This is a genomic window from candidate division WOR-3 bacterium (assembly GCA_016934535.1).
Taxonomy (GTDB): domain Bacteria; phylum SDB-A; class SDB-A; order SDB-A; family SDB-A; genus JAFGIG01.
Genome location: JAFGSQ010000034.1, coordinates 1 through 46,491 on the forward strand (window position 1 = coordinate 1; position 46,491 = coordinate 46,491).

41 protein-coding genes and 1 tRNA gene are annotated in these 46,491 nt (G+C 44.1%); 18 read left to right on the top strand and 24 right to left on the bottom strand.

Features of this window, described 5'->3' with window-relative positions; all coding sequences use genetic code 11:
• Window positions 1–257 precede the first annotated feature (257 nt).
• Complete coding sequence (locus tag JXL83_05610; protein MBN2363588.1) at window positions 258–1,706, top strand: VCBS repeat-containing protein; 1,449 nt, start codon at window positions 258–260, stop codon at window positions 1,704–1,706.
• A gap of 103 nt (window positions 1,707–1,809) precedes the next feature.
• Window positions 1,810–2,493: a PAS domain-containing protein gene (locus JXL83_05615; protein MBN2363589.1), complete on the top strand. Its 684-nt coding sequence runs from the start codon at window positions 1,810–1,812 to the stop codon at window positions 2,491–2,493.
• A 1-nt stretch (window position 2,494) separates the two neighbouring features.
• On the opposite strand, the gene JXL83_05620 is transcribed toward JXL83_05615, so the two are convergent.
• The 5 genes from JXL83_05620 to JXL83_05640 form a co-directional block, all read right to left on the bottom strand.
• Window positions 2,495–5,815: a PAS domain S-box protein gene (locus JXL83_05620; GenBank protein MBN2363590.1), complete on the bottom strand. Its 3,321-nt coding sequence runs from the start codon at window positions 5,813–5,815 to the stop codon at window positions 2,495–2,497.
• A 125-nt stretch (window positions 5,816–5,940) separates the two neighbouring features.
• The gene (locus tag JXL83_05625) at window positions 5,941–7,194 is read right to left on the bottom strand and encodes a Zn-dependent exopeptidase M28 (GenBank protein ID MBN2363591.1); all 1,254 of its coding nucleotides are present in this window, start codon (window positions 7,192–7,194) and stop codon (window positions 5,941–5,943) included.
• 204 nt (window positions 7,195–7,398) lie between these two features.
• The gene (locus JXL83_05630) at window positions 7,399–8,316 is read right to left on the bottom strand and encodes a hypothetical protein (protein ID MBN2363592.1); all 918 of its coding nucleotides are present in this window, start codon (window positions 8,314–8,316) and stop codon (window positions 7,399–7,401) included.
• A 55-nt stretch (window positions 8,317–8,371) separates the two neighbouring features.
• On the bottom strand, window positions 8,372–9,160 hold the full coding sequence (locus JXL83_05635) for a DUF3298 and DUF4163 domain-containing protein (GenBank protein ID MBN2363593.1): 789 nt from the start codon (window positions 9,158–9,160) through the stop codon (window positions 8,372–8,374).
• The gene (locus tag JXL83_05640) at window positions 9,157–10,158 is read right to left on the bottom strand and encodes a Gfo/Idh/MocA family oxidoreductase (protein MBN2363594.1); all 1,002 of its coding nucleotides are present in this window, start codon (window positions 10,156–10,158) and stop codon (window positions 9,157–9,159) included. Before JXL83_05640 ends, JXL83_05635 begins: the two co-directional genes overlap by 4 nt.
• A 139-nt stretch (window positions 10,159–10,297) precedes the next feature.
• Between JXL83_05640 and JXL83_05645 the strand changes: the two genes are divergently transcribed.
• Genes JXL83_05645 through JXL83_05655 form a run of 3 tightly spaced genes read left to right on the top strand, consistent with a single transcriptional unit; the run spans window position 10,298 to window position 13,645 of the window.
• Window positions 10,298–11,260, top strand: coding sequence for a Gfo/Idh/MocA family oxidoreductase (locus JXL83_05645; protein MBN2363595.1), 963 nt, complete (start codon window positions 10,298–10,300; stop codon window positions 11,258–11,260).
• 17 nt (window positions 11,261–11,277) lie between these two features.
• The gene (gene glnA, locus JXL83_05650; GenBank protein MBN2363596.1) at window positions 11,278–12,714 is read left to right on the top strand and encodes a type I glutamate--ammonia ligase; all 1,437 of its coding nucleotides are present in this window, start codon (window positions 11,278–11,280) and stop codon (window positions 12,712–12,714) included.
• Entirely contained in the window at window positions 12,686–13,645 is a 960-nt protein-coding gene (locus JXL83_05655) for a YitT family protein (protein MBN2363597.1), read from the top strand. Before glnA ends, JXL83_05655 begins: the two co-directional genes overlap by 29 nt.
• Before the next feature lie 24 nt (window positions 13,646–13,669).
• On the opposite strand, the gene JXL83_05660 is transcribed toward JXL83_05655, so the two are convergent.
• From JXL83_05660 to JXL83_05680, 5 genes are all read right to left on the bottom strand, one after another.
• Window positions 13,670–14,584 carry a hydroxyacid dehydrogenase gene (locus tag JXL83_05660; protein MBN2363598.1) on the bottom strand — a complete coding sequence of 305 codons (915 nt, stop codon included), beginning with the start codon at window positions 14,582–14,584 and terminating at the stop codon, window positions 13,670–13,672.
• 9 nt (window positions 14,585–14,593) lie between these two features.
• Complete coding sequence (locus JXL83_05665; protein MBN2363599.1) at window positions 14,594–15,598, bottom strand: alanine--glyoxylate aminotransferase family protein; 1,005 nt, start codon at window positions 15,596–15,598, stop codon at window positions 14,594–14,596.
• A gap of 110 nt (window positions 15,599–15,708) precedes the next feature.
• Window positions 15,709–16,866 (bottom strand): deoxyguanosinetriphosphate triphosphohydrolase, encoded by a 1,158-nt coding sequence (locus JXL83_05670; GenBank protein MBN2363600.1) that lies wholly within the window; start codon window positions 16,864–16,866, stop codon window positions 15,709–15,711.
• Between the two features lie 3 nt (window positions 16,867–16,869).
• Complete coding sequence (purH, locus tag JXL83_05675; protein MBN2363601.1) at window positions 16,870–18,381, bottom strand: bifunctional phosphoribosylaminoimidazolecarboxamide formyltransferase/IMP cyclohydrolase; 1,512 nt, start codon at window positions 18,379–18,381, stop codon at window positions 16,870–16,872.
• 10 nt (window positions 18,382–18,391) lie between these two features.
• Window positions 18,392–19,837: an exopolysaccharide biosynthesis polyprenyl glycosylphosphotransferase gene (locus tag JXL83_05680; protein MBN2363602.1), complete on the bottom strand. Its 1,446-nt coding sequence runs from the start codon at window positions 19,835–19,837 to the stop codon at window positions 18,392–18,394.
• Window positions 19,838–19,898: 61 nt separating this feature from the next.
• Here JXL83_05680 and JXL83_05685 point away from each other — a divergent pair, with 61 nt between their 5' ends.
• The 5 genes from JXL83_05685 (at window position 19,899) to JXL83_05705 (ending at window position 25,326) form a co-directional block, all read left to right on the top strand.
• Window positions 19,899–21,020, top strand: coding sequence for a DegT/DnrJ/EryC1/StrS family aminotransferase (locus JXL83_05685; protein ID MBN2363603.1), 1,122 nt, complete (start codon window positions 19,899–19,901; stop codon window positions 21,018–21,020).
• Window positions 21,021–21,511: 491 nt separating this feature from the next.
• Entirely contained in the window at window positions 21,512–22,231 is a 720-nt protein-coding gene (locus JXL83_05690; GenBank protein MBN2363604.1) for a GWxTD domain-containing protein, read from the top strand.
• Window positions 22,200–23,453 carry a GWxTD domain-containing protein gene (locus tag JXL83_05695; GenBank protein MBN2363605.1) on the top strand — a complete coding sequence of 418 codons (1,254 nt, stop codon included), beginning with the start codon at window positions 22,200–22,202 and terminating at the stop codon, window positions 23,451–23,453. The genes JXL83_05690 and JXL83_05695 overlap by 32 nt, the downstream gene beginning before the upstream one ends.
• Complete coding sequence (gene nadB / locus JXL83_05700; GenBank protein ID MBN2363606.1) at window positions 23,447–25,024, top strand: L-aspartate oxidase; 1,578 nt, start codon at window positions 23,447–23,449, stop codon at window positions 25,022–25,024. Before JXL83_05695 ends, nadB begins: the two co-directional genes overlap by 7 nt.
• The gene (locus JXL83_05705) at window positions 25,009–25,326 is read left to right on the top strand and encodes an HPF/RaiA family ribosome-associated protein (protein MBN2363607.1); all 318 of its coding nucleotides are present in this window, start codon (window positions 25,009–25,011) and stop codon (window positions 25,324–25,326) included. Before nadB ends, JXL83_05705 begins: the two co-directional genes overlap by 16 nt.
• 35 nt (window positions 25,327–25,361) lie before the next feature.
• On the opposite strand, the gene JXL83_05710 is transcribed toward JXL83_05705, so the two are convergent.
• From JXL83_05710 to JXL83_05755, 10 genes are all read right to left on the bottom strand, one after another.
• A complete protein-coding gene (locus JXL83_05710; protein ID MBN2363608.1) occupies window positions 25,362–26,615 on the bottom strand; it encodes a hypothetical protein in 1,254 nt (417 codons plus the stop codon).
• A gap of 90 nt (window positions 26,616–26,705) precedes the next feature.
• Window positions 26,706–27,122 carry a hypothetical protein gene (locus JXL83_05715; protein MBN2363609.1) on the bottom strand — a complete coding sequence of 139 codons (417 nt, stop codon included), beginning with the start codon at window positions 27,120–27,122 and terminating at the stop codon, window positions 26,706–26,708.
• A gap of 5 nt (window positions 27,123–27,127) precedes the next feature.
• Complete coding sequence (locus JXL83_05720) at window positions 27,128–28,282, bottom strand: tetratricopeptide repeat protein (protein MBN2363610.1); 1,155 nt, start codon at window positions 28,280–28,282, stop codon at window positions 27,128–27,130.
• Window positions 28,283–28,327: 45 nt separating this feature from the next.
• A complete protein-coding gene (locus JXL83_05725) occupies window positions 28,328–29,212 on the bottom strand; it encodes a hypothetical protein (protein ID MBN2363611.1) in 885 nt (294 codons plus the stop codon).
• Window positions 29,213–29,241: 29 nt separating this feature from the next.
• Window positions 29,242–29,318, bottom strand: a tRNA-Ala gene (locus JXL83_05730).
• 2 nt (window positions 29,319–29,320) lie between these two features.
• Window positions 29,321–29,839 (bottom strand): Gx transporter family protein, encoded by a 519-nt coding sequence (locus JXL83_05735; protein MBN2363612.1) that lies wholly within the window; start codon window positions 29,837–29,839, stop codon window positions 29,321–29,323.
• A gap of 2 nt (window positions 29,840–29,841) precedes the next feature.
• The gene (locus JXL83_05740) at window positions 29,842–30,225 is read right to left on the bottom strand and encodes a NusG domain II-containing protein (protein ID MBN2363613.1); all 384 of its coding nucleotides are present in this window, start codon (window positions 30,223–30,225) and stop codon (window positions 29,842–29,844) included.
• A 16-nt stretch (window positions 30,226–30,241) separates the two neighbouring features.
• On the bottom strand, window positions 30,242–31,231 hold the full coding sequence (gene amrS / locus JXL83_05745) for an AmmeMemoRadiSam system radical SAM enzyme (GenBank protein MBN2363614.1): 990 nt from the start codon (window positions 31,229–31,231) through the stop codon (window positions 30,242–30,244).
• Window positions 31,228–32,223, bottom strand: coding sequence for an FAD:protein FMN transferase (locus JXL83_05750; protein ID MBN2363615.1), 996 nt, complete (start codon window positions 32,221–32,223; stop codon window positions 31,228–31,230). Before JXL83_05750 ends, amrS begins: the two co-directional genes overlap by 4 nt.
• Window positions 32,220–32,651 (bottom strand): YkgJ family cysteine cluster protein, encoded by a 432-nt coding sequence (locus JXL83_05755; protein ID MBN2363616.1) that lies wholly within the window; start codon window positions 32,649–32,651, stop codon window positions 32,220–32,222. Before JXL83_05755 ends, JXL83_05750 begins: the two co-directional genes overlap by 4 nt.
• 66 nt (window positions 32,652–32,717) lie before the next feature.
• Between JXL83_05755 and JXL83_05760 the strand changes: the two genes are divergently transcribed.
• On the top strand, window positions 32,718–33,377 hold the full coding sequence (locus tag JXL83_05760) for an HAD family hydrolase (protein ID MBN2363617.1): 660 nt from the start codon (window positions 32,718–32,720) through the stop codon (window positions 33,375–33,377).
• Between the two features lie 55 nt (window positions 33,378–33,432).
• Here JXL83_05760 and gdhA read toward each other — a convergent pair whose 3' ends face one another.
• Entirely contained in the window at window positions 33,433–34,770 is a 1,338-nt protein-coding gene (gene gdhA / locus JXL83_05765; GenBank protein MBN2363618.1) for an NADP-specific glutamate dehydrogenase, read from the bottom strand.
• 191 nt (window positions 34,771–34,961) lie between these two features.
• Here gdhA and eno point away from each other — a divergent pair, with 191 nt between their 5' ends.
• The 5 genes from eno to JXL83_05790 are packed head-to-tail and all read left to right on the top strand — an operon-like array spanning window position 34,962 to window position 39,531.
• Window positions 34,962–36,236, top strand: a complete 1,275-nt coding sequence (eno, locus tag JXL83_05770) for a phosphopyruvate hydratase (GenBank protein MBN2363619.1) — start codon at window positions 34,962–34,964, stop codon at window positions 36,234–36,236.
• 4 nt (window positions 36,237–36,240) lie between these two features.
• Entirely contained in the window at window positions 36,241–36,573 is a 333-nt protein-coding gene (locus tag JXL83_05775) for a hypothetical protein (protein MBN2363620.1), read from the top strand.
• Window positions 36,570–37,631, top strand: a complete 1,062-nt coding sequence (locus tag JXL83_05780) for a DUF362 domain-containing protein (protein MBN2363621.1) — start codon at window positions 36,570–36,572, stop codon at window positions 37,629–37,631. Before JXL83_05775 ends, JXL83_05780 begins: the two co-directional genes overlap by 4 nt.
• Entirely contained in the window at window positions 37,628–38,917 is a 1,290-nt protein-coding gene (locus JXL83_05785) for an HD domain-containing protein (protein MBN2363622.1), read from the top strand. The genes JXL83_05780 and JXL83_05785 overlap by 4 nt, the downstream gene beginning before the upstream one ends.
• The gene (locus JXL83_05790) at window positions 38,905–39,531 is read left to right on the top strand and encodes a hypothetical protein (GenBank protein ID MBN2363623.1); all 627 of its coding nucleotides are present in this window, start codon (window positions 38,905–38,907) and stop codon (window positions 39,529–39,531) included. Before JXL83_05785 ends, JXL83_05790 begins: the two co-directional genes overlap by 13 nt.
• Before the next feature lie 12 nt (window positions 39,532–39,543).
• Here JXL83_05790 and secA read toward each other — a convergent pair whose 3' ends face one another.
• Together secA and JXL83_05800 are read right to left on the bottom strand one after the other, a co-directional pair.
• Window positions 39,544–42,780: a preprotein translocase subunit SecA gene (gene secA / locus JXL83_05795; protein ID MBN2363624.1), complete on the bottom strand. Its 3,237-nt coding sequence runs from the start codon at window positions 42,778–42,780 to the stop codon at window positions 39,544–39,546.
• The gene (locus JXL83_05800) at window positions 42,777–43,415 is read right to left on the bottom strand and encodes a hypothetical protein (protein ID MBN2363625.1); all 639 of its coding nucleotides are present in this window, start codon (window positions 43,413–43,415) and stop codon (window positions 42,777–42,779) included. The genes secA and JXL83_05800 overlap by 4 nt, the downstream gene beginning before the upstream one ends.
• A gap of 116 nt (window positions 43,416–43,531) precedes the next feature.
• Between JXL83_05800 and JXL83_05805 the strand changes: the two genes are divergently transcribed.
• Window positions 43,532–43,750, top strand: coding sequence for a transcriptional coactivator p15/PC4 family protein (locus JXL83_05805; GenBank protein ID MBN2363626.1), 219 nt, complete (start codon window positions 43,532–43,534; stop codon window positions 43,748–43,750).
• 6 nt (window positions 43,751–43,756) lie between these two features.
• On the opposite strand, the gene JXL83_05810 is transcribed toward JXL83_05805, so the two are convergent.
• Window positions 43,757–44,998, bottom strand: coding sequence for a M48 family metallopeptidase (locus JXL83_05810; GenBank protein ID MBN2363627.1), 1,242 nt, complete (start codon window positions 44,996–44,998; stop codon window positions 43,757–43,759).
• A 414-nt stretch (window positions 44,999–45,412) separates the two neighbouring features.
• On the opposite strand from JXL83_05810, the gene JXL83_05815 reads away from it, so the two are divergent.
• Window positions 45,413–46,491 (top strand): PAS domain-containing protein (locus JXL83_05815; GenBank protein ID MBN2363628.1); only part of this gene is annotated, 1,079 nt, incomplete at its 3' end.

Genomic DNA, 46,491 nt, shown 5'->3' on the forward strand with positions numbered 1-46,491 from the left:
ATCCAATTTTTGAATCGATGATTCAAAATATCGTCACACGAATTGACGCGAAAGTATGAAAGAAAAAGATAATCACCACGATTTGGATATCTGCAGGGGCAGGAGAAGAAGTTGAAAATGGAATTACAGAAGATGAGTACAAAAGAAAATACTCTCTTTTTCATGAAAAATCATTTTTTATAGAAAAATAATAAAATTCTTATTTAAAAAATATTAATTATATTATAAAATTCGATATCAAACATGGGAGGTGTGGTATGTGGGGTTCTTTCAAAAAAGTCGCTTTTGTTGCCGTTTTGGTGTTTGCCACGAATTGTCTTTTTTCTCAATTCATGCCGCGGATTTTTGACTATTCAATTACTGCTCCCTCAAGTCTTTTCGTTTACGACTTCAACAGGGACGGATTAAACGATGTCATCGGAACCTCATGGTCTCCGGGGCAAATTTTTTTGTGGACGAACGAAGGTGGAAATCCTCCAACATGGAGCAGAGAGGAAGTCGCTTCAAATATTTCGGGAGCTTCTTTTGCCATGGCAGGTTTTATTGACGGGGATTCCTTGCCAGATATAGTTTCTTCGGGTTGGTACGCTAATGAAATCGCATTTTTCAAGAATGACACTCTTTCGGGTTGGACAAAGCAAATTCTCAGTGACAGTTTTATTCAGGCTCACGAAGTATGGACTTATGATATAGATGCCGACGGAGACATGGACGTAATAGGCGCCAGCGCAGGTTCATCTGGGATAAGATGGTGGAGAAACGACGGAGGGAATCCGATATTATGGACAGAGCTGGCTTTCGGCGGGAATATAGCGGGTGGAAGATCTGTTAATTGCGTCGATTTGGACGGGGATTCGGACTTGGACGTTATAGCATGCGGTGCGACGAGCAATACCATATTATGGTGGGAAAACAACGGACAAATCCCGGTTGGATGGACAGAGCATTCAGTCGAGAATAACTTCAGAGGCGCTCACATGGTAAGAACGGCAGACATGGATCAGGACGGAAAACCTGATATTCTCGGAGCAGCTTTCACCGACAATCAAATAGCAGTTTGGTATAACACTATGGGAGATTCGATAGAGTGGGAAAAAGAGATCATTCAGGGCGGGTTCTCAGCGGCTCTCGGTGTTAAACCTGAAAAACTCGACACAGACAGTTATCCTGACATTATAGGCACGGCATATTCATCGAGTGATCTTGTGGTCTGGATTAAAACAATAATTCTTCCTGATACTTACTGGGAGGCTTATTACCTGGATTACAATCTGTCGGGTGCTTGGGCGTTGGCTACGGGTGATTTAAATCAAGACGGAATGCCTGATATAATTGCCGGAGCCAATACCGGGAATATGATTAAGTGGTATGAAAACGGATTCGGTACGGCAGTTGAAGAGCCGGTGGATGAAATTAAAACGGGAATTTATGGCTCAAATCCGATCCGAGCGAGTTGGATGCCTGAAACGATGAATGTCGTAATTGAATTATACTGCGAAAATAATCTGTCATATCATGTTGAGATATACGACGTTTCAGGTGCATTGATTAAAGAGTTTCCGGATATGATGTTTCAGCGCGGCATTCATTCAATTTGCTGGGATTGTAAAAGTCCGGATTTTACCACTGTTTCGTCCGGAATTTATTTTGTGTCTTTGAAAACAAACCAGGGAATTTTTAACACCAGCGTAACTGTTATAAAATAATTGAAATAAAGTCTTTTTAAAAAAAGTAAATCCCAAAATAACAAATTATTGATATAATTTAACCGATTATCAATAATCTATATATAAGGTGTTTTGTAAAAAAATGAATAAATTCAATGATGAAAATGCTGAAGTGGAAGAAATAATCGGAACTTTTAGCAAACAGCAAAATCCGCGAACACTTTTGAGAAAAACTCACGAGCATTATACGGCGGTTTTTGAGAATTTTCCTTTCGTCGCTTTCACGCTGGACAGAAAAGGAAGGTTTATTGAAAGCAATGAGTACACTGAAAAATTGTTCGGAATAGATCCTGAGAAAGCGAGAGGAAAGGGTTTTTACGAACTCGGACTTCTAAATAAAAAAGAGATATTAAAAGGTCTTCGCGAATTTAAAAAAAACCTGGCCGGCAAGGTGACTTCAAAAACAGTTTATGAAATCAAAATCAAAGAAAAAAAACATTTCATAGAACTTGTCGGTATCCCCCTTTTGGAAAACGGCATAGTGACTGAAGTACTCGATGTCGGTACTGATGTCACGCAACATACGAACATATTGAAAGAAAAAGAAAAACTTATAAAAGAACTTAAAAAAACAGTCGAGAACATAGAAATTTTAAAAGGGCTTTTGCCTATATGCGCAGGTTGCAAGAAAATCAGAGACGACGACGGATATTGGCATCAGGTCGAGGATTTTTTGAAAGAACATTCCGATATTGAATTCAGTCATTCTCTCTGTCCTGATTGTCTGAAAAAACTTTATCCCGATTATCAGAAGGGCAAGAAATAAGTCATTCCGAGAGAATTTCCCTGATCTTTTCCGAAAGATTGCCTTTGTTGAAGGGTTTTTGCAGGAAATGGATCCCCTCTTTGATTATTCCGTGGTCATCTATGATGTCCGCCGTGTAACCTGAAATAAAGAGGCATTTTGTTTCAGGGCGTATGGCGGATATTCTTTCCCAGAGTTCCTGGCCGCTCATATCTGGCATTACTACGTCGGAGATAAGCAGGTCAATTATCCCATCGTAAGTTTGGGCTATCTCGAGGGCCTGGAGGGGATTTATGGCTGAAAGTGATTTATATCCGCAAAGATTCAGGATTCTCAGGTTCAGATTCAGAAGTGATTCTTCATCTTCAACCAGCAGAATGGTTTTACCGGTCTGGTCGTACTTTCCCAAAGGCTCAGGTTTCGGTTTTACTGTTTTCTGTGAATCATGTCTGGGCAGGTATATTTTTACATTTGTCCCTTTGCCGGGTTCGCTGTATATGTTTATAAAGCCGCTGTTTTGTTTCACTATTCCGTAGATCATTGAAAGGCCAAGGCCGGTACCTTTACCCTTGGGTTTTGTTGTGAAAAACGGTTCGAAAAGATGTTCCTGGATTTCTTTGTCCATTCCGCAACCGTCATCGCTTATTGAAAGCATGACCTGTTTTCCCGGGTGAAAATCTTTGAACTCGTCTTCGTAACCGTCTTCGAACTCGCAATTGGCTGTCATGATAGTAATGGTGCCTTTGCCGGTTATGGAGTCGCTTGAATTTATTACGAGATTCGCGACTATCTGGTCAATTTGGGCGGGATCTACTTTCAATCTCCAAAGATTTTCCGCGGGTTTCCAGACAAGATTTATGTTTTCGCCAATCAATCTTTTGAGCATGCTGAGCATATTGTAAATTATCTCATTTAAGTCCACTTCTTCCGGTTCCACTGTTTGTTTTCTCGCGAACGCGAGAAGCTGTCTGACCAGGTTGGTGGAATGTTCACTCGCTTTGAGAATCTCGCGAAGACTGTCCGTTGCAATTTCGTTTTTGTCTGATTTAGCCAGCATCAGTTCCGCGTTGCCGGATATGACGGCGAGCATGTTGTTAAAATCATGAGCTATGCCGCCGGCCAACCTTCCTACAGCTTCCATTTTTTGTGCTTGAATGTATTTGGCTTCCGTTTCTTTTGTTTTTTCTATCGCTTCCTTCAGTTCTGTAATGTCTGAGGCTATCTCGTATCTGACCATACTTCCGTCGTACCATTTGATAGCTTTATCCGTGCAATTATACCATCTCCCGTTTATATTGTTTTGGAATTGCCAAATGTATGACTTTCCGAGGTGTTCTCCGAAAATCATTTCATTCGTACAAAAAGGGCAGGGAGATTTATGGTTTTGAAAATATTCGTAGCACTTTTTCCCCTCGCAATCTCCGAAGATTGTTTTCGCTGCTTTGTTTACAAAGAGAATCTCGTAAGTTCTCGGGTCACTGACGTAAATTGGCTGGTCAATACCGTCAAAAATTGATATCAACTGAGCCCTGGCGCTTTTTATCTCATTTTCAGCCTTTTTTCTTTCCGTAATATCGAGAAATGTAGCGATCGAGCCTATGACTTTGCCGTCAAAGTCCTTTAAAGGGGCGGCGTTAGTAATGAAAAATATCTTTTCGCCGTTTTTCTTTACAAGTTCTATGTCATATTGATCCGAAATTCCCGCGAGCCTTTTTTGAGTGTGTTGTCTGACTAATTCCTCGGTTTGTTCGCTGAGGAGAATTTCGAGTCCGTATTTTCCTATTAACTCCTCTTTTTCGTAACCGAGTTTCTTGCACAAAACCGGATTTATAAACTGAATGACATCGTCGTTGTCGGCAAAAAGCAAACCTTCCTGCATGCTTTCAACAAGCATTCTGTATTTCGATTCGCCTTCCTTGAGGCTCTTTGCCATCTTTTTCTGTTCGGATATGTCCAGACAAGTCGAAAGGGATCCAATTACTTCACCCCCCGGACCTCTCAGCGGAGCTGCATTCATCATAAAAGTGATCTGTTCTCCGGACTTCTTTATCATGTTCAGTTCGTATCGCCCGGTCTTGCCCGACTGCCTTTCTTCGTTGTATTTTAAAACGCGTTCAATGTCTTGTTTGTTGAGAAGAAATTTGTTCCCGGTTTTGCCTGTCAGTTCGTCTTTTGAATATCCTGTCATTTCGCAGAATTTCGGATTTACGAAAAGGATCACGTCTTTGTTATCGACAGTTATTAGTCCTTCCTGCATCCCCTCAAGAATTGTTTTGAAATCTTCTTCCCGTTTGAGAAGTATTTTTTGAGCGTCGACGACCCTTTTCAAAAGGCCGGCTTGTTTGCTCTTGTAAATGAAGAATGAAACAACGCCGGCTAAAAATATGCACGTCAATGTAAAAAGCGCCCACACGAACGTCGTTTTATTGAGTTCGCTGAAAACTTCGCCCGTGTCGATTTTTGTCACGATGAACCATGGCGAGCCGTCTATTGGTCGGATATCTGCGAGCACTTCATTTCCTGAATAGTCACGCCCTATGAAGACAGCTTTTCTTCCGAGAATGGCTTGAACGGAAGGTATCCCGGACGAATCCAGAGGTAATTTCAAATTCAGCGGGTGTGTGTTATCACGGCGCAGATGGTTTAGAAAAACCATTTCGTCGTTTTCTTTTCTGACGAGAAGCACTTCGCCTGTTCGGCTGGGGGTCGGCCACGCCTGAATGGAGGGATACAGGTATTCTTCAGCGTTGTTACGAATTATTAATAAGCCAACCGGTGTGCCGTCAGATCCGAGGAAGGCGGCGACAGCGTCAAGATGCGTGCTGTCGTTTGCGCAAACGTATATATCAGACAGCACCGGCGTTTTTAACTCCAACGCGGTTTTGATCGTTTTTTTTGTTTCGTCGTTCAGTTCATGTAAGTCATCTGCAAAGTAAAACAGAATGACACCTGTTGTATCTACTATTAATACGTCTGTGTAGTCGAACACTTCTTTGACGATATTTAGCTGGTCAACAAGGTCATCGTTGTTTGGGGAATATTCTCCGGAATTCACAAAATCGCTGACGGCCTTCAAGAGAAAAGGACTTCTGACAAGTATTTCGACAATATAAATCTGCTGCTGCCGCCATTGCTTTATCTGAGAAGCCTTAAGCTCTCCAATGGCCGAAATCTCCCTGTGTTTTTCCCGGATCGTCTGGTCGCGTTCTTTTGTGTAGATAAAGAAAGAAAGTACTGCAATTGCCAGAGAAAATACCAGGAATATAATTAAACAGGAAAACTTGGAACCGCATATATTGAAATCACGAACCGATTCTGCGCGAGGATTGTCGTCTATATCCAAAAAAGGTCCTCACAAAACAAATCAAAACGGACATAAGATTTTAAAGACAATTATGTCCTCCCCGGAATAATGTGATCTAAATTATTACATCGCCTCGCTGGATTTTTTGTCAAGTTCATATAAGGTTATTTCCTGTATTCCGGAGCCCAAATCAATTTAGGCTCTTCAAAAGTGGACTGCCACAGGTATTTTTCAATTTTTTCTTTAAGAGATTTGTCTATGGATTTTTTTACAGGATACAAAGGTGAATTGAGCGTTCTTTCGAGAAGGTTGAGTGAAGCGTCTAATGTTACCTGAAGACCCCTGCCGGAGACGTGTTTTACACTGTCTTTCGGCGTGTGTATGTGAAAAGAGGAAATTCCGCCTGATCTTGCCAGATTGACGGAAGGAATTTCGTATATCGAAAAAGGCATGCAGTCACTGCTGTATATTTCGAGGTTGCATTTAAAAAGGAGTCCCGCTTCTCTTGTAACCCCGTCGGCGTAACCGAGCAGTTCCTTGGTGCCTATAACAAAATAGTAATTATCGCCTATGTCGTCTCCCGTTACGTCTATGTTGACAACGAGAGCCGCTTTTTCTTTCATCTCTTCTTCATGAGATTTGACGTAGCTGTAACTGCCGAGAAGGCCGAGTTCTTCGCCCGAGAACCATATTATTTTCAGGTCTCTGCCCGGTTGAGATTTTGAAAAGTGTTCCGCGATTTTCAACAGGGTCACAGTTCCCCCTCCGTTGTCAGTCGCTCCGGGAGAGCGCGAGACTGTGTCGTAATGACCCACGGCGTAAGTCAGATTGTCGTCCAGACCTTTTCCCTTTATGTGAGCAACTATGTTTTTCGCTTTTTTTGCTGAAACCTGTTGTTCTATTGTTATGTTTACGTGTTCACCTGAAAGCTTCGACAATTTTGTTCCCGTTTCAAAATCAACCATGAGTCCGGGTACGTATCCTTCCCTGTAATTTTTTTGTCTGTGGCTAAGGCTTCCGGCTTCTCTCAGGCAGGCGCCTATCAGTATGAAAGCTTTTACACCGCCTTTTTTAAATTCTTCGGAGAGAGATCTTGAGTAAGTGTTGGAGATGATGATTTTTCCTCTGAAGGCATTTTTTTTGACTCTTACTGTTTCAGCATTTTCAACAAAAACCAGTTCGCCTTCCAGAGAGCAGGATTCGTTGAGGCCGAAAGGATGGGCGTTGAAGGCAACGTTTCCCGTTTTAATTTCAGCTTTTCCTGTTTCAAATGAAGTCAGATCGAATTCCTCCAGTTCATAGGGAACGTCAAGAGATTCGAGATACCCGCAGATTGTTTTCCGTGCTTTTTCTTCGCCTGTGGTTCCGGCGATTCTTTCGAAATCGAGTTCTTTCAAAATCCTAAGTGCGTTAAGCATAAAACTTTCCTTTGAAACCAGGTTATGAGATAAAATTCCATGTAAGATATATTTTACAGCATATTCTTTGAAATTGAACATTTTTCGGTTTGTTTACAAAACTTTCTGAGGGAGGTTCGAATCTGTTAACTCACCTTCGGTCATCTGGCGTTTACGCGAAGAAGAAAGGGGTAACGACCCACACGAAGTAAAATTCGAGTGTTTTTAAACTCGATTTTCGCTTGAGCCGCGGAAGAATCCGGCTGAGATCTTATAAAAAAATCTCGTGATGGCAGGGGAAAGCAGAATCCAGAATGCCAGGAATTCAAAAGCAATTTTGGAAAGAAAAAAAGACACAAGTATGAACGCGGAACTCTGAAAAAAAGTCATGACGCCCAAATTTCTTATGTCGAACTGGTCGTCGCTGAAAATTTTTTCACTGTATGAAAGCAGTGCATCTCTCGCGTCTTTGGAAAAAAGGGAATAAATAAAACTGTAATACAGTAATCCGAAACTCATGAGCACCTGTACGGCTATCATTCCCAAGACCGCCATTTTGTAAACAGGCACTTCGCTTTTTCCGACAGCAGTGGGCAGTGATTGAAAATCAAGACCGAGATAATTAAAATAGCTGACTGCAAAAAATCCGTTGACCAGGATGTACCAGCCGTAAAAAATAAGTTTATATACATTGCGCAGTTTTTTTTTACTTAATAAAAGATACAAAGAAAGAAAACCGAACAGAAGACCCAGAATGACCGCGAAGACAAAACCGTAGCCGGTCAAAGAATGCCGCGTTTCAAAAAGCAGAAACAGGTAGCTTAGAGTTACGGAAATTATTACGGATTCGTTGATGATTTTTACGATCTCTTTCAAAAAAATTACCATGAATAAAAAAGCCAGAACAAAGCCGTAAGACATACCCTGTGTTATCAAAATGGATTTAATGTTGTTGAAAAGGACTTCACTGTTGATGCTGAGGATAGAATACAACATCATGAAGATCATGTAGGCTAACAATCCGAAAAAAGTTATAACCGACCATTTCGGAGGTTTTTTTCTAAGAAGGCTAAGGCACTGAAGCGACACTCCAGCAAGATATGCCAGAAGAGGGTTGAAGTCCCCTCTTCGAATCACTGTCAAAAATCCTTCGGGTATCATTTCAAAATTGCTGAATTAGGAAAAAGGAATGTTTGTTTTACAGTATCAGCCTTCTTAAGGGATTATCGTCTCCTATCAGGTCTTCTATTTCATTGTAAGGTATCTCTACTTCAGAAGGTCCCGCGACGTAAGGAGCGATTTCATATGAATTGAAAAGGAATAGAAGAGAGTTTTTCTGAACGGCGAAATTGGTGTTTAAACTGAATTTATCGTTGTCAAACCAGTAACCGGCTTCGTCGAGTGACCCCTCCGGATCGAGACCGTATGTGTCCCTGAAAATAATCTCTGCTCTTTTATTGATTTCGACGATTTCATCCCTCGTGAAAATTTCTTCGAACCTGATGGGTTTGCCGGTTGAAAGATCGAAGTTCAAGAAATATGTCCATGAGTTGGGGTGAGCGCCTCCGGTATATTCATAATAATTGTAAGCCATGCTGAATATTCCGGATTTGTTCAATATCACTGAAACTTTCATTTGAGACTCCCAGGCGAACATGTCGGGGTATTCTGCTAAAGAGTTTGAGTATTGAGCCATAAATGTGTCTATCATGATTTGGTAGCCGAGTCCCTCGGGGTAGGTCATAGATTTTGTATAGTGGTTGATCGAATCCGCGGAGTTGTTAGGCGCTTTGGAAGCGTAAAAGCTGTCTATTTCAATGTATGCTCCGGAACCGCCGTCTATGCTTCTGACAATCGTGTGGATCGAATATTCGACGCTGTCGGCGCTGAGTTCGCTTCTTGAAACGTCAAATTTCAAACACGACGAGATCGCGGTTCCAAATATTGCAGTGAATAGTATAAGCGCAAGCGTGTTTTTAATTCTCACCGTTCCCCCTTTTTTAGATTATTATCAAGCATGATTTCGGCTTCTTCGCAGACCCTGACTATATCAAGCGCGAATTCACCTGAACTTTTGGGCCGTTTTCTTTCGCGAACAGAATCGCAGAAATCATTCATTTCGAGGAGTAGAGGCTCCTCGCTGGATATGTAGGGAGAATATATGTCTCCGGTTCTGTAGCTCATCTGGTATTCTCCGTAGCTTTCCGGGTCTTTGAAGCTGACACCGTGGTCGTATATCTTGACTTTTTCGACATTGACAAGGTCGTTGTAGACCAGCATTTTTTTCGAACCTACCACGATAGTGTTTCTCAGCTTTGAAGGCGCTAACCAGCCTATCTCAAGATTGACGCAGATTTTTTCAGGGTATCTCAGATGAATGAACGCGACGTCTGATATGCCTTTCAGAATATATGAGTTCCCGAATGATCCAAGAACTTTTGGCGGGGTGTTGAGCCAGAATGAAAAAATCGAGATATCGTGCGGAGCGAGGTCCCATATGACACTCGTGTCTTTTTGGTGTTTGCCGAGGTTTACTCTCCGGGATGAGATGAAGTATATCTCTCCGAGTTCTCCTGATTCTATCAATTTTTTTATCATAAGAACCGGAGGACTGTATAGAAATGTGTGTCCGACCATCAGGACTCTCGATTTTTTTTCGGCAAGAGACACGAGTTCTTTCGCCTGGACATAGGAAGAAGTCAACGGTTTTTCTACGAAAACGTCTTTTCCGGCCGTAAGGGCTTCTTTAACATTTTCGTAGTGAGAAGAGACTGACGTCGCCACTATCACTGTGTCTATTTCGCTGTCGTCGAATATATCTCCCGGATCTTTTAGAATTTTGACTCCGGGGTATTTCGTCGAGGCCTCAGAAAGTCTTTTATCGTCTTTGTCGCAGATATATTTCAGGTTTACTCCTTTTACGGAGCAGACGCTCCTGGCGAGATTGGGCCCCCAGTAACCGTAACCTATAAGAGCAGTGTTCATTGATCTCCTCACAGAGTGAAATAATTTAATACTCAAAAGTCTCCGCAGTTTGACTCGGCGAAGGATTAGATAATATAATATTTGTCCGGTGTTTTGGCAACAATCAACTGTAAATTAACGTGCTTACGAAAGGTCGCCAATGAAGAATTTTGCTATGACGGGAGTCGCGGGATATATTGCCCCGAGACATTTGGAAGCCATTAAAAATACAGGCAACAATTTGATAGCCGCGGTTGATCCGCACGACTCAGTGGGGATTCTCGACAGGTATTTTCCCGATGCAAGTTTTTTCACTGAAATTGAAAGGTTCGACAGGCACCTTGAAAAGCTGAGAAGGAAATCTGAAGAAGAAAGGGCTCACTACCTTTCGATTTGCTCGCCGAATCATCTCCACGACGCTCACATTAGATTGGCTCTCAGGCTTGACACCAATGCTATATGCGAAAAACCTCTCGTCCTGAAACCATCCAATCTCGATGCTCTTGAGAAGCTCGAAGAGGAAACCGGAAAAAAAGTCAACTGCATTTTGCAGTTGAGGGTCCACGAAGCGCTTTTAAAACTCAAAAAGAAGTTGGACGACGACATATCCGGCAAAAGAAAAAAAGTTATACTGACATACATCACGTCGAGAGGGCCCTGGTATAATTATTCATGGAAAGGAGACCAGGAAAAATCAGGCGGAGTCGTCTGTAATATTGGAATTCATTTTTTCGATCTTCTTCTATGGTATTTCGGCAAATCCCTGGACAGCAGAATTTATCTTAACGAAAAGAACAAGATGTCCGGCCGCATTGAACTCGAAAGAGCCGACGTCAGATGGTTTCTTTCGATTGACAGAAGCGATTTGCCCCAAGCATGTACTCTGGAAAACAGAACAACTTACAGATCAATCACCATAGACGGAGAAGAGGTAGAATTTACAAAAGGATTCACTGATCTTCACACTAAAGTCTACGAAGAAATCCTCAAAGGGAAAGGTTTCGGAATAGATGTGGTGAGACCTTCAATCGAACTTGCATACTCCATGAGGACGGCAAAAATTGTAGGAAAACCCGAAAATCCCCACCCTTTTCTTGAAACTCTGATAGAACAACACAAATAATATATAGAGGAGGCTCCATGCAGGATCAGGGAGTGAAGAAAACGCCTGACGATATTTTAAAAAGGATTCAGGAAGAAAACATTAAATTCGTAGATCTCAAATTTATTGATCTGGTGGGAAAATGGCACCATTTGACTTTGCCGGTTTCCAACGTCAAGCATTCGCTTTTTGAAAAAGGAGTGGGATTCGACGGATCGAGCTGTTCGGGATTTACTTCTCTGGAAGCGGGAGACCTCAACGTAATCCCGGATCCTGAAACCGCTTTTATAGACGATTTTTACGAAATCCCCTCTCTCTCTTTCATTTGCGATATTGTCGAAGCAGACACTCTGAAACCTTTTAAAAGAGACCCGAGAGGAGTCGCCAAAAGAGCCGAAAAATACTTGAAAGAATCCGGAATAGCCGACGAGAGCCACTGGATGCCGGAACTCGAATTCTATGTTTTCGACTCGGTCCGCTATTCTTCCGAACCCTACGATTTCGGCTTCGGAGTCGATTCTCTTGAAGCCCACTGGAACTCACCGGAAGAAAGGACAGAACCGTGGATAAAGCATAAAGGCGGATATCACGCCATATACCCTTCTGATTCACTTCACAATTTGAGAGCTGAGATATGTGTCGCTTTGGAAAAAGCCGGTGTGGCAGTCAGATATCACCATCACGAAGTCGGAGGGGCAGGCCAGGCCGAGATCGAGCTGGCTCTTTCGCCGGGTCTCGTTAAATGTGCAGACAAGGTGATAATATCAAAATATGTAATAAGAAACGTTTGTTTTAAAAGAGGAAAATCCGTAACTTTCATGCCTAAACCGATTTTCGATGAACCGGGAAGCGGGCTTCACTTTCATCAGAAACTGCACAAGAACGGCAAAAATATTTTTTACTGTTCCGGCGGATATTTTGACCTGAGCGACGAAGCGACGCATTACATAGCAGGTCTGGGCACTCACGGTCCTTCAGTCATGGCGTTTACCAATCCTTCGACAAATTCCTACAGAAGGCTTGTGGAAGGATACGAAGCTCCGACGCGCTTTTTCTTCTCAGTGGCAAACAGAAGTTCAGCCATTAGGATTCCCAAATCAGCCGTGTCCGAAGATCAAAAAAGGATCGAATTCCGCATGCCGGACGCCACGTGTAATCCTTATCTTGCTGTTTCGGCGATGCTGATGGCTGGACTCGACGGAATAAAAAGGAAGATTTCTCCGGCGAAGTTCGGACCTCTCGACAAAAACCTGTTTGAACTTCCTCCGAGAGAACAGAGAAGATTCCTGCCGATTCCTTCCTCGTTTGAAAACTCGCTGGACTCTCTCGAGAGCGACAACGAATATCTTAAACAAGAAAGCGTATTCGACGAAGAACTGATAGATGTTTGGAAGGAAATTAAAATCAAGAACGAAATAATTCCTCTTAAAATAAGAACACACCCCTATGAAATCGAGTTGTATTACGACCTCTGAGCGTTTAAAAAAGACGAAAATCGGACTGTTCATATATGATTCGGTCTGGATAGTTCTGGGATCTTTTCTCGCGGGAGCCGGTATTTCTCTTTATCTTGTGCCTCACAGAATAGCCCCCGGAGGTATAAGCGGACTGGCTCAAGTACTCTACATCCTTTTCGGCTTTCAAACTGGCGTCGTAATGTTTGCTTTCAATATTCCTCTTTTCATTCTGGGTGTCATTTTCATTGGAAAAACATTCGGTGCAAAGACAGTCTGGGGCATAATTACTCTCTCGTTTTTCGTCGATCTTTTTCAGCCGGGAAACGCTTTCACGACAAAAATAATGCCGTCATTTCTTGTCAGTATACCTCAGTATGAAGGCTATTTTTCACTCACTGACCAGACAGTGCTTGCTTGTTTTGCAGGTAATGTTCTGCTCGGCGTAGGACTTGGAGTGATATTCAGACACAGAGGATCCACTGCCGGAACCGACATCCCGGTGGCGCTGATAAAAAAATACACAGGCCTGCCTATGGGAATGGGGTTTATGATAGTGGACACGGTCATAATCCTTCTGGCTTGCCTGGCGTTCAAGGATTTGAATCTTCTGATCTGGGCTCTTCTCGGACTTTTTATTTCGGCTAAAACGTGTGATCTTGTTATGCAGGGCATCTCAATCGCAAAAACCGCCTACATAATTTCGGACAAATACATAGACATAAACGAGCAGTTGAATTCAACCCTCGGTAGAGGAACGACGATGATAAAGTCCGAAGGCGGTTTCACAGGAATTGACAGACCGATGATCTTCTGCGTAATATCGAGAAATCAGGTATTTCAGTTGATTGAAATAGTCAAGGAAATAGACAAAAATGCTTTTATTGTCCTCTACGACGCTTTTGATGTACTCGGTTCGGGATTCAAGAGAATAGACAGAACGACGTTGTAAAAAGGGGGGCTCAGCCCCCCTTTTTTACTTTTTAGAGTATTCGATTATAATGTCCGCGACTTCGCCGCCAACCCTTTTCTGAGCTTCTGCCGTAAGAGCTCCTATGTGAGGAGTCAGAGATACGTTGTCGAGTGCGAGAAGAGGATTGCCGGGTTTGACAGGTTCGTCGGCATAGACGTCGAGACCGGCTCCGAAAAGATGACCGCTCTTGAGAGCTTCGGCCAGCGCCGCCTCGTCAATTATGCCGCCGCGAGCGCAGTTTATAAGGATACTGCCCTTTTTCATTTTCGATATCATTTCTTTACCGAAAAGGTTCTTCGTTTTTTCCGTCATCGGCATGTGAAGGCTGATGATGTCTGCTGTTGAAATTGCCTCATCAATATCTTTGAGTACTATGACTTCAGCAAACGGAGGTTTTATCTCGACAACATCATATGCTTGAACTTTCATACCGAGAGCGTGTGCTCTTTTGGCGAGTTCAGAGCCGATTCTTCCGAAACCGATAATGGAAATTGTTTTTCCGGAGAGTTCTTTTCCCTTAAGTTCTTTTTTCTCCCATTTCCCGTTTTTGATTCCGCATGTAGCTCTTGGAATGTACCTGTAAAGGGCAAAAATGTGAGCCAAGGCAAGTTCGGCGACAGAAGCGGAACTGGCTCCGGGTGTGTTCTTGACTTCCATTCCCGCCGCTTTTGCCGCCTCTACGTCTATGTTGTCGACACCGACCCCGCCTCTGATTATCAGTTTCAGGGAAGATTTCGCAGCTTGTACGACTTCTTTTGTGATTTTAGTCGCTGATCGGACTACGCAGACGTCGTATCCGGGGATGGTTTTTATCAGTTCGTCCGGCTTCATTTCAGTTTTGACTTCGACGGTTATCCCTGCCGATTTGATTTTTTCGACGGCTTTGTCGTCAACGGGATCGCATATCAGGACTTTCATGTCTCCTCCTTAGAGTTCGAGAATTTCGTTTATAGCGGTTATAAGTTCTTTGACGTCTTTCATTGTCAAATCGCCCATGTGAGCTATTCTGAAAGTTTTTTCCTTGAGGTCCCCGTAGCCGTTCGAGAGAGTCATTTCTTTTTCACCGAGTTTTTTGTTCAGGTCGGCTATGCTTATGCCTTTCGTATTAGTTATACAGGTCAGAGTTACGGATTCGTAGCCGGGTTGAGGGAATAGAGCGAAGTTCTTTTTCGCCCATTCTCTGACGTAAGTTGCCATTTCGAGATGTCTGGCGAACCGCTTGTCGAGGCCTTCGGCGAAAAATTTGTCTAATTGCATGTTTATGGCGAAAATGTGAGAAATTGTCGGTGTAGAAGGAGTCTGGTTTTTCTCCTGGTACTTTTGGAATTCCACGAAGTCGAAATAATAACCTTTGTTGGTCGCTTTGGCGGATTTTTCGAGAGCTTTTTTGCTGACCGCGGCGACAGCGAGTCCGGGGGGTAGAGCGAAGGCTTTTTGCACACCTGCCAGACATACATCTATTCCGAGTTTGTCGACCTCTATCTTGACGCCGGTCATTGAGGACACAGCGTCCACGCAGAAAGAGATGTCCGGGTACTTTTTCATGACTTCTGCGACTTCGGGCAGTTTATTCATAACTCCCGTCGAAGTCTCGTTGTGCACTATCAAAAGGCAGTCGTATTTCCCGGTAGACAGCATTTTGTCAATTTCCTTCGGGTCGTGTCCGTGTCCCCATTCGACCTCGTATTTGTCCGCATCGACTTTATTGGGGGCAGCCATCTGAAACCACCTTTTTGAAAAAGCGCCGTTGACGCATGCCAGGACGCGTTTGTGAGCGCAGTTTCTTATAGCTCCTTCCATCCATCCGGTCGAGGAACAAGTGCCGAGATATACTTCATTTTCGGTATAAAGAAGTTTTTTTAGTTTCGGTACGACTTCGGCCTGAAGATCTGAATAATCCTTGCTTCTGTGACCGATCATGAAATGCCCCATTTCCTTTAATATGTCATCGGACACCTCGACAGGACCCGGAATGAACAGTTTTTTGTGCTTCACAAAAACCTCCTTTGAGAATTAAAATGCTGAAACCTGAAATAAACCACTTAAAGCCTCGTGAAAGGTTCAAAAAGACGGGAGTATTCGTCCATCGCGAAACGGTCAGTCATACCCGCTATGTAGTCGCATATCACTCTTTTTTCTCCCTCGTTTACGATACGTGACTGATGAAAGGGGGGAAGCTGTTTGGGCTCTTTTAAATAGGATTCAAAGAGCCTTCCAATGAATCTTTTCGCTTTATCCTGCATTTTTACGACTTTGTAGTGCTGGTATAGATTTTCGTAGAGAAAATTCTTTAATACAGTGTTGCCTTTTTTCATGCCGCCTGAAAAGGAGATCAAGGAGTGCGAATTTCTGACATCGTCTACAGATTTAACGCCGCTGGATTCAATATTATTCTCCGAGGTTTTTATGACGTCTTCAATCTGCCTTCCTATGAGCTCGCGGACGGCGGTAGTCCGAAGGAGTTTTTCGTCCAACGCCTTTCCGCCTGATACGGCATTTACAGTGTCTTTCCAAAGATCTATTTCACTGAGTTGAGAAAGATTTATTAATCCGGATTTCAAGCCGTCGTCAATATCGTGATTGTTGTATGCTATTTCATCGGCCGTGTTGACTATTTGCGCTTCCAGAAAAGGATTTTTACCTGGCTGAAAAGCGGAGTCAAAATCGTTTTCGGGACTGTCGTATTCACTGCGGTGTTTTATTATGCCTTCGCGGGTTTCGACAGTCAGATTGAGACCTAAATATTTGTCCGTCCTGAATTCGAGTTTTTCTACGACTCTGAGTCCCTGCCGGTTGTGTTCGAAGCCGCCTTCTTTGGTCATCAGTTCCTTCAGAGCTTCCTCTCCCGCGTGTCCGAACGGAGTGTGGCCAATGTCGTGAGCGAGTGCTATCGCTTCGGTGAGGTCTTCGTTGAGCATTAAAGTCTTTGCGACGGATTTGGCTATCTGAGCGACCTCGAGGGTGTGAGTGAGTCTCGTCCTGTAATAATCACCGACGTGGTTTACGAACACCTGAGTCTTATATTCCATGTGCCTGAATGCCCGGGAATGAATAATCCTGTCTCTGTCGCGCTGAAAGGCTGTTCTGAATTCGCTCTCTTTTTCAGAGTGGTCTCTGCCCAATGAGTTTTTCGAAGTAAAGGCGTATGAAGCCAAAAAATTTTCTTCGAAATTTTCCAAGTCTTTTCTGTGTCTCAACATATTTTAATGGTAGAAGTGCCTTCTCTTGCTGAAAATCATAATCATACCACACTTTTCGGCGCTTTCAAGCACTTTCGAATCCATTTTGGAACCTCCGGGCTGAACAACGGCGTAAACGCCTTTTTCCCTGGCATATTCTATGCTGTCCGGGAAGGGGAAGTAAGCGTCCGAAGCCATGACCGAACCCCGGGCTTTTTCACCCGCTTTTTCGCAGGCCTGAACCACCGAATCTATTCTGCTGACGTTTCCTCCCCCTATACCGACAAGGCGTGAAGATTGGGCGAGTACGACCGCGTTTGATTTGACCGACATAACGGCTTTTTGGGCGAAAACGAGGGATTTGAAAGTCTTTTCGTCGGGTTTCTCGGAGGAAACGGTTTCCCATTGAGAGGTGTCTTCGAAACTGTCCCGGGTCTGATAAAGAAATCCCCCGGAGACGGATTTCACCGAATATCCTTTATCCTGCGTAAAAAGGCTTCCGTTCAATATGATTATTCTTTTTTTCTTTTTAGCAAGAATTTCTTTGGCATCGTCGTCGGCCTCGGGAGCTATTATCATCGTCAGAAAAGGCGTTTTATTTATTACTTCGGCTAAAGAAAGGTCTATTTTCCTGTTCATGGCAAAAATGCCGCCGTAAGCCGAATCCGGATCGGTTTCGTAAGCGTTTTTAAAAGTTTCGGTCAAGTCTTTTCCTTCGGCAAGTCCGCAGAGGCTTTGATGTTTGACGATCGACACTGCGGGCTCTTCAAACTGCCTGACTGCTTTTACGGCGGCTTCGGCGTCGAGTATGTTGTTGTAGGACAATCCTTTGGAAAGCTCGGAAAATGAAATACCCCAGAGAGGATTTTTAAGGAAATAGCCTTCCTGATGCGGATTTTCTCCGTAATTCAGGCGGCCGAACATAGTGAACGGGAAAGAAGATTCTCCTTCAAGATATTCTCCGCCCAGAGTACCCGCTATCAGGGCGTCGTAGTGCGACGTAAGCCTGAAAGCCTTTGCCGCGCATTTCTTTCTGAATATTTCTTCGGTGCCGCCGCTGCTTTTTTCGAACTGATCCAGAAACTCATCATATTGCGCCGGTGATGACAAGACTGTCACCCAGCGGTGATTTTTCGCGGCCGATCTGATAAGGGAAGGGCCTCCGATGTCGATGAATTCGACAGTTTCTTTTTCACTCGCTGCGTTCATGCCTTTTTCAGCAAATGGGTAGAAATTTACTACGACGAGATCTATAGTCTCGAGACCCGCGGCTTCAATTTGTTTCAGGTCTTCGGGATTGTCTCTTCTCGCTAAAATCCCGGCGAACAATACGGGATGGAGAGTCTTGACCCTGCCGCCCAGGATTTCCCCGTAACCGGTCAGGGACCCGGCGTCGGTGACTTCGTAACCTCTTTCTCTGATGAATTTTGCCGTTCCCGACGTCGCTATTATTTTCACTTTTTTAGCCGCCAGAGAGCTCAGTATTTTATCGGCGTCTTTTTTATCCCAAAGAGACATGAGCGCTGTTTTTATCATTTTTCGCCTTTCATTTATCTGCGGAACCTGAAATCATTATGAAGACAGTGTTTAAAACCAGTTGAAGATCCAACCAGGGGCTGACGCTGTTCGAGTATATGAGGTCTAGTAAGATGGTGTCAGAGAAACTCAAGCCTCTTGATTTCAGAACTTGCCATATCCCAGTACACCCCGGTTTTATTGAATACCTTTTCTTGTGCCAGTCATTGTACGCTTCGTATTCGGCAACCAGGCAGGGTCTCGGACCGACGAGGCTCATGTCGTTTTTCAGGACGTTGAAAAACTGCGGTGTCTCGTCGAGGGCCGTGGCTCTGAGGATTTTTCCTATCCAGGTCACCCTTTTCTTGTCGACTATTTTTTTCACGACGGTGTTTTCGTTCGCGATGGATTCTATGTACGCGTTGTCCCTTTTTTTTATTTCGCCGTCTTCAGCCATCCTCATAGTTCTGAATTTGTAGAAATTGAAAATTTTTCCGTCTTTTCCTACCCGCGGCTGGGTTATAATTCCCGGCCCTTTCGATGAAAGCTTTATAAGAGAGATGACGATCAAAAGCAGAGGAAGCGTCGACAGGATGAACATGAGAGATAATATGAAGTCGGCGGTCCTTTTGAAAAATTTATACCAGAAAAAATAAGGCGATTCACCAAGCGAAAAAACAGGGTTGCTGCCGTATCTGTCTGTGTTTATAAGGTCGGCAAGGCGATCGTATTGATATGAAGTGAATTCAACATTTTTGATACAGGGATAAAGGTTCGATATAACTGAAATTGCGGTTTTTGTCGAAGTATTCCTCACGGCGACAAACAGGTCGGTCGGAGAGAATTTGTCTATTATGTCGGCTGCTTTTTCGAGCGTGTAGCCCTCAATCGTATCGTCTGGTCCCTGTCTGCCGTCAAGTGAAAGAGCAGCCACTACTTCGCATCCGTATTCTTTGTTTTTTTTAAGTTCATTCATGCATTCCACGGCGATTTCAGTGTCGCCTACTATGAGGAGCCTTCTCATGTTGAACGGCGCTTTGGACATAAATCTATGAAAAAAAGGATACAAAACAACTCTGACAAGCAGGAATAACGCGAGCGATATCAGAGGCCAGAATATCAGCACCAGTCTGCTGTCAGTGAAATGGTAGTTTAATTTGGTTATGTAATTCAGGAAAGAATAAAATATAGAAGAAACGAGCAGGGCTTTTATGAGATTGACTATGTGCTCAAAACGGCTGGTCAAAACTTGTATTTTGTAAAGACCGAAAAGATGAAATACGAAAATGGCAAGCGTCGAAAAACAGGCGAAGACCGCAATGCTGACTGAAATACGGACATTTCCCAAAAAATAGGAATGAGGCTGGTAAAATTTGGAAAATCTTATCATTTGAGCCGTCACGAAAGACAGATTGAGAACGAGAAGGTCAAGTATCAAAAGATTGTATTTGTACCAAACGGCTCTTTGTCTAAGCATGTTGTTTAAATTTCCCGCAAGTGTTAAATTATTATTCGTTTATTATATCACCGGAGGAAAAATGAAAAAAATACCTTTTCTCGATTTGAAAACTCAATACGACAGTATAAAAGAAGAAATTGACGACGCGGTTTATTCCGTCATAAAAGATACGGCATTTGTCGGCGGTAAATATGTGGAAGATTTCGAAAATAATTTTGCTGTTTACACGAATAGAAAATACGCGACAGGAACTGCTAACGGAACGGCGGCTCTTTTTATGGCTCTGAAAAGCGCGGGTATCGGTAAAGGCGACAAAGTCGTCGTTCCCGCAATGACTTTCGTTGCGACTTCCGAATCCGTGACGTGGTCTGGGGCGGATGTAATTTTCACTGATGTCAGAAAAGACGATCTGCTCATCGATGTAGAAAAGATAGATACGAAGAAAAAATTAAAGGGCGTAATACCTGTTGATCTGTACGGAAAAATGGTCGCGCCTGACGAGTTGACCGGATTCGCTTCGGACAACGGCCTGAAGTTAATTTGGGATTGTTGTCAAAGTCACGGCGCTAAAATTGTCGCCGGCGGTAAAGAATACAAGTCGGGTCAATCAGGGGAATCGGCATGTTTCAGTTTTTATCCCGGAAAGAACCTTGGCGCTTACGGAGACGCCGGAGCTGTGGTCACGAACTCTGATTCCGCCGAATCATTCATAAGAAGCCTGTGCAACCACGGCAGGGAAGGCAAATACAATCATTCGATCGAGGGATTCAACGAAAGACTCGACGGGATGCAGGCGGCTATACTGAACGTTAAGCTCGGATATCTCGATAAATGGAACGAACAAAGAAGACGTGCGGCTCAAACCTATAAAAAGAGACTTGACCCTATCGGAGTGTGGACTCAATCGATGAGGGATGGAGATTTACCGGTTTACCACCTTTTCGTCATACAACACTCAAAGAGGGACGAACTCGCCGGAGAACTTGCAGAAAAAGGAATATCCACGGGAATTCATTATCCGTCGGCCTTGCACCTGTTGAAAGCATACAAACATCTTGGGTACAATGAAGGCGATTTTCCCGTAGCTGAAAATGCGGCGAAAAAAATTCTTTCCCTGCCGATTTATCCTGAACTGAGTGACAACGACATACACCGTGTTTGCGACGAAATTGAAAAGTTCTGTTCCAAAAACGGATTGTGAAATTCTGTGCTAATATTTTTGTTATAAACTTTTTGATTTTGAGGTAAAATACATTTGTGAGATATTTAGCAATTTACTTTTTGTTCTTTACATTGATTTCTCTTGATCTAAACTCTTCAGGTTTCCAGATTTACAGAGAACCCACGCGGGATAAACTTTCATTCATCACTTTTTTCCGGGTAAGCGCAAACGATTTGATTTTTACAAGAGAAGATTCCATTTACAGATCGACATACAGACTTGTCGTCGAAGTATTCGACGAAAAAGGAGAAGTGATCCATGGAGAAATCACCAGGAGAGGATGGACTCTGCAGGATTACTTGAAAACACTTATGCGTTCAGTGACAGATGAATACGTTTTCTCATTCTATGTAAATGATTTCACCAAAGGGAAAATCGGAATAACTTTGTCCGACATCAATTCTTCCGCGAGAATGCAGTATTTTGTGAATCTCGACAAACCCGTCCGCAGTGTAGGCGAGTTGATTCTCATGAAAAACGACACAGTGATTTTCGGAGATTTGCTCGGAATCGGAGAAGAAGTGACGGTTTACGGCTCTTCGACATTTTTACCGTGTTCTTTCTCGTTGAAAAAAAACGGATTCACCGTCGAAACATACGAGGCAGAACAGGTTGAATTTCAAGGTATAGATGTTTTTAAATGCAGTATGAGAATCCCTGCCGACACCGGATTTTATGTAATTTCACTTTATAACGACGAGGACACCTCCTCGAGAACTTTGAGGGTGATAGACAGGATACATACTGACTCCGTGAGAACGGAAAAATTGGTTGAAGAAATGGTCTTTGCCCTGCCGCCTGATGAATTTAGAAGAATTAGATCCAGAAACATAGAGGCGAAAATGAGTTTTCTGATAGATTTCTGGAACGGGCATGATCCGACACCGTCCACCGAAAGAAACGAAGTCATGGAGACTTATTACAGGAGAATCGAATACGCCGACGAAAGATTTGTCGAAGGCGGAAAAGGATGGAAAACGGACAGAGGGAAAATTTACGTCCTGCTCGGATTGCCTGACGAGATTGAAGATTATTCATTTGCCCTTGAAAGCCGGCCCTTTCAGATATGGTATTATTATTCGAGAGGAATGAAATTTACTTTCGTAGACGAGCATTTAATTGGAAATTATAAACTAACAGAACCCAGGGGGTGGCTCGATGTTTGGCGCAGTTATTTTGACTATAATTAGCAGTTTACTTGTATCCGAGGGCGACATAAGATTTTATCTTTCTACATCAAGATATCTCGACAACAAAGGTGCGACTTGGCTTGAAATGTACATAAACGTTCCGTCAAATCCTGCGTTCAACTCAGTAAATCTCGATTTCGAAGTGATTGACAGCAAAGACAGCGTAAGACTTTCAACATCATGGCCTATGGACATTCCCACGACTGAATCAAAATATTCCGCAATTGACAATTTTTCCTTCGACTTGTCGGAAACTTACACAGTGAAAATCACTTTGACAGAACCTTTTGGCAGTAAAGAAGGACGGATTTCTTTCCGCGCGTCACCTTTGGAAGAAAACGCCGTACTGTCGGATATTCTGTTTTCAAACAGCGTCTCAGCTTCATCCGATACCGGCGCACTGATAAAAAACGGTCTTTTGATATATCCTCTGTTCGACAGAGAGATGACTTTAATCAATCCCAAACTCATCGTTTATTATGAAGTTTATCCCGATGAATCCAGCGATTCTGTCAGCGTTGTTTCGTCAGTATCCGACTCAGACGGGAATCAAATATGGAAATACACTTCATTTATAAACGCAGTCGAATCAGACGCTTATGTCGGAAAGGTGATAAATGTTCCCGTGGGAGATTTTAAGGACGGAGAGTACACTTTTAAAATCAATTCCGGCGGATTTGAAAGGACGGAAAGATTTACTGTCATTTGGGAACCTATTGAGACAACACTTGAAATCGGTGAAATGGAAATGTCTGATGTGGCCAAGGAATACTACTTTCAGATTGAAGCTTTGCTCAATGTCAGACAGCTTCAAGTGTTTGAATCGCTCGATGCGGAAGGTAAAAAGAATTTTGCGCAAGTGTTCTGGATTTCAAGAGATCCAAACCCCATGACGCCGATTAATGAAGACCTCGAGTTGTTTGCAGAGAGAATGGACTATGTAGACAATCATTTTTCGAGCGGTTTTGAAGCCGGCTACGAATCGGACAGAGGCAGAATTTACATAAAAAACGGAGGACCGGAAGAAAGGATAATCGTACCGGCGGACGACCATTACGTGCCGAATGAAATCTGGGTTTATTGGAGGTACGGATGGAAATACATTTTTGCAGACATTTCAGGCCACGGGCTTTATGAGCTGATCTATTCCAATGATCCCAACGAAACCAACCATCCTAACTGGGAAAGGTATACGAGTGAGAATCTCGGAGATGTTTGGTGAGAGAAAAAATAATAGTTGTCGGCTCTGGACTCGCCGGACTCTATTTTGCGCTCGAAATCAGCAGAAAATATGACGTCCTCATTCTGACAAAAAAAGAGGGCATTGACGCAAATACAAATTACGCCCAAGGCGGTATTGCTGCTGTCCACGGCAAAGACGACGCTTTTGACATCCATTTCGAAGACACGGTGAGAGTCGGGGAAGGCTTGTGCCGTGAAGATGCGCTCAAAATCATGGTCGAAGAAGGACCTGGCCTTGTCAGAAAACTGTTTTCACTTGGCGTGGAATTTTCCCAGACCGACGGATCTCCGGACCTCTGGCTGGAAGGAGGGCATTCGAGAAGAAGGATCTGGCACGCGAAAGACAGTACCGGGAACGCAATAGAAAAAACGCTGATCTCGCTTGTAAAAAGCGACGAACACATCGAACTCAGGGAAAAAACGATGGTTTTCGACCTTATTATCGAAGAGGGAATATGCAGAGGGGTAAAGGTCCTCGATAATGAGGGAAAAAGACTGAAGGATGAAAGAGCGTGCGCCGTCATGATGGCTTCGGGCGGCATCGGACAGGTGTTTGAGTTCACTACTAATCCGAAAATAGCGACAGGAGACGGCATCGCCATGGCTTTCAGGGCGGGAGCAACGATATGCAACATGGAATTCATTCAGTTTCACCCCACAAGCCTTTACGAAGAAAACAGACCGGACGACATGAAATCTTTTCTTATATCCGAGGCCGTGAGAGGTGAAGGAGCAGTTATCAAGTCCATATCCGGCGATGAGATAATGAAAAATGTTCACAAACTCGGATCCCTGGCTCCAAGAGATGTTGTCGCCAGAGCAATTCAAGCGCACATGTTTGAAACCGGAGATAAACACGTCTTGCTCGACTTTTCGAATATCCCCGGAGAACGTTTTAAATCCAAATTTCCTCTCATTAACTATGAATGCATTAAAAGGAATGTGGACCTGTCAAAAAAAGTTATACCCGTCGTACCGGCGGCTCATTATGTCTGTGGAGGAATAAAAATTGACCTGGACGGCAGAACGGATATTCCGGCCCTGTTCGCGTCAGGTGAGGCGGCTTATTCAGGCGTTCACGGTGCGAACCGACTGGCATCGAATTCACTTCTCGAAGCGCTCGTTTTTTCAAACAGGGCGGCCAAACAGCTGCTTAATGGAAACAACAGCGTTAAGGAACCCGAATCCGGTCCGGTAATGAATTTAACCTGTTCATTGGGCGATAAGGAGGCTGAAGCAGTAAAAACCAAACTTCAGAAAATAATGTGGGAAAACTGCGGCATTGTCCGTCGACAGGAAAAACTTGACGAAGCTCTCGCAGAACTGAACGCGATAAAATCAACTCTTAAACCTGAAGATTCGGTTTTTACAGTGGGTGGGGCCGAACTTACAAATATGTTTATCGTTTCTGAGCTGATAGCATACTCAGCTTCTTTGAGAAAGGAATCAAGAGGCTTGCATTACAGAAAAGATTGGCCGAATGCGAGAGAAATTTTTTCTCGCGACACAGAGTTGTCAATCAGAAAGGAGGAAAAATGGATGTCTCCGTAACGATTAGGAACGAAGAACTCAAAACCGAATACGCTAAGATAAAAGACAAAATGGATTTGAAGATCGACAAACTAAGCCAGTTCGCGGAGGAAATTCATAATGTTAAATTAGTCGTAGATAAAAGCGGCGTAGACACAGTCGCGGAATTGTCACTGCATTCGAGAGGAAAAGATTTTTATTCAAAAGCAAAAACAAAATCTTTGAAAGAAAGTTTTAATTCTGCAGTAAGCAAGATGCAGGTTCAGATGAAAAAGGAATACGGCAAATACACTTCGAGAAGGCATAAGGAAAAAGAAGTCTAAAATATTTTAAATGCTCCGAAGCTCCGGCTCCGGAATTAAAATTCGTAGATCACGTCGGCGTAAAAAATCGCGTCTCTGTAATTTTTTATGTGCGGGTTTCCGGCTACGTATAATTTTAGTGAAGCATCTCCGGTTCCGGCGGAAAATCCTGCTCCGAAGCTGTTTTCGTTTTTTATCTTTTCCTGAATGTTTTCGAAGATAAGACAGTCGAAAAAAGCGAATAAATGACCGTTCTTGCCTGTGATGAAACGGGGTTCGAGTATTAGAAGTGATCCTTTACCTGCTGAAATACTCTCTTTTAAAAAGCCCCTCGGCCCTTTTTCGCCTCCGTACAGTATTCTCAAATCAAGGATGTCGGCGTCGGTCAAAACCGCTTGAGTTTCAGAAAATACACGGAAAGTAAAAGGCTTTCGGGGAAGGAAAAGTTCTGCTGAAAAAAGACAGGTAAAATCGTAATAATTTCTGTTTTGTGAATGTAATCTGCCGTTTTTTATTTCTAAAAGCGCCGCGAATCCGTATACAGGGTTCCTGGGGTAATCTATGCGGTCAAAAAAAGCTCCGGATACGTTCCTGTATGTTTCATAACGGTAGGCGGTCGAAGAAAATTCAACATATTCTGCGCCCGTGAAGAGGCCGAAACTGCCGAGGTTGTAAGTGAACTTCGCCTGGCCCGAGAGCCTGTCTGAAAACTCCTCTCTTCTGACAGACATATATATATCGGCATCTATTGGTTTTGAAAAAAGCCAGTACGTTTTAAGGGTGAATGACCATAGTGTTTTTTTCTCGTCAGGTTTTTCCCAGTTTACTGAAAGGCTGTGTCCCCTGCCTGCAATATTTTTTATGAGAGCGTAGATCTTTCCTCCGGTTGTTTCAGTTTCCGCGAGATAAAAAAATGATCCCGAAACGGAGTTCGATCGCCTCATTTTTAGGGGGATGACCAGAGAAGCATACTCAATCCTTCCTCGTGATTCAAGATAGGGTATTCCGTCTGTTACGACATACCCCAGCCCATCCAATTTTTCGACGGCTTCAAGAATTTTTTCTGAATCGAAGAGGAATTCTGTTTTTGGAAGACCGGTTTCGAGCAGAAGAAAGTTTTCGGAAGTCGAATGACTGCCTGCAAAGACAACTTCCCTCACTGTGACGTAAGGCCCTTCGTCGACTGAAAAAATAACTGAAACGCCTCCTTCTTCGAAGGCGATTTCATCCACTTTCACCGAGGCGTATGGCTTGCCGGACAAAAGATAAAACGAGAGTATTTTTCCGGCGGCTGTCTCTACGTCCTCCATTGCCGATATTTGCGAGATGAGGCTGTCTGGAAAAGAAAAAGCGCCTTCGATCTCAATATTTACGAAGGCGCAACAAGAAAAAAAAACAAGTTAGTTACGTAAAGGAGCATCTTGTCTTACATTTTTTAATTCTATCTCGTGGTTGAATACGAAATACTTGTTGAAAGGAATATCAAGCGCGTCTCCCAAGAGCCTGCAACTGTCTTTGTAGCTGAATCTGATGGCTACGCTGTCGCCAATCTCGCCGCTTCCTCTGCGTCTTATGATTATGCTGTCGGGAGATACGGTTATACCTTTCTCTTTCATGAACTGAACCAATTTTGTTTTGATGACATCATTGTCGTCGTATTTGATCTTTTCGTCGGCTTTCTTTCTGATCTCATATTGACGGATGGGAATTCCGATGAATTGAAAACCAATGTAACCGAGTATTATTAATATTAAAAATGTGAGCAGAATCCATTTTTTTGAATATCCGCTTTTGAAATTCTTTGACGTGTTTTTCATAATAATCAGTAAATCTTTTTAAGTCTCGCAGCTTCCCGCAACTGCTGAACGTTGGCGAGTTTCTGCTGAGCTTGTGTTACGTAAGAACCTGAAGTGGCGTTTGTGAAATATCCGATGGCTACGTCGCAATTGGCTATGCAGTCGTCCCAATCCTGATTGTTCCAAGCCTCTACGGCGGCGGCTTGATACTTTGTGCCGACCAAAACGTTGAGATAGCTGTCAGTAGAATACGAGGACAAAGCTTCCTGTGCGAACTGCATCGCGAGAGAGGTCTGACCGGAATTGTTGAGTAGGCCTATTACTTGTTTGTAGGCTGAAAGACCTCCTCCTTTGCTTATGGCTTCCCTGAAGCGGGAGATGGCTTCGCTGGTTCTTCCGGCGACGGCGAGGAGAGAACCGAATTCCATCAGCCTTTGAAGAGAAGAATCGGACTGTATAAGAATCTCCATGTGTTCGATCGCTTTGCCGTATTCATGCATTCCTTTATAGGCGTCGGCTAACCATGCGTGTATTTCGATTCTGTCGGGATAGGCGATGAGTATCTCTTCGAGAAGGCTTGCCGCGTTTTCGGGACAGCCGGTTCCGACGTAACATTTAGCCATTCTCTGTTTGAGGGCTATTACAATAGCCGGGTCGTCGGTGAAACCGAGAGCGGTTTCGAGGTACGGCAGTGCTTCGGAAAATTTGTCTTGTTTGGTCAAAATATCAGCCAATCCGAGAATGGCTGTCGAATTTGTCGAGTCTATCGTGTAAGCTCTTTTGTACATGTTCTCCGATTCCTCGAAGTTCTCATTTTTGGAAAGATATGATGCGTATTCAATGTAAGTTTCAATTTTATCGGGGAACTCGCTCATCATCGTCTGCCAAATCGAATTTGCCGCGTCCATTGAATCGAGTTCTTCATAGAGGTTGCCGAGACCGACGTAAGCTTCTGTGTAGTCAGTTGAGCATGAAATCGCTTTTTCGTAAAATTCTATGGCTTCGGTCCACAATCTGCTGCGCTGGTAATTTATTGCGAGATTGTAGAATTTTTTACATCCGTATTCATCGTCTGATAAAGAGCCTTCAGAACCATTGAGAACCTGTCCTGTTGTCTGGCACGTTATCACGAAAAACAAAAACAGCGGCAGAAAGCCAGATTTTTTGAATATTTTCACCATTATTCCTCCGAATCTCCTTGGCTTGGAATGATTTGTTGATTTCATTTATATTCCGCGAAATATTGAAGGGTCTGTCGCCTGAATATTTTCGGGGGAATAATCATAGGAAGACTTGGCAATTTTTCTTGTCGTTACCGGAGTCCTGTTGCGGTCAGGAGAGTGCGCTGATATGAAATATTTTCTGTAAGGATCTGAAGTTATATAACTGAAGCCTTCGAGAGAAATCGCGTCTTTTATTTCATTTAAAACGGCAGTGTCTTCTATCACGGCTAAAGTGTCAAAAAGCCAAAGGCTGTTATCTCCTTCTTTTTCTTCGTAAGAGTATGAAGTGAAAGTCAGGTCGTAATCACCCGGAACAAAAGCTATGATTCCGCTGTCTTTGACTGCGAGAAGGTTATCCGGGGTAATATCGTATATGTGAAAGGGGCGGTCTGTTCCTCCGTCACGAAGTGCTATCAGGAAACTTGTGTCCTTGACGCGGAGAATTGCCGAAAGGTCTTCTGTTTCAACGAAAGAAAGGGAGGCGTCCAGAGTGTCAATAATGAGATGCCTGTCGGATGTCCTCAGGTAATATACCCATCTTCTCAGCAGGAATTCTTTGTTTTTAAACAGGATGCTGTCGCTTGATTCGTTGAAAACAAGAGTGTCCTTGATGTAGGACAAATATACGCTTCTGTTTTCGCAGATGACGTAAATTCCGCTGTCATTAACTGTCAGGCGGGCGTCGTATGTCGCAGACGTGAGATTTTCCGACAGGAAAGGGTAATGACCTCTTACCTGATAGAATTTGTCCATTGTCTGTCTGAGGTTTTTCAAAGCGAGTTCAGCTCTTTTGATCTTTCCTGAGGCGTCGGCTTCGGATTCAGTTACGCAAGAAAAGGAACTCAAAAGGAGTACAACCGAAAAACAGCATATAAGACATTTCTTCATGCTACCTCCATATTAATATCAAATATTTTTGGTGGAGCTGACGGGATTCGAACCCGTGGCCTATTGACTGCCAGTCAATCGCGCTAGCCAACTGCGCCACAGCCCCACTTAAAAAGTTATTTTATATGCATCCGGCTTTGTGTCAAGGTTTTTTAAAGTTTTTGACAGAATGTGCGATACTGTTCCGGTTATCAATCCGGTTAAAACACTGAATGCAAACACGAAAGGGAACAGGGAAGACATGATCCCCCCGACTATTATGTCGGCAAAAAACAAAACAATCACGTTGTGAAGACAGCTTGCCGCCACACTCGCGCCAACGGGACCTGACCCCGGTATTTTTACAAAAAAACACATAACGGCGAAACTCGACAGCGAAGCCACACAGACGGCCAAAAAAACCGGAGTCAGCATTGAACCGGAAATAATCCCGGAAGCGGCGATTTTCAGCAAGACAGTAAAAAAAGCCGATGAGAGATTTCCTTTCAGGATAAGGTATAGAATGACGGCATTTCCGAAGCCGATCCTGAAAAAAGTCGGGTTCAAAAAACTCTCCATAACGTGAAGAGCGATTGCTATTGTCGAAAAAACCGATAGTTCAATTATTTTGTCGAGTTTTATTTTCACGGTCAGTATGTAGTTGCGTCAATGTCCGGTTTTTGTCCGGATATGGAGAGCCAGACTCCGTTAGGCAGGCACGCCGAGGATTCCCACGTTCTTTTTATCCATCCGCGTTTTTCGCATATTTTGTTACGGCATGGTGAGGAAAGTATTCTCGCTTTGCCTGATTTGATTTCGATTACTGTCATGCCGATATCACCTTTCACGCTCAAAACAGTGTCAGTTGACATACTGAGTACGTGCCTTTCGCCGGAGGCTGTTTCAACAACAGCGTAAAAAGCGGGCTCCGAAGGTTTGAATTTCAAAACAAGGAAAAGTACCGACAATGCTAAAAAAAAGGTAAAAATTATGTAATCGGCGGGATACGGGTACAATTTGAAGATTTTTTTCATGTCGTCGGGATGTGTGTCAGATGAGAAATCCCGTTTTTCTACCGCATTTTGAGCACTTGCCGTCTGTTATACCTTTTATCGAAGAGTCGAAAAGATATCTTTCAATCCAGAGGTTGCCGCAGTCCGGACAGTAAGAATTCATTTTTTTTCCTACGTTTCCGAAGAAAACGAATTTCAGGCGTTTTTTTGCTTCTTCGTAAAATCTCATCATGTCCTCTTCATCGGTCGGAGGAGTTGTATACTTGTAATTAGGAAAATATTTGGATATGTGATAGGGGATCTCGTCGTCCAGCGAAGCCAGAAATTCCGCCGCTTTTGCTATTTCGTCTGTCGTGTCATTAAAACCTGTTACGACAAGGGTCGTCACTTCTACGTGAACTGAATTTTCTTTGAGAAAGGCTATAGTGTGTAGAACCGAATCGAGGTCGCCTCCGAGTATTTTTCTGTATTTGTCGCTGGAAAATGTCTTGAGATCTATGTTGGCACCGTCAATCAAAGGAGTCAATTCTTTCAAAGGTTCCGGATTTATTACACCGTTCGAGACTATAACATTGTAGCCGCCGTTGTCTCTCACTTCTTTGCCGGCGTCGAGAAGATATTCAAACCACACCAGAGGTTCCGTGTAAGTGTAAGCTATTCCTATGGATCCGTTCTGCTTTGACATTCTGCCGGCCTCCATTGGAGAAAGGTAAACCGTCCGGGCCAGGGTCTGGGATATGGTGTGATTCTGACAGAAAGGGCAGTCGAGATTGCATCCGTTAGGGGCTATAGAGAGAATGTTCGATCCCGGTTTGAAATGATACAGGGGTTTCTTTTCTACCGGGTCAAGAGAAACAGAGACGGTTTTTCCGTAACCAAGGTTGTAAAGAGTTCCTTCAATATTACCTCTTATTTTGCATAGTCCGGTTTTACCCTGTTCTATGACGCAGTTGTGAAAACAAAGCAGGCACTTCACTGCGCCGCTGTCCAGTTTTTCGAAAAATTCCGCTTTTTTTTTCGTTTTCAATCCAATGTCCCGTGTTCGGTTTTCCACTCTATAACGTATTCTTCAAAGCCCGAAGACGACAGGAATTCAAGACCTTCATCCGTTTCTATTGCAAGAAGGAAATCTGCGCCGGTTGCATCGGCGATTATTCTGCTGGTTTGAGGAGGCAGTATCATGAAGGCCGTCGATAGCGCGTCCGCTTCTTCAGCCTTTTCGCATATTACGGTTGCGCTTACAATACCCCGGGAAGGCATAAGATTTGACGGGTCGAGAATGTGATGATACCTGACGCCGTTTTTGATTATGAATCTCTGATAATCCCCGGAAGTGCATACTGATTTTCCGTTGAGGTTTATTACTGCAATTAGTTCACCGGGGCTCCGGGGATGCTGAATCCCGATTTTCCATATTTTTCCGTCTTCGCGGTATCCTCTGACGGCTATGTCTCCTCCGGCTTCAATCAGTACGCCGAAAACGCCCAGGGATTCGCAAATGTCGGCGGTCGTTTGAACAGCCAATCCTTTTGCAATTCCGCCTAGATCCGGAGTTCTCCACGGAGTACAACCCAGTCTGCCGTTCTCAATAACCGGAAATGCCGTATTTCTGATTCCGATTATGGATTCGAGCAAAGATGAATCTGGCAGTGTTAAAGTTTCCTCTGAAAAATCGCCCCACAGACGCATGACGTCTCCTAAAGTGGGATCGAACGCGCCTTCTGTTATGTCCATCAGGGTGCATGATTTTTCCCACAGGTAAAAAGAATAAGGATTGAGAGGGGAATCCGTCAGAAAAATGTTTTCCGGTCCAAAAAGCGAGTCGAAATATGAAAGATTTTCAGAGGAGATTTTCAGGCATTTTTCCAGAGTGTCTCTGTCCGGTCCTGTGACAATTATTTTCACTTTAGTGTCCATGCAAAAAAAAGACGTCTCTTCCCTGAAGATTGTAACTTCTTTTTTGGAGCATGAAAGCGACGGAATCATAATTGCTAATGAAAACAAAATTTTTACTCTCACGCCAACCCGCTTATCTTGGCTATAAAATTTCTGTGTGCCATAAAAAGCTCTTCAATTATATGGGCGGGCACTGTTTCGCCTTTTCCGATTCCCGGACATGTGAGATTTTGAAAAGCGGATTCGTCCCTCAGAAGGGTGGACCAAAAAGGGAAAGTCCTGCACTGTATGGGTCTAACCGGATATATGATGCATTTGTTTCCTTTTAAAAATCTGCATTTTGACGGATGTTCGTCATTTATAATCATGTGTCCTTCATTGTCTTTTGTGAGACATTCTTTCCTGAAATTTTCTTCAAGCATACCCATAAAAAAAGAAACGGCAGTGATCTCCTCGTCAGTCAGATATACCGCTCCGCCCTCGACGTCACAACAAGCCCCGCATTTCTGACATTCAAACCTGATGCCGTCTTCAAAAAAACTCTTTGACATTAAGTGGTTTTCCTTTTACTTATTAATGCTTTTCGGCAAAAACAATACAGCAGATTATGAGATTATATGACAAAAAAACAAATCAGCGCCATATTTTTTGATTTCGACGGAACTCTGGCCGACACAATATGGATTTGGGAATCAATAGACGAGAAGTTTTTGGGAGCACACGGGATTGAAGTGCCCGCAGATCTTAAGTCGAGGATTGAGGGCATGTCGTTTGAAAACACGGCTCTGTATTTTAAAAAGAACTTCGGTATAAAACTCACTCCTGAGGAAATAGTCGCAGAATGGTTCGATATAGCCAAAAAGCCCTACGAAGAAGATGTTAATCTTATAAAAGGAGCAAAGGAAACTTTGCTCGAGCTGAAAGAAAATGGAATGAGGCTCTTTCTGCAGACGTCAAACAAAGAGGAACTCGTTATGCCGGTTCTTGAAAAATACGGAATTAATGATTTCTTCGACGGGATGTTTTTTTGTCAGCACAAAGATTCTCCCCTCACTTATTCCATTATTCTGGAAAAAACAGCCGGCGGTAAAAGAGCGATGATGATTGACGATGCCTGTACTGCACTCGAAGCGGCTAAAAAATCGGGTATGATTACCGTAGATGTTCTGATACATAAGTCGGATAAAGAGAAAGAAGACGAGAGAAGTCACGCTTTCATAGATTATTTTGTTGAAGAAACGCTCGAAGAAATACCTGATATCCTGAGAATTTATTGAAAAAAAAAGAGCGGTTTTAAACCGCTCTTTTCTCTGAGGTGTTTAAGCCTTTGTACTATCCGAAAATACCCTGATCGAACATCGCTTTGGCGACTTTCTCGAAACCGGCGATGTTGGCTCCGTTGACGTAATTGCCGGGGGTTCCGTAGGTTTCGGCAGCTTTTCTCGCCGCTTCGTGAATGTTTATCATTATCTTGTGCAGTTTCTGATCTACTTCGTCGAACGACCATGATGTGAACGCGGCATTTTGGCTCATCTCCAGACCTGAAGTCGCTACGCCTCCGGCATTTGCGGCTTTTGCGGGACCGAAAAGAATTTTCTTGTCGATAAAAACCTTTACGGCGTCTGGAGTCGAGGGCATGTTTGCGCCTTCACCGACCGCCATGCATCCGTTAGACACGAGGGCTTCCGCGCTCGCTTTATCTATCTCGTTCTGAGTTGCGCTGGGGAACGCGACGTCGCATTTAATTTTCCAGATGTTGGTCCAGTTGTCTTCGTATTTGGCGCTCTTGTGCTGATCGACGTACTCTTTGATTCTTCCTCTCTTGACTTCTTTTATCTGTTTTACAGTGTCGAGTTTAATGCCGTCGGGATCGTATATGAATCCGTTTGAATCGCTCATGGCTACCGGCTTGGCTCCGAGCTGATACAGTTTGTCAACCGTATATATCGCGACGTTTCCCGAACCGGAGACGACGGCGGTTTTGCCTTTGTACGTCTCTCCTTTGGTCTTGAGCATCTCTTCGACGAAATAAACGCATCCGTAACCGGTAGCCTGTGTCCTGGCGAGACTTCCTCCCCAGGTCAATCCTTTGCCTGTCAGGACCCCTTCGAAACGGTTTGTTATTTTTTTGAAAGTGCCGAACATATATCCAATCTCTCTGCCGCCGACTCCTATGTCGCCTGCGGGAACGTCTGTGTTGGCGCCGAGATATCTGAAAAGCTCAGTCATGAAGCTTGTGCAGAAATTCATTACTTCGCGTTCCGATTTGCCCTTGGGATCGAAATCAGATCCGCCTTTTCCCCCGCCCATGGGTATTCCCGTCAGGGCGTTTTTGAATATCTGTTCGAAACCGAGGAATTTAATGATTCCGAGATAAACAGATGGATGCAAACGGAGACCGCCTTTGTACGGACCTATCGCCGAATTGAATTCAACGCGAAAACCTCTGTTTACTCTTATTTTTCCTGTGTCGTCCTGCCACGGTACTCTGAATATTATCTGTCGTTCGGGCTCGACAATTCTTTCTACGATACCGGCATCTTTGTATTCCGGATGTCTGTCAAGGACGGGCTCGATAGATTCCAGAACCTCCTTTACGGCTTGTATGAATTCAGGTTCGTTGGAGTTTCTTTTTTCCACTGCGTTCATGAGGTCTGAGATGTAAGACATCCGGCTTCCTCCTTTTGGATTTGTGATATATTCCGGTCATCAGAATAAAAAAGAAAAATATACTTAGCTTCAACAAGTGTCAAGAAAAATGTATTTATGCGAATATAAAAATGATGTTATTATTCCTCGTCGCCGGAACATTTCGTTTCTGCGGATGTTTTTTTGCGTTTAGTATAATCAGGAGGGATTAAATGAGCATGATAACCGGAATATTCTCACGTGAAATACTCGATTCAAGAGGCAATCCGACGGTTCAGACGGAATGCTTGCTCGAAACGGGAGAAATCGGCGTAGCGAGCGTGCCTTCAGGCGCTTCAACGGGCACTCACGAAGCTGTTGAACTAAGAGACGGCAATGAATCGAGATACGGAGGCAAGGGAGTACTTTCGGCAGTTAAAAATGTGAACGAAGAGATAGCTGAGGAAATTATCGGAATGGACGCAGTGGATCAGGCATCAGTTGATGAAGCTTTGATAAAGCTTGACGGCACGCCAAACAAGTCAAAACTCGGAGCCAACGCGATACTTTCAGTTTCACTGGCTGTCGCGAGAGCCGCCTCAGAGTATTGCGATCTGCCTCTTTACAGGTATTTAGGCGGAGTTTTTGCCAGAACTTTGCCCGTTCCTCTTTGCAACGTCCTAAACGGAGGCAGACACGCGGTAGGAGGAGTTGATTTTCAGGAATTTATGCTCGCTCCAGTCGGAGCAAAGTGTTTTTCCGAAGCGATAAGGTTTGTAACGGAAACATATCACACTCTCGTAAAAATAGTATTCGACAAAGGTTATTCGGTCGGACTCGGCGACGAAGGCGGAGTGGCGCCTTCTCTCAAACGAAACGAAGAGGCTATGGAACTGATAGTGCAGAGCATTGAAAAATCAGGGTACATTCCCGGAGAAGACGTCGCGATAGCTCTGGATCCTGCGGCATCCGAGGTATTCAAAAACGGTTCGTACAGGCTTGAAAAAGAAGATAAAAGTCTCTCATCCGATGAAATGATTTCGTTATGGTTGTCATGGATGGAAAAGTACCCTTTGATATCAATTGAGGACGGACTCGCCGAAGACGACTGGGAAGGCTGGAAGAAATTCAGACAGGCCGCGGGGGATAAAATTCAATTGGTGGGTGACGACATCTTCGTCACCAATCCCGGAATACTGGAAAGAGGAATCAGGGAGAATTGCGCAAATTCCGTTCTTATAAAACTTAATCAGATCGGGACTCTGACGGAAACTCTCCAGTGCATCGAAATGGCTAAAAACAGCGGCTGGACGACAGTAATAAGCCACAGGAGCGGAGAAACATCGGACACGACGATTGCTGACCTCGCAGTTGCAGTGAACTCAGGCCAGATAAAAACGGGGGCTCCGTCAAGAAGCGAAAGAGTGGAAAAATACAACAGACTGATGGCGATAGAGGAAGAACTCGGCAACGGATCATATTATCCGGGCGCCAAGGCGTTCAAATAGAGTTTTGAAAAAACGTTTGTTTTTCACCGTTTTAACCGTTCTGGCAGTTGTTTTAACGGTTAAAACCGTTTTCGTGGGACCCGAGAGTTTGGTTAACATTTCAAGAATGAAACACAGGAACGATTCGCTGAAAAACAGACTTGTCGAGCTCGAAATGAAAAAAGCCGTGCTCAGTTACAATCTTGTCAGACTCAAAAGGGACACGGCTTATTGGGAGAGAGTTTTCAGACTCTCCGGTATGGGCAAAAGAGGCGAGGCGTTTTTTATTGTGAGAAACGAAAGCCTCGTACTTGTCTATGATTTTCTTGAAAGCGGAGAAACCGGGATTTCGCAGTGAAAAAAGCAAAAGTATATTTAGCCGGAATTGGCCGTTTAAATCCCGAAAAAGCCCTCAAATTGATAACCGGAAAAATCCCGAATGTCTTTAGTAAAAAAGAAGCCGTCGCCGTGAAGGTTCATTTCGGAGAAAGAGGAAACACTACTTTTCTGCCGTCGGCTTTTCTCGCTATAGTTGTTGAGTCTGTGAAAAAAAGCGCGGGCGATGTTTTTGTCACAGACACCAACGTCCTTTACAGAAGCGAAAGAAGCAAGACGGTTCAGCATCTTAACCTGGCTTACGAGCATGGATTCTCGCACGATAAACTCGGTGCGCCGGTGATAATAGCCGACGGCTTTGACGGGGGGGACGTAGTCAGAATTAAAACGAATGGCAGGCATTTCAGCAGTTTTCCTGTGGGCGGAGCAATTCACAAAGCCGGCGGTCTGGCTGTTTTTTCGCATTTCAAAGGGCATTTACTGGCCGGAGCCGGCGGTGCCGTAAAGAATCTCGCGATGGGAGGCGCTTCCAGGGCGGGTAAGCAGATGATGCACGCAGACGTGGTTCCGGAAAAAAGAAAAGATAAAACTTGCCTGAAGTGTTTCAAATGCGTCAAAACATGTCCGGAATCAGCCGTTTCGATTGACGATACAGGTCCGGTGTTCGATTTGAAAAAATGCGTGGGATGCGGAGAATGTATTGCGTCTTGCCCCGAGGGAGTAATAAAAATACTTTGGAACGTCAAACCAGAAAATTTCGCCGAAAAACTTGCCGAGGGCGCAAAAGCGGTTCTTTCCGGAAAAGAGAAATCGTCCGTTTTTATAAACGGACTGCTGTCCGTCACCCCTGAGTGTGACTGCATGGCGGACGCCGGCGATCCCATGGTCGAAGACATAGGCTGGCTTCTTTCGACAGATCCGGTTGCGATTGACGCGGCGAGTTACGATCTTGTCGCAAAGAAAACCGGCAGAGATGTATTTCATGACGCTCATCCCTCGACCTGTTTTCTCAAATGTCTCGAATATGCTGAAAAAATAGGCCTCGGAACCAAATCCTACGTTATAGAAGAATTGAAATGAAAATTGTCAGGGACGCCGTATGGGGCGACATCGAACTCACAAAGCTCGAAACTGAAATAATTGACACCAGGCAGTTTCAGCGCCTGAGAAAAATAAAACAGTTGGGATGCGCTCATCTGGTATACCCGACGGCTCTTCATACCAGATTCGACCACAGTCTCGGATGTCTTCATTGCGCGAGCCTTATAATCGCCGGCATAGAAAAAAAAGGATTTGTTTTCAGCGACGAAGATATTTTGACCGTAAGAACCGCCGCACTGCTCCATGATATTACTCACATCCCTTTCGGACACACGCTGGAAGACGAAAGAAGAATATTCCCGCGGCACGACATCAGCCGGGAAAGGTGGAGTAAAATAGCGGAAGACGGAGATATAGGAAAGACTTTGAGAAGAGAGGGAATTGACAAAATTGTAAGAGATTTGCTTTTTGACGACAGCAGACATTTCCGTTCGGAAATAGTAAAGGGAGCTGTTTCGGCCGACCTTCTCGATTATCTGGCCCGCGACTCGTTTTTTTGCGGGATAAAAGTGGGATACGATCTACGCGTTTTCAGGTATTTCGGCATTGACGGCGGGAATCTCGTGATGGAACTTTTCAAAGACGGCATGTTCAGACACGACGCTTTTTCTGAAACTGTAAACCTTCTCAGATCGCGGTATTTCATGACTGAAAGAGTTTACTATCATCATTCGAAAATAGCCTCTTCAGTCATGATATCAAAAGCCGTAGAAGAAGCCGTGTCCGCAGGTTTTGACGGGGAAAAGTTCATGACTTCGGGAGACGATGAGATTCTGATCGAAATCAGGCAAACGGATAGAAAGAATTCTGACGCATCGAGAATTCTTGATTTATACGACAGCAGGAAGCTTTACAAGAGGAGTTTTTTACATCAGACGAGGGACATAACGGACGAAAAAGCCCGGGATCTTTATTACGACACTAAATCCCTGCGGAAAAAAACGGAAAACAAAATTGCCAAAAAGCTCAAAGTGAGACCCTCTCAAATTGCTCTTTACTGCCCTCCGCCGGACATGTACTTGAAGGAAGCGGACGTAACCGTGCTTGTGAGCAAGAATAAGCACGCAAAACTCGGCGACATTGAAAATCCGGACATAATGGCTCTAAAACACAAACACAGACTTTTGTGGAAAATATACCTTTTCATTTCCCCCGATATTGAAAACCTCGGCGACAGAGCGGGAGAAGCGTGCTCGGAAGAATTGTCTCTCAAAAATGAATTGCCGAACGAGAAGAGAGGTCAGCTGTCTTTGTGGACGAATTGAAATTAGATATGTACAAATGTTCTTTTGCCGGGAACAGGGAACTTTTCGTGCAAAAGCGCTTTGTCACCATAGGAGAGTACTCTTTCTACAAATCTTTGACGAGGGACGATTCGGCTCTCGAAGACAAGGATATTTCCGGAGAAAACATTTTCGACGTCAGTTTTGTAGACGCCGCCTCTTTCTGCAATTATTTGAGCGAATTGGAGGGATTCGGGAACGCGTACGATGTATCGAACAATCCGGTAAACCCGGCGATTCTGGATTCTGAAGGATACAGGCTTTTTACAGCCGGTGAATGGCTGGAACTTGTAAAAATTGAAGAGGACCTGAAAATCTCGGGTGTAAGAGACCTGAAAGGTCTGCACTGGCAGTTGACTGAAACCGAAAGATCTTTGCCTTACCGTCCGGACGGATCGGGCGACGTGGAACATCCTGAATTCACCTGGTCTTACAGGGTAGTCGTAGGCGGTTCCTGCGACTCGTCTGAAAAACTGATGTCAGGCGATCCGGTCGCACTTTTGCTTGGGTACGATGGCAATTACAAGACGTGCTTCAGAGTGGTGAGAGGAAACGCTGAGCAGAACGCGGCGATGAGGCGATTTACCGCGAACTGACAGAGTTCGGGATCATTTTACCCTGCTTTTCATTTTGACGCCCGTTTGCTTTTCCCAAGCCGAAGGATCTTGAAAATACAGGCTGAACAGTTTTTCCTCGGAGGGGTTTTTCGGCATTCCGTCGCCTGACGCGTGGCAGTCTTTGTATTTTTTCCCGCTTCCGCATGGACAGGTGTCGTTTCTTCCCGGACGTTTGAATTTCAGGACGACTGTTTGAGGTTTTGCCTGGGCTTGAGGGCGCCTTTGTGCGCCTCCGGTCGCCTGAGGTTCTGCCGAAAAGTCTTTTTTTACTGTTTGGATGGCTTGAGGGCTTTTTCTCTCTTTGGGCTGGATTCTCGGATTGTAAAGTCTTCTTACTATTTCTCTGTCAATTTCGAATATCATTTCGCTGAAAAGGGTCTGGGCTTCAATTGTGTATTCGATGAGAGGGTCTCTCTGAGCATATCCGCGAAGTCCTATGCCTTCTCTTAGCGCCTCCATCTCGTAGAGGTGGTTTCTCCAGTATTCATCAATAATCATCAGGCTTATAAAACGTTCTATCTCCCGCATCCTGTCTTCGGTGACAGTTTTTTCGAGATACTGGTATGTCTTTTCAGCGGAGTCTATGAGCTCTTCGAGAACATTTTCGGGATCGGATTCCCTGGTGAAATGTTTTATCTGAACCGGACCGAAGTGCCTCGCTGTTTCAACCCTGAATCCGTCGTAATCCCACGAAAGAGAATCTCCGATGAGAAAAGTTTCAGCCAGATAAGCTGCCACCTTGTTTCTTTTATCCCTGATAAAGCCTTTGAGATCCCACCCTTCGAGGACTATATTTCTCATCTCGTAAATAGTGTTTCTCTGTTCGTTGAGAACATCGTCGTATTTCAGAACTCTTTGTCTTATGTCGAAATGAAAAGTTTCTACTTTTTTCTGGGCGTTCTCGACCGTTCTGTTAACGAAAGGGTGTTCGATTACTTCGCCTTCTTTGGCGCCCCAGCGGTCCATTATTCTCGCGATTTTATCGGAGCCGAAAAGTCTCATGAGGTCGTCTTCGAGAGAAAGATAGAATCTCGAAGAACCTGGATCTCCCTGTCTTCCCGACCTGCCTCTGAGCTGTCTGTCTATACGCCTTGATTCGTGCCTCGATGTTCCGACTATGTGAAGGCCGCACGGCATGTCGTCAGTGCATTTTTTCTGACCTTTTGATTTTTCGCATTTGTCGGAACCCCTGTGGTGAATCAGGCATCCTTTTTGACTCAGTAAAACGCCTTCGCCAAGTTTTATGTCGGTACCCCTTCCGGCCATATTCGTCGCTATGGTGACTTTTCCCTTTTGTCCGGCGTAAGCGACTATCTCAGCCTCCCTCTGGTGCTGTTTCGCGTTCAGGACTTCGTGGTTTATTCCGACGCGCTTGAGCATTCTCGACAGGGTCTCCGAGGTCTCGACGGAAGTCGTACCGACCAATATGGGTCTGCCTGCTTCATGAACCCTTTGGATTTCGCCTAAAACGGCGTTGAATTTTTCACTGCGGGTTTTGTAAATTTTATCGTTGTAATCAATTCTCCGTATCGGTTCGTTAGTCGGGATGACCACGACGTCCAGACCGTATATCTTGTGGAATTCTCTCGATTCCGTTTCAGCCGTGCCGGTCATTCCCGAGAGTTTTGTGTACATTCTGAAATAATTCTGTATCGTGATGGTCGCTATCACCTGCGTTTCCGATTCAACCGGAACTTTCTCTTTTGCCTGTAAGGCCTGGTGCAGGCCGTCGGAATACCTTCTGCCCGGGAGTACCCTGCCCGTGAATTCATCCACTATCATGACTTTTTTATCTACGACCACGTATTCGTCGTCCTTGTTGAAGAGAGAGTAAGCTTTGAGGAGCTGATTTACAGCGTGGATTTTTTCGCTTTTTTCGGCGTAATCTCTGTGAATTTCGTCTTCGCGTTTTACTTTTTCTTCAAGAGCGATGGATCCGTCAGACTGAATGTTTTTCAGTTTGACGCTGATGTCGGGAAGAGTGAAAAAATCAGGATCGTTAGGGGAAATCGCTTTTCTTCCTTTTTCCGATATGTTTATTGTCTGTCCTTTTTCATCCAAAGTGTAATAGAGTTCCTCGAGAAGAGAGGGCATTTTTTTCGACTTGCTCATCCCGTCTTCGGCCATGATTTTTTTCTCGGTTTCGTCTATAAGCGATGTTATTCCGGTTTTCTGTTGAAGTTTTATGAGTCTTTTGAATTTTGGATTGCCGTTCTTGGCGATGAGAAGTTTAACGCCGGCTTGCTCCCTGTTTTCCTGTTCGAGAAAACTTTCTCCCTCCGATATGAGCTGATTGAGCAGATTGTTCTGAAGCCGGACTATCCTCTCAACGGAAGGGTTCAGGTCCTGATAAAGCGTTTCTTTTTTATCCGTTTCTACAAGACCGGATATGATGAGAGGAGTTCTCGCCTCGTCTATGAGGACCGAGTCTACTTCGTCAACTATGCAGTAATAATGGCCTCTTTGCACTCTGTTGTCGGGGTGAATTGCTATGTTGTCCCTGAGATAGTCGAAACCGAATTCATTGTTTGTTCCGTATGTTATGTCGGCGGAGTATTGTATTTTTCTTTCTTCGAAAGTCATGTTTCCCTGAATGCATCCGACAGTCATGCCGAGTTCAGTGTAAATGTTTCCCATCCATTCACTGTCCCTTTTGGCAAGGTAGTCGTTGACGGTGACAAGGTGAACTCCATGGCCAGGTATGGAGTTGAGATAGACCGGCATAGTGGCGACAAGGGTTTTACCTTCTCCTGTGGCCATCTCCGAAATTTTTCCCTGGTGGAGGACCGTCGCGCCTATAAGCTGAACGTTGTATGGAATCATTTCCCACTGAGTTTTGTGCCCCATGACCGTTATTTCGCGCCCGTTTAGTCTCCTGCAGGCTTCTTTAACCATGGCAAAAGCCGTCGGCATGATCTCGTCGAGATATTTCATTTCTATCTCGAACCTTTGTTTTTCGAGCCGTTTGAGATCTTCTTTGAGTTCGGCGCGTTCCTGCGTGTCCTGAGAAGCCCTGATTTTCTGCTTTATATTGTCAACCGCCTGGGTCGAAGCCCCGGTTTGTCTTTGTATTTCAGCCCTGAATTCCCGGGTCATGGAAGGCAGGTCGCTTTTTTCGAGATTATCGTATATTTCGTTGATCTTTGCGACGACGTGGGATATCTTCGCCACTTCTCTTTCGTTTTTTGTCTTTATAAGTTTTCTCAAGAATTTGAAAGGCAATTTCATTCGATCTCTCCGTTTATTTCCGGAAACTCCGCTTCCTGAATCCTGTTGCCAACGGTTTGGAGGAGTTTGCCGAGCTGTTTAAAGTCGAGGCAAGATGGTGCCGAAAGAGTAATCCAGCTCCACCAGCGTCGCGTCTCTTTTTCGCCGTCAAAATCAACCCAAAGAGGCGTCGCTGTACCGACACCGAAACAGAGAGAAGAATACCCTCCGACCGGAGCTATGTCAACTCCGGCTCTGCCGGGGAATGATATCTGGACCGTGCCGAATTTGAGAGCGGCTTTTGAGGGATTGATTATCAAGCCTATCTTGTCCAGAAGAGAAGCCTTGTTTTCCGTTTTAGCGGTTTCTTCGTACCATTGGTAAAGAGAAAATATCCCGGTGTTTTCAAAATCCCTGATAACTCCTTTGTCCTCGACTGCGATTACGGGAACAGGCACATTCCTGAATACGAGACAGTGAGTTCCCAGGAGCTCGGGAAAATTCTTGACAGATAGGGCGACGGACCTGATTATCAGGACCGACAGAGGAACGACTATGTCTTTTTCCAGGGCAATTTCTTTTTTGAGAGAAATCAGTCCGGAAACGTCGACAAACTTCGCTAAAAAAATTTTCTTGCAAGGAAACATAATAATCATTATATTCTAATTTTTTTGAGCCGATATAAAAAGCGTTTTTTTTGAATAGTCACCGAAGAAAAACCTTGCGTTTGACTCGAAACATTGAAAATCATTAAATACAAAAGGAGCTGAAAATGGACGTTATTGAAAAAAACTCGCTGGAACAGATACAAATCGAGATGAAGGAATACAAAAAGAAGAAGTATCTCGACATAAGAACTTATTACCAGTCCGACGGTGAATGGAAACCTTCCAAGAAAGGCGTAACAATACATCCTGAAAATCTCGACAAGCTTCTTGAGATAATCACGGGAATAAAAGAAGAGTACGACAAAGAAGCCATGGCTGAATAATATTATTCAGCTGTCTTGAAGTGCTCTCAGCCTGCTTATCACTGGTGGATGAGAGTAATTGATAAGGACATCGAAAGGGTGAGGATTGAGATCGCCGAAGCTCGTGACGTAGATCTTTTTGAGGGCTTCGGCGAAATCTTTTTTGTTTTCCGTTGTTGTGACTGCGTATCTGTCGGCCTCGAATTCGAACTTTCTTGACAGAAAATTTCCCGCAATATTGAAAATAAATGATACAGGCTGGTATAGCACGGCGAAAGACGCCATTCCCGCGTAAATCGAAAATGTTTCAATTTTGAAAGCTTTTGTCAGCGCGGAGTTTTTTACGAAAACAGACAGAAGGAACAGCATCAGTCCGCTTGCGAGAATTGTCACGGCAATTGTTTTGTAGACGTGCTTTTTTCTGAAATGCCCCGCCTCGTGCGCTAAAACTCCTACGGTTTCGTTTGGCGTGAGTTTTTCTATAAGAGTGTCGAACAACACTATCCTTATTGATTTGCCTATGCCCGTGAAATACGCGTTCGGTTTTGTAGTCCTCCTTGAGCCGTCCATTTGAAATATGCCTTTTATTTTAAAATTTTCATTTTTAGCGTAATCGGTTATCTTGTCCTTAAGCTCCCCGTCGTTTATAGGTCGGAATTTGTTGAAAAGAGGCATGATCAGCACCGGAGCCACTTCAGCCATAATCACCTGAAAGACAGACAGTGCAGACCAGGCCAACACCCAGGCGAAACTGCCGAAACTCAGAAAAAACCATATCAGCATGGCGGAAACAGGTGCACCTATTAATACTGTGAGAGAAAGACCTTTTATAATGTCGAGAAAAAAGGTTTTGTGAGTGGTTCGGTTGAAGCCGAATTCGTTTTCTATCCTGAATTTTGAATAATACGAAAACGGCAGGTTTATGGCCGACGAAAGAAAAAACAGTGTGAAAAAGAATACGACGCCGGTGAAAATTTCGTTTAATCCGAAGCTTCTGGCGAAAATGTCAATGTAATTGAATCCTCCTGATATCAGGAATACGAGGAACACAATCGTGGAAACTGTATTTTCAAAAATTGAAAATACAGAGTTTTTCCTGTTGTATCGGATGTATTTTTGATGAGACTCTTCGTCGAAAAAACCCTGAAACAGATCCGGAACGGGCTCTTTTGACTTACGAATTCTCAGCAGGTCTACGATAAGCTCAATCAAGTAAGACAGCAGGATTATAAAAATAAAGGCTGAAAGAAACAACGAAACAGCGTTCATAAAACTATCCTGACTGCCCTTGACCCAGGCGAAACACCGTGTATTAATTCGTGGACTGTGACGAAAAACCTATTTGAATATGCAATATAAAACATAAGTGATTATTATAATTATCAAATCAAATAAATGCAAAAATTCCATACTGCTCCCCTTTTATGAAATTCGAAGAAAATGTATAAGTATTTGACTTGAGGCGGAAGATAAATTTCTTTTTAAAATATCAGGAAAATAATCAGAAAAATAATCGAAAATTACAAGGAACAATTAATGCTGTAAAGATACAGTAGAAATACGATTAGATCCTATGTTTCAAAGAGTTGTGTTACCAGCCAAGTTGTCGTACAATGTTATTGGCCGTGCCGAATCGTAAGCGACCGATGCGCGGACATTAGGCTCATGGCCCCAGGAGGATGAGTGGTGAACACGACAAGCGATCCTGCCGCAGAAGAATGGAAACGAGTGATAGACGCTCTCCCTGACCTTGTCTGTATTATCGATTCAGAGCACAGGATTCGCTGGATGAACGCCGCGATGGCGGAAAAACTGGGTGTTATTCAGGCGGAGGTGACAGGTCTGACCTGTTACGAAGCAGTGCATGGAGCAACCTGCCCGTCGGATTTCTGCCCCCACTGCCAACTACTCCGGGATCAGCAGGAACATGCAGCCGAGATTCACGAGGAACGGCTCGGGGGCGATTTTATGGTGACCTGTACTCCCCTGCGGGACCAAGAAGGAAAGTTGATCGGGAGCGTCCATGTGGCACGAGACATCTCCGAACGCAAGCAGGCGGAGGATGAGATGCAAAGCGCGTATGGCCGTCTTGCTGCCACGCTCTCATTTATCACGACGGTCATTTCGTCCGTTCCTATTCCCCTTTTTTACAAAGACAGAGAGGGACGTTACATTGGAGTGAACGAAGCATTTGCCGAACTCATGGGATATACACCTGATTATTACAAGGGTAAAACCGTGATGGAGCTTTGGCCTAGCGAATATGCTCAGGTGTACCATGACAGAGATCTTGAGTTGATGAACAACCCTAAACGACAAATCTATGAATTCAAGGTGCTGGACAAGAACGGGATAGACCATCGAGTGATTTGGTCCAAGGATGTGTTTCGAGATGAACACGGCCAAGTCGCGGGTATTGTAGGTGCCTTTCTGGACATCTCCGAGCGGGTGCGCGCGGAAGAGGCCCTGAAAGCCGCTGAGGAGGAAAAAGCGCTCATGTTGAACAGCACATCGGACCTCGTTGTTTACCACGACAAGGATATGCGGATTCGATGGGCGAACAAAATGGCATCCATTTCGGTCAACAGACCATCTGAAGAGTTGATCGGACATTATTGCTGGGATATCTGGCATCAACGCCGGGAACCCTGCGTGGGCTGTCCCGTAATTCTGGCGCGCGATACCGGACAACCACAGGAAGCGGAAATCGGCTCTCCGGATGGCAGGCAATGGTTCATTCGTGGATATCCCATCAAGAACGC

Excerpts from the sequence above, each read along its gene's own strand:
- JXL83_05610 (MBN2363588.1), top strand. The coding sequence starts at position 258 with ATGTGGGGTTCTTTCAAAAAAGTCGCTTTTGTTGCCGTTTTGGTGTTT.
- JXL83_05615 (MBN2363589.1), top strand. The coding sequence starts at position 1,810 with ATGAATAAATTCAATGATGAAAATGCTGAAGTGGAAGAAATAATCGGA.
- JXL83_05625 (MBN2363591.1), bottom strand. The coding sequence starts at position 7,194 with ATGCTTAACGCACTTAGGATTTTGAAAGAACTCGATTTCGAAAGAATC.
- JXL83_05640 (MBN2363594.1), bottom strand. The coding sequence starts at position 10,158 with ATGAACACTGCTCTTATAGGTTACGGTTACTGGGGGCCCAATCTCGCC.
- JXL83_05645 (MBN2363595.1), top strand. The coding sequence starts at position 10,298 with ATGAAGAATTTTGCTATGACGGGAGTCGCGGGATATATTGCCCCGAGA.
- glnA (MBN2363596.1), top strand. The coding sequence starts at position 11,278 with ATGCAGGATCAGGGAGTGAAGAAAACGCCTGACGATATTTTAAAAAGG.
- JXL83_05655 (MBN2363597.1), top strand. The coding sequence starts at position 12,686 with ATGAAATCGAGTTGTATTACGACCTCTGAGCGTTTAAAAAAGACGAAA.
- JXL83_05660 (MBN2363598.1), bottom strand. The coding sequence starts at position 14,584 with ATGAAAGTCCTGATATGCGATCCCGTTGACGACAAAGCCGTCGAAAAA.
- JXL83_05665 (MBN2363599.1), bottom strand. The coding sequence starts at position 15,598 with ATGGGGCATTTCATGATCGGTCACAGAAGCAAGGATTATTCAGATCTT.
- JXL83_05670 (MBN2363600.1), bottom strand. The coding sequence starts at position 16,866 with ATGTTGAGACACAGAAAAGACTTGGAAAATTTCGAAGAAAATTTTTTG.
- purH (MBN2363601.1), bottom strand. The coding sequence starts at position 18,381 with ATGATAAAAACAGCGCTCATGTCTCTTTGGGATAAAAAAGACGCCGAT.
- JXL83_05680 (MBN2363602.1), bottom strand. The coding sequence starts at position 19,837 with ATGCTTAGACAAAGAGCCGTTTGGTACAAATACAATCTTTTGATACTT.
- JXL83_05685 (MBN2363603.1), top strand. The coding sequence starts at position 19,899 with ATGAAAAAAATACCTTTTCTCGATTTGAAAACTCAATACGACAGTATA.
- JXL83_05690 (MBN2363604.1), top strand. The coding sequence starts at position 21,512 with ATGAAAAACGACACAGTGATTTTCGGAGATTTGCTCGGAATCGGAGAA.
- JXL83_05695 (MBN2363605.1), top strand. The coding sequence starts at position 22,200 with ATGTTTGGCGCAGTTATTTTGACTATAATTAGCAGTTTACTTGTATCC.
- JXL83_05705 (MBN2363607.1), top strand. The coding sequence starts at position 25,009 with ATGGATGTCTCCGTAACGATTAGGAACGAAGAACTCAAAACCGAATAC.
- JXL83_05710 (MBN2363608.1), bottom strand. The coding sequence starts at position 26,615 with ATGGAGGACGTAGAGACAGCCGCCGGAAAAATACTCTCGTTTTATCTT.
- JXL83_05715 (MBN2363609.1), bottom strand. The coding sequence starts at position 27,122 with ATGAAAAACACGTCAAAGAATTTCAAAAGCGGATATTCAAAAAAATGG.
- JXL83_05720 (MBN2363610.1), bottom strand. The coding sequence starts at position 28,282 with ATGGTGAAAATATTCAAAAAATCTGGCTTTCTGCCGCTGTTTTTGTTT.
- JXL83_05725 (MBN2363611.1), bottom strand. The coding sequence starts at position 29,212 with ATGAAGAAATGTCTTATATGCTGTTTTTCGGTTGTACTCCTTTTGAGT.
- JXL83_05740 (MBN2363613.1), bottom strand. The coding sequence starts at position 30,225 with ATGAAAAAAATCTTCAAATTGTACCCGTATCCCGCCGATTACATAATT.
- JXL83_05755 (MBN2363616.1), bottom strand. The coding sequence starts at position 32,651 with ATGTCAAAGAGTTTTTTTGAAGACGGCATCAGGTTTGAATGTCAGAAA.
- JXL83_05760 (MBN2363617.1), top strand. The coding sequence starts at position 32,718 with ATGACAAAAAAACAAATCAGCGCCATATTTTTTGATTTCGACGGAACT.
- gdhA (MBN2363618.1), bottom strand. The coding sequence starts at position 34,770 with ATGTCTTACATCTCAGACCTCATGAACGCAGTGGAAAAAAGAAACTCC.
- eno (MBN2363619.1), top strand. The coding sequence starts at position 34,962 with ATGAGCATGATAACCGGAATATTCTCACGTGAAATACTCGATTCAAGA.
- JXL83_05785 (MBN2363622.1), top strand. The coding sequence starts at position 37,628 with ATGAAAATTGTCAGGGACGCCGTATGGGGCGACATCGAACTCACAAAG.
- secA (MBN2363624.1), bottom strand. The coding sequence starts at position 42,780 with ATGAAATTGCCTTTCAAATTCTTGAGAAAACTTATAAAGACAAAAAAC.
- JXL83_05800 (MBN2363625.1), bottom strand. The coding sequence starts at position 43,415 with ATGATTATTATGTTTCCTTGCAAGAAAATTTTTTTAGCGAAGTTTGTC.
- JXL83_05805 (MBN2363626.1), top strand. The coding sequence starts at position 43,532 with ATGGACGTTATTGAAAAAAACTCGCTGGAACAGATACAAATCGAGATG.
- JXL83_05810 (MBN2363627.1), bottom strand. The coding sequence starts at position 44,998 with ATGAACGCTGTTTCGTTGTTTCTTTCAGCCTTTATTTTTATAATCCTG.